Annotated in this window: 44 protein-coding genes and 1 tRNA gene (1 of these 45 running past the window's edge); 27 read left to right on the forward strand and 18 right to left on the reverse strand. The window is 59.3% G+C overall.

Features of this window, described 5'->3' with window-relative positions:
* From QW379_00685 to QW379_00700, 4 genes are all read right to left on the reverse strand, one after another.
* On the reverse strand, positions 1–620 hold a 620-nt coding region (locus tag QW379_00685), incomplete at its 3' end, for a hypothetical protein (protein ID MEM2868926.1).
* A gap of 4 nt (positions 621–624) precedes the next feature.
* Positions 625–5,985, reverse strand: coding sequence for an NHL repeat-containing protein (locus tag QW379_00690; protein ID MEM2868927.1), 5,361 nt, complete (start codon positions 5,983–5,985; stop codon positions 625–627).
* A gap of 95 nt (positions 5,986–6,080) precedes the next feature.
* Positions 6,081–7,064 (reverse strand): cell division protein FtsZ, encoded by a 984-nt coding sequence (locus tag QW379_00695; GenBank protein ID MEM2868928.1) that lies wholly within the window; start codon positions 7,062–7,064, stop codon positions 6,081–6,083.
* A gap of 278 nt (positions 7,065–7,342) precedes the next feature.
* Positions 7,343–7,430: transfer RNA gene (locus QW379_00700), tRNA-Leu, on the reverse strand.
* Positions 7,431–7,576: 146 nt separating this feature from the next.
* Between QW379_00700 and QW379_00705 the strand changes: the two genes are divergently transcribed.
* From QW379_00705 to QW379_00730, 6 genes are all read left to right on the forward strand, one after another.
* Entirely contained in the window at positions 7,577–8,575 is a 999-nt protein-coding gene (locus QW379_00705; GenBank protein ID MEM2868929.1) for a hypothetical protein, read from the forward strand.
* A gap of 290 nt (positions 8,576–8,865) precedes the next feature.
* On the forward strand, positions 8,866–9,477 hold the full coding sequence (locus QW379_00710; protein ID MEM2868930.1) for a hypothetical protein: 612 nt from the start codon (positions 8,866–8,868) through the stop codon (positions 9,475–9,477).
* A gap of 5 nt (positions 9,478–9,482) precedes the next feature.
* Complete coding sequence (locus QW379_00715; GenBank protein ID MEM2868931.1) at positions 9,483–9,938, forward strand: 30S ribosomal protein S15; 456 nt, start codon at positions 9,483–9,485, stop codon at positions 9,936–9,938.
* Positions 9,939–9,956: 18 nt separating this feature from the next.
* Positions 9,957–11,339 carry a DHH family phosphoesterase gene (locus tag QW379_00720; GenBank protein MEM2868932.1) on the forward strand — a complete coding sequence of 461 codons (1,383 nt, stop codon included), beginning with the start codon at positions 9,957–9,959 and terminating at the stop codon, positions 11,337–11,339.
* Positions 11,336–12,454, forward strand: coding sequence for a Vms1/Ankzf1 family peptidyl-tRNA hydrolase (locus QW379_00725; GenBank protein ID MEM2868933.1), 1,119 nt, complete (start codon positions 11,336–11,338; stop codon positions 12,452–12,454). Before QW379_00720 ends, QW379_00725 begins: the two co-directional genes overlap by 4 nt.
* 130 nt (positions 12,455–12,584) lie before the next feature.
* Positions 12,585–17,987, forward strand: a complete 5,403-nt coding sequence (locus QW379_00730; protein MEM2868934.1) for an Ig-like domain-containing protein — start codon at positions 12,585–12,587, stop codon at positions 17,985–17,987.
* Positions 17,988–18,066: 79 nt separating this feature from the next.
* Here the strand turns inward: QW379_00730 and QW379_00735 are convergent, their stop codons facing one another.
* Genes QW379_00735 through ahcY form a run of 3 tightly spaced genes read right to left on the reverse strand, consistent with a single transcriptional unit; the run spans position 18,067 to position 21,606 of the window.
* Positions 18,067–19,506, reverse strand: coding sequence for an MFS transporter (locus QW379_00735; protein MEM2868935.1), 1,440 nt, complete (start codon positions 19,504–19,506; stop codon positions 18,067–18,069).
* A gap of 4 nt (positions 19,507–19,510) precedes the next feature.
* Positions 19,511–20,320, reverse strand: a complete 810-nt coding sequence (locus QW379_00740) for an inositol monophosphatase family protein (protein MEM2868936.1) — start codon at positions 20,318–20,320, stop codon at positions 19,511–19,513.
* Positions 20,321–20,349: 29 nt separating this feature from the next.
* A complete protein-coding gene (gene ahcY, locus QW379_00745; protein MEM2868937.1) occupies positions 20,350–21,606 on the reverse strand; it encodes an adenosylhomocysteinase in 1,257 nt (418 codons plus the stop codon).
* Positions 21,607–21,705: 99 nt separating this feature from the next.
* Between ahcY and QW379_00750 the strand changes: the two genes are divergently transcribed.
* The 3 genes from QW379_00750 to QW379_00760 are packed head-to-tail and all read left to right on the forward strand — an operon-like array spanning position 21,706 to position 26,925.
* Positions 21,706–22,893, forward strand: coding sequence for a tetratricopeptide repeat protein (locus QW379_00750; protein MEM2868938.1), 1,188 nt, complete (start codon positions 21,706–21,708; stop codon positions 22,891–22,893).
* 47 nt (positions 22,894–22,940) lie between these two features.
* Complete coding sequence (locus QW379_00755) at positions 22,941–26,003, forward strand: PKD domain-containing protein (GenBank protein ID MEM2868939.1); 3,063 nt, start codon at positions 22,941–22,943, stop codon at positions 26,001–26,003.
* Between the two features lie 31 nt (positions 26,004–26,034).
* Entirely contained in the window at positions 26,035–26,925 is an 891-nt protein-coding gene (locus QW379_00760) for an MBL fold metallo-hydrolase (protein ID MEM2868940.1), read from the forward strand.
* Between the two features lie 54 nt (positions 26,926–26,979).
* Here the strand turns inward: QW379_00760 and QW379_00765 are convergent, their stop codons facing one another.
* From QW379_00765 to endA, 3 genes are all read right to left on the reverse strand, one after another.
* Positions 26,980–27,327 carry a cupin domain-containing protein gene (locus tag QW379_00765; GenBank protein ID MEM2868941.1) on the reverse strand — a complete coding sequence of 116 codons (348 nt, stop codon included), beginning with the start codon at positions 27,325–27,327 and terminating at the stop codon, positions 26,980–26,982.
* A 258-nt stretch (positions 27,328–27,585) separates the two neighbouring features.
* Entirely contained in the window at positions 27,586–28,638 is a 1,053-nt protein-coding gene (locus tag QW379_00770) for a hypothetical protein (protein MEM2868942.1), read from the reverse strand.
* Between the two features lie 28 nt (positions 28,639–28,666).
* Positions 28,667–29,773, reverse strand: coding sequence for a tRNA-intron lyase (gene endA / locus QW379_00775; protein MEM2868943.1), 1,107 nt, complete (start codon positions 29,771–29,773; stop codon positions 28,667–28,669).
* Positions 29,774–30,472: 699 nt separating this feature from the next.
* Between endA and QW379_00780 the strand changes: the two genes are divergently transcribed.
* The 13 genes from QW379_00780 (at position 30,473) to QW379_00840 (ending at position 44,998) form a co-directional block, all read left to right on the forward strand.
* Entirely contained in the window at positions 30,473–31,465 is a 993-nt protein-coding gene (locus QW379_00780) for a transcriptional regulator (protein MEM2868944.1), read from the forward strand.
* A gap of 16 nt (positions 31,466–31,481) precedes the next feature.
* Positions 31,482–32,129, forward strand: coding sequence for a hypothetical protein (locus QW379_00785; GenBank protein MEM2868945.1), 648 nt, complete (start codon positions 31,482–31,484; stop codon positions 32,127–32,129).
* On the forward strand, positions 32,126–35,389 hold the full coding sequence (locus QW379_00790) for a M14 family zinc carboxypeptidase (protein MEM2868946.1): 3,264 nt from the start codon (positions 32,126–32,128) through the stop codon (positions 35,387–35,389). Before QW379_00785 ends, QW379_00790 begins: the two co-directional genes overlap by 4 nt.
* A gap of 56 nt (positions 35,390–35,445) precedes the next feature.
* Positions 35,446–37,515 (forward strand): M14 family zinc carboxypeptidase, encoded by a 2,070-nt coding sequence (locus QW379_00795; GenBank protein ID MEM2868947.1) that lies wholly within the window; start codon positions 35,446–35,448, stop codon positions 37,513–37,515.
* Positions 37,516–37,590: 75 nt separating this feature from the next.
* Positions 37,591–38,877 carry an Nre family DNA repair protein gene (locus QW379_00800; GenBank protein ID MEM2868948.1) on the forward strand — a complete coding sequence of 429 codons (1,287 nt, stop codon included), beginning with the start codon at positions 37,591–37,593 and terminating at the stop codon, positions 38,875–38,877.
* Positions 38,878–39,068: 191 nt separating this feature from the next.
* Positions 39,069–39,656, forward strand: coding sequence for a uracil-DNA glycosylase (locus QW379_00805; GenBank protein ID MEM2868949.1), 588 nt, complete (start codon positions 39,069–39,071; stop codon positions 39,654–39,656).
* A 136-nt stretch (positions 39,657–39,792) separates the two neighbouring features.
* The gene (locus QW379_00810; protein ID MEM2868950.1) at positions 39,793–40,695 is read left to right on the forward strand and encodes a radical SAM protein; all 903 of its coding nucleotides are present in this window, start codon (positions 39,793–39,795) and stop codon (positions 40,693–40,695) included.
* 88 nt (positions 40,696–40,783) lie between these two features.
* A complete protein-coding gene (locus QW379_00815; GenBank protein ID MEM2868951.1) occupies positions 40,784–41,401 on the forward strand; it encodes a CDP-2,3-bis-(O-geranylgeranyl)-sn-glycerol synthase in 618 nt (205 codons plus the stop codon).
* Positions 41,379–41,624: a hypothetical protein gene (locus QW379_00820; GenBank protein MEM2868952.1), complete on the forward strand. Its 246-nt coding sequence runs from the start codon at positions 41,379–41,381 to the stop codon at positions 41,622–41,624. Before QW379_00815 ends, QW379_00820 begins: the two co-directional genes overlap by 23 nt.
* Before the next feature lie 76 nt (positions 41,625–41,700).
* A complete protein-coding gene (gene pyrE / locus QW379_00825; protein MEM2868953.1) occupies positions 41,701–42,204 on the forward strand; it encodes an orotate phosphoribosyltransferase in 504 nt (167 codons plus the stop codon).
* Between the two features lie 23 nt (positions 42,205–42,227).
* Positions 42,228–43,562, forward strand: a complete 1,335-nt coding sequence (purD, locus tag QW379_00830; protein MEM2868954.1) for a phosphoribosylamine--glycine ligase — start codon at positions 42,228–42,230, stop codon at positions 43,560–43,562.
* A gap of 27 nt (positions 43,563–43,589) precedes the next feature.
* A complete protein-coding gene (locus tag QW379_00835; GenBank protein MEM2868955.1) occupies positions 43,590–44,234 on the forward strand; it encodes an METTL5 family protein in 645 nt (214 codons plus the stop codon).
* A 2-nt stretch (positions 44,235–44,236) separates the two neighbouring features.
* Complete coding sequence (locus QW379_00840; GenBank protein ID MEM2868956.1) at positions 44,237–44,998, forward strand: exosome complex RNA-binding protein Csl4; 762 nt, start codon at positions 44,237–44,239, stop codon at positions 44,996–44,998.
* Here the strand turns inward: QW379_00840 and QW379_00845 are convergent.
* Positions 44,990–45,154 carry a hypothetical protein gene (locus tag QW379_00845; GenBank protein ID MEM2868957.1) on the reverse strand — a complete coding sequence of 55 codons (165 nt, stop codon included), beginning with the start codon at positions 45,152–45,154 and terminating at the stop codon, positions 44,990–44,992. The two genes, QW379_00840 and QW379_00845, sit on opposite strands and share 9 nt — an antisense overlap.
* Positions 45,155–45,205: 51 nt before the next feature.
* Between QW379_00845 and QW379_00850 the strand changes: the two genes are divergently transcribed.
* On the forward strand, positions 45,206–45,409 hold the full coding sequence (locus QW379_00850) for a hypothetical protein (protein MEM2868958.1): 204 nt from the start codon (positions 45,206–45,208) through the stop codon (positions 45,407–45,409).
* 57 nt (positions 45,410–45,466) lie between these two features.
* Positions 45,467–47,188 carry a hypothetical protein gene (locus tag QW379_00855; GenBank protein MEM2868959.1) on the forward strand — a complete coding sequence of 574 codons (1,722 nt, stop codon included), beginning with the start codon at positions 45,467–45,469 and terminating at the stop codon, positions 47,186–47,188.
* A 155-nt stretch (positions 47,189–47,343) separates the two neighbouring features.
* Here the strand turns inward: QW379_00855 and QW379_00860 are convergent, their stop codons facing one another.
* Positions 47,344–47,814 (reverse strand): DUF6015 family protein, encoded by a 471-nt coding sequence (locus QW379_00860; GenBank protein ID MEM2868960.1) that lies wholly within the window; start codon positions 47,812–47,814, stop codon positions 47,344–47,346.
* 134 nt (positions 47,815–47,948) lie between these two features.
* Between QW379_00860 and cutA the strand changes: the two genes are divergently transcribed.
* On the forward strand, positions 47,949–48,293 hold the full coding sequence (gene cutA / locus QW379_00865; protein MEM2868961.1) for a divalent-cation tolerance protein CutA: 345 nt from the start codon (positions 47,949–47,951) through the stop codon (positions 48,291–48,293).
* 133 nt (positions 48,294–48,426) lie between these two features.
* On the forward strand, positions 48,427–51,018 hold the full coding sequence (locus tag QW379_00870) for an FAD-linked oxidase C-terminal domain-containing protein (GenBank protein ID MEM2868962.1): 2,592 nt from the start codon (positions 48,427–48,429) through the stop codon (positions 51,016–51,018).
* Here QW379_00870 and QW379_00875 read toward each other — a convergent pair.
* The 6 genes from QW379_00875 to QW379_00900 all read right to left on the reverse strand — a co-directional run bounded on the left by QW379_00875 (position 51,015) and on the right by QW379_00900 (position 56,861).
* Positions 51,015–51,857: an MBL fold metallo-hydrolase gene (locus QW379_00875; GenBank protein ID MEM2868963.1), complete on the reverse strand. Its 843-nt coding sequence runs from the start codon at positions 51,855–51,857 to the stop codon at positions 51,015–51,017. The two genes, QW379_00870 and QW379_00875, sit on opposite strands and share 4 nt — an antisense overlap.
* Positions 51,858–51,945: 88 nt before the next feature.
* Positions 51,946–52,797, reverse strand: coding sequence for a class II glutamine amidotransferase (locus QW379_00880; GenBank protein MEM2868964.1), 852 nt, complete (start codon positions 52,795–52,797; stop codon positions 51,946–51,948).
* A gap of 17 nt (positions 52,798–52,814) precedes the next feature.
* Positions 52,815–54,380: a long-chain-fatty-acid--CoA ligase gene (locus tag QW379_00885; GenBank protein MEM2868965.1), complete on the reverse strand. Its 1,566-nt coding sequence runs from the start codon at positions 54,378–54,380 to the stop codon at positions 52,815–52,817.
* A 193-nt stretch (positions 54,381–54,573) separates the two neighbouring features.
* On the reverse strand, positions 54,574–55,161 hold the full coding sequence (locus tag QW379_00890; protein MEM2868966.1) for a hypothetical protein: 588 nt from the start codon (positions 55,159–55,161) through the stop codon (positions 54,574–54,576).
* A complete protein-coding gene (locus QW379_00895; GenBank protein MEM2868967.1) occupies positions 55,158–56,120 on the reverse strand; it encodes a hypothetical protein in 963 nt (320 codons plus the stop codon). The genes QW379_00890 and QW379_00895 overlap by 4 nt, the downstream gene beginning before the upstream one ends.
* A 9-nt stretch (positions 56,121–56,129) precedes the next feature.
* On the reverse strand, positions 56,130–56,861 hold the full coding sequence (locus tag QW379_00900) for a zinc ribbon domain-containing protein (GenBank protein MEM2868968.1): 732 nt from the start codon (positions 56,859–56,861) through the stop codon (positions 56,130–56,132).
* A 90-nt stretch (positions 56,862–56,951) separates the two neighbouring features.
* On the opposite strand from QW379_00900, the gene QW379_00905 reads away from it, so the two are divergent.
* Positions 56,952–57,671 carry the 5' portion of a DUF362 domain-containing protein gene (locus QW379_00905; GenBank protein MEM2868969.1) on the forward strand. It continues 384 nt past the right edge of the window, so the window shows 720 of its 1,104 coding nt (coding positions 1–720); the start codon lies at positions 56,952–56,954; the stop codon falls past the right edge of the window.

The raw sequence follows: 57,671 nt of genomic DNA on the forward strand, positions 1-57,671 counted from the left end.
GAGCTCTGCTCCTGGTCCTTGACGACTTTCTTGCCGCCCTGGAGCTGGACGGAGGCGCTGATGCCCTGTGCGTCCTGCGGGATGCCGGAGATGTGGAAGGTTTTCTGCTGCGAGGGGCCGATGTCGAGGTTCTCGGCGGATGTGCTGGCGGGCGTGGGGTCGGTGGGTGCGGCATCGAAGCTCATTGATGCGCCGTTGACGGCCGCGCCCTTGGGGAGCTTGACGGCCTTCGGGCTGGTCGTGCTTGTTGAGACTGTGAAGGAGTGCGAGGTCAATCCGTCGGAGAAGGAGTTCTGGAGGCCGAGGGGGCCGTAGCCGGTTCCGTCGAAGCGCCACTCTGCGGTGCCGTCGTCTCCGACGTCCACGGCGGGGCCGAGGCACTTCGGGCCGGGCATTGTTGAGACGTTCATTGTGGCGCTGAGCGGTGTCGAGGGCTTAGGGACGGAGATGTTGACCGTGGCCTCGAGCTCCGGGGGCTCGAGGGAGACCTCTTTGAAGGGCTCGGGGCCTTCGAAGCCTCGGAGCTCCGTCCCCGTCCCGGTGTTCTGGAGTGAAAGTAGGCACAGGGCAACGAGCATGGCCGAGAGCAATTTTTGCGCGCCGCGGGCACGACAGGGCACTCCATCACCTCTTCATTAGCTTCGCCTTCATCTCCCTGTAGCTCTCCTCCGATATCTCACCGAGCAGGAACCTGTCCTCCAGAAGCTGGAGCTTCTCCTCTCTCGAGAGCGTCTTCTTGGGCGGAGCGGCGGTCTCTTCCCCCGCCGGAGCCTCCTCCTCTTCCTTCGGCTCAGGCTTCATCAGAGCGGCCTCGCCGGCCGGGGCCTTCTGGGCGGCGCCGATTTCCTCGGCTGGCGGCGGAGCCTCCACCTCTCCCTCCCCCTCCGGTGCCGTCTCCCGAGGACGAGATGGAGGCGTGGGGCTTGATGGGCCAGCTCCCTCAGGTCGGGAGGGGGCGGTCGGACCCGGCGCGGCCCTTGCAGCGGGCACTTCTGGAGACTTCCGGTGGGGCTTATGTTCCCTCGGGGCCTCCTCATGCCAGGTCGCGCCGCCCTCGTCCTCCCAGACCTCCTCGCCTGCGAATCTTTCGACCATCCTCTTAACGTCCTTCACCTTCGTGAAGTCGCCGTCCCATATCTTGAAAAGGACCCTGTACTTCTCGTCTATGGCGTTGAGCAGGCGCCTCATCTCCCTCCTCAGCTGTTCGAACTCCCTGAGGGGCGTGACCACGACCATGTACATCATGTTGCCCCTTTCCATGATGATGTTCTTGTTCTCGTACTGCATCGAGTCCAAGCGACCGAGCTGGCCCGAGAATGATGCCTTCACGAATTTTCTTATCATGTCCAGAGTATCGTCCAGCTCCGCGCTGTCAACCCTTGAGAAGTAGGTTATCAGCCTTCCGTCGTGGTAGATGAGAAAAACACTGTCCACAGGTTTCTGGGCCGGGGCGGTGGGGGCTGGGGCTGCTCTGGCCTGAGGGGGTCCGGGCGTCGGGGCCGCCTGAGCCGCCGCGGGCGCGAGGCCGCCGGGGGCGGTCGGCGCCGGCGCGGTAGGTCCTCCGGGTTGCGCGGGTGGGGGGACGGTTCCAGCGAGCCTCCTTCGCCGGGCCGCGAGGTAGGCAGTGGCCATCGCGGCCGCGCTCGCCAGGAGCAGAACCGCGAGCCAGAGTAGCAGACCCTCCGGAAGCGCGGCCGGGAGAGGCGCGACGGCGTTGGCGACCACGAAGCTCAGGCTCGTCTCGGCGAAGTGACCCTCGGTGTCTCGGACTCGGGCGTAGAGCACATGTCTCCCGTCTGCGAGCTTGGTCGTGTTGAGTTCGAAGGACCAGCTGGATCTCCCCTGCGCTGGCTCCCAGCCCCAGCTGTCCACCCTGACCTCCACGAGTTCCACGGCGCCGACCCTCGCCGAAGCGGTGCCGCGGACCAGCACGGAGCCTCTGAGCTTTGCACCGGGTTTCGGCTCTAGAATCACAATCGTCGGTAGTATGGAGGTTATGTTCTCCGCAACGGTTATGTTGAACTCCTGCGTCACGGAGCTCTTCCCGTCTGAGACCCTCACGACGACCTCGTGGACGCCGATGTCTCTCACCCCAGGGACCCACTCGATGACGCCAATCGAGTCAATCGTCATGCCCTCAGGCGATTTCTCTAAAGTAAAGGTCAGGACGTCGCCGTCGTCGTCCGTGGCCCTCAGCCTGTACTCGTACCTCTTGCCCGCTTCGGCGATGGTGACGGGCGTGCTCAGAATTCGGGGGGGCCGGTTGGGGCCGCCCGCGGCCGAGACGTTGATTACGAATGCCTGCTCGTCATACAGCTCCCCATCAGAAACACGGATCACAACCTCGTTCTCTCCTAGCTGCGACGCCGCCGGCGTCCAGTGGACCCAGCCCGTTTGCGGCTCTAGGACCATTCCCGTGGGCTTCGTCACGAGGGAGAGGGTGAGGTCGTCATCGTCGACGTCGCTGGATATAATCAGATAGCTCCACTCCTCTCCGGCGGTTGCGTTTAGGTCGGCGGGAAAGCTTTCAATCACCGGCGCGTCGTTAACAGGCCGCACATTGACTCTGAACGGATTGGAAGCAACGGTGAAGCCCCTAGAGTCGTACGCCTGCGCCTGCAGCTCTATCCAGCCGTACCAGTTGAGAGCGGAGGGGACGGTGCAGTCGACGGAGAGGAGACCGTCGATGGATAGCTCTACGTGCGCAACCGAGGAGTTCGAAGCGCTCATGAGAACGTAGTTGAGGGAGTGGTCAAGGTCGTCGGCAAAATAGTTTGATAGATTGCAGAGGCTCGGGGCGCGGGTGTCCTCGTCCATCATAAGGTCGGGGACCGGCGAGAGTAGGACGGGGGGGAAGTCGCCGGAGATGTTCAGGTCCCAGACCCTCACCCCGCCGGCCGACGCAGCGGAGAAGAGCAGAGGCACCTTCACATTTCCGTTCGCGTCCGCCTCGGTTGCATGTGTGGTGAGGTAATCTCTGAGCGCTTGCGAAAGGTTTGGAGGCTCGACCGAGACGTCGTACTCGATCACCAGCGAGTTCAGGACCACACGGCCGAGTCCGTCGTTGCTCAGATTGAGCTGGACGCGCACCATGCGGTTTCCGTAGGCGTCGGGAGAGCCCGTGAGGCCGGAGAGGGCGGTGGCGAGTGCCTCCGTGAGGTCAACATCGAAGCGCCCGACCGCGGCCCCATGCCGGCTCCAGCACTCGATCCCGCCAAACTCGAGGGAGAGGTTCTCCGGAACAAACAGTGGCTCCTCCACCCCCAGCATGAGCGAGGCCGGAGTGATTCTCAGAACCCTGTTGTTCCCGGTGTCCGCGATCAGAATTTTTCCATCATCGGCAACATGAACACCCGAGGGCGAGTTCAGGTGGAAGGCGTCGGAGAGGTTCACGCCGGTCTCGCCTATCGTGCGTATAAAATCGCCGTTGGCCTTGAAGACCTGAATGCGGTGGTTGCCCTTGTCCGCGACCAGAATATTTCCGTCTAGATCCGAATCAATATCGATCGGTGTGTTGAACTGATTATTGCTGCTGCCCATCGCCCCGGAGGGGTTGATGATGAGGTCCGCCTGATTGTCGCCGTCGTTCTTGAATACAACGACGCGGTGGTTGTCCGTGTCCGCAACGTATACTGCCCCGGAGGGCGAGACGCCGACCCCCATGGGCATGTTCAGGAGGGTTGTGCTACAGCCCGGCGTTCCTGGCACGCCGTAGGTCATGTCAATAACAAAGTCGTTCAGGTCGCTCAGAATCTGGACCCTCTGGCCGTAGCATGTGGCCGGGTAGGAGGTCGTCCAGAACCCCTTGTCCGCAATGGCTGTCCTCCCGCCGGGCCCGATGGAGACGTCGGAGGGCTGGTTCAGGTGGTGCATGTCGTTGCTCCCGACGCCCGTGACGCCGATGGTGGCGTCCGCCGCCCCGTCGCTCAAGTCGTTATATACTTGCACCCTGTGGTTTGAGTGGAACTCGGGAAAAACCCAGACCCCGCAGTCGGCGACGAATACCCTCCCGTCAGGGGCGACGTCCAGCCCCCGCGGGTGGTCGAGGTGGAGGGGGTCGCTGCCTATGACGCCGGTCGTGCCCAGGGTCTGGACCCTCGCGCCTAGAGGCGTGTAGACCTGCACCCTCTGGTTCTTCGTGTCGGAGACGAAGAGCGCCCCCGTGGAGTTCGAGGCTACCCCGCAGGGCTGGTTGAAGGCGTAGTCCGAGTTGCCGGGGGTTACGAGGCCGCTCCAGTGGCGGGCGCCTATGGAGAGGATGTGCCTGAGGCTCGAGTCGTAGACCTGGACCCGGCCCTTTATGAAAGTGCCTCCTGGAGGGTCACAGACGAAAATCTCACCCGTGGGAGACACGGAAACGCTCGAAGGATAGCAAAGGTGCTCATTGTCAAGGCCCGGCTGGCCGGTCACCCCTATCGTAGCTTTGTAGACGGTTCCCGTGAACTTCTGGACCCTCGAATTAAGCGTGTCGGCCACGTAGGTGTTCCCAGATAAGTCCATGCACACGTCTTGGGGGGCGTTGAAGTGTTCGATGTCGCTCCCCGCAACCCCAGTGAACCCGAGGGTGTAGTTGTAGACATAGTTCGCACCGCCAATGTGCTTCAGGGCGAGCACCCTGTGGTTCCCCGTGTCGGCCACAAGAATGTCCTTCCAGGGCGTGACAAAGAGTCCCATGGGTGCGTTGAACTGCATGGTCCCCGTCCCGGGCGTGCCGGGGCTCCCGAGCGTCCTTAGCCACGTGCCGTTCCTGTCGAAGACCTGGACCCTGTGCAGCGCCGCGTCCGAAACATATATGTTGCCGTCTCCGTCGGTCGCCACGCCCGACGGGAAACGGAAGTGCCGGTCGTCGTCCCCCGCCTTGCCCGTTTCCCCGAGGATGAACGCCAGGGTCCTGTCCGGCCTGAAAACGCAGACCCTGAAGTTGCCCCTGTCGGCGACAACGAGGTACCCATCGTTCCGCGCCGCAACGTCCTGACACATTGAGAAGTGGCTGGCGTCGCTCCCGGGTGAGCCGGGGGTCCCGAGCGTTCCAGTGTAGCCGAAGACGGCGGCCTGTATTCTGTCGGCGACCCAGAGGTTCCCCCAGCGGTCGACGGAGCATCCCCAGGGGAGGAATAGGTCCTCCATTATCGAGCGTTCTACGGTCTGGCCGGAGAGCCGGTTTCTGATTAGTCTGCCGTGAAAGTCCGTGTAGAGAGGAGACGGGCCCGTAGCCTCGGAGTTGTTGAAATAGATATAATAAGTCTGGGACGAGCCCGCGCCCAGCCCGGATACGACGAAGAGCAGAGCGGCCTCGAAGCACTTTGACCCGTTGTTTATTTCATCAAGAATCTGGATGGGAACCTCTGTCTCCTTTCCGGACGCCGCCTCAACTCTCGTGACCCTGAGCTCGTTTCTGGCGCTCCTCAGACTCCAGTTGCGGGTGTCGAGCAGGAGCTCTACCACGAAGTCGGTCTGATTTCTCCCCGCGAGTTCGGTGAGCTGAATCGGGACCCGGTTCCTCCAAGAAGTGTTCCACCAAGTGCTTGCGGGCATTGCCTCGAGCGAAAGAGAAGCCCTCCTAACCATGGCTCCCTCGGGCAGCGCCACCACGCACGAGGCCGTTCCCGGGGAGGAGAATTCCCAATCCTTCGAGTCGGCACCGTCGGACAGGAGGCTCTGGCGCCCGAAGGCTCCATATCCCTCGCCCTCGAACCTCCATTCAAAGCCCCCGTCCGCACCGACGTCGAGAGAGGGTTGGAGGGGGAAGGAGTCGTTGAATGCGACAGGTGAAACCCTGAGCGAGCCTCGGGTCAGGTAGGACTGGACCGGCAGGGAAATGTTGGCGAAGACCACCGAGCCGGCCCCCCCAACCAGCGCTAGAGCGCTCCTTTCACCCCCTTCGAACCCGGTCACTGTGCCACCATGGCATACGGGAAAGAGAGCTACAATCTGTGAGGCTGCAATAAACACCAGAATTGCGCGCCTCCATATCCCATCCATCATTCCACATATCCTCCTTTGAAGCCAGCTGGCACCGCTCCCGATGGAATCTCTAATTAGAACGAGTCCCTGACTTAATAAACTTTTTGTGGTATGTATCACGGGTGCGGAATCGGGGGGCCCGGGGCCCTCTCTTTTCCCACCACGGCCACCAGCCTCACCTCTTTCTCCAGCGATGGGTCCACAATCGGCCCCCACATGATTTCCGCGTCCTCGTGAAGGAAGGTATGGAGCTCCTGGACTATTCTGTGAAGCTCGTCGTCCTTCGACCCGGGGGGGCAATGGAGCACCACTACGGCCTTGTTGTGGTTGTGGAGGTCGGTGCCGGGGGCTAGTGGGCCGAGGGCGAACTTGACACCGCTGCTCGGGCCGTGGCCCAAGCTCCCCTCCCCCAAGCAAATGTGAGCGATGTCCCTTACCCTCAGAACCCTGCGAAGATTGGGCAGGTCAGCCCGTGTCAGAACCTGCGTGATGCTCCTGACCGGGTCGAGGAGGAGGTGGTCCGCCATGCAGAGCGCCTCCTTGAACCCGAGCATCGGGTGCTCTGTGACAAGTCTGTCGTTCTCGACAACCAGAACAGCGTCCGCGGTCTCGCGCAGTCTCTCAAGACCGGCGCTGGCTATCCGGCCCCGGAGCGCTCCCTCTGCTTTGAAAGGCATCGTAGCGAGTGCCACCACAAGCGCCCCCATCTTCCCGGCCAGTCGAGCGATGACGGGCGATGCTCCGGTCCCCGTGCCGCCTCCAAGACCACATACGAGGAAAAGCACATCAGTGCCCGCCAGAGCGGACCTGACCGCGTCGATATCGGAGAGCACAGCCTGCTCCCCAATCGCCGGGTCGGAGCTAGCTCCGCGGCCCCGTGTCAGTTCTTTCCCAATTAGTATCTTCCGGCAGCTCAGGCCGTATAGGCTCCGGGCGTCCGTGTTGATGGCGATTCTCTCGGCGTGCCTGAAGTCAATATCAGCGGAGCCGACGATGTTGCACCCTGCTCCCCCGACCCCCACCACCTTGATCACCGGTCTCAGCTCCTGACCGGCTAGCGAAGCGCCGAGGCCGAAGGTCACATAGACTCTCCCGCCCATGTTTTTGCGGACTTGAATGCACTCTCCCACTAATCAATATTCCCCCGTGGGTGAAATCCCTCTCGTTTTATCCGGGCGCTTGGCTCGTTGGTGCATGGGAGCTCTGAAGGCCTACAACATCTCAAGCACATCTCCTAGAGCGAGTTCTCAAAAATGGATTCCCGGGAGGGCGGGCCACCCGGGCTGTAGAGTGTCAGTATGGGCTGGTCTATCCGTCGTCCGCACTTGTTGCAGTAGGACATTCGTCCTTCTTCCCGTTTTGGAACTACTCTACTAATTGGTGCGGGAGATCGGATTTGAACCGATGAACCTCTTCAGGACCGGACCCTGAATCCGGCGCTTTTGACCAGGCTGAGCTACTCCCGCGCGCGATAAGCAAAAGCACTTCTCCTTAATCATATTTTCGAGCCCCGGGAAGGGTCGGGAGGAGGTCTTAACAACGTCTTGTCCGCCTCCGGAACAGTAAATTTGATATTCACAAGCAGTATGGGGAGGGCGCAATCGGGGAGAGAATGAAAGCGCGTGGATGGAGAAAGGGTCGATGTATTGGATTCTCGGCTCTTGGCTGGGGCGCAGTCACGGCTTTCCTTCTTTTCTCGGCGTGCGCTTCAACCAGCAACGCCGAACCGTCAGGCAATGTCGGGGATAGTGCACTCGTGGTGGACGTAGGTATCTATGTTCTGAGCTTCGGCAACCACGATACAAACAAGGGCACATTCACGCTCGATTTCTACCTCTGGTTCATCTACAACGAAAGCGCGGCTGAACCAAATTTTACAGTTGCAGGGTTCGAGTTCATGAACGGACGCGCCGGTTCGAAAGAAAAGATATTTGATTCTATAAATTCCGATACGGGCATGCGTGAGGTCTGGTACCGCATCCAAGCGTCTCTTTATTACAAGCCGACCTTCAGGGACTATCCCTTTGATAGGCAGGAATTCTCCGTGCTGGTTGAAGATACTGCCAGACCGCTTGAAAGGCTGGTATACCGCCCCCTGGCCGATAGAAGTGGCTGGGACCCGGGAGCAGAAATACGCGGATGGCGGGTAGATTCCGTCACCTACACCAGCACCGTCCACTCCTACCCATGGGGTGAGAAATATTCCAGATTTGCTATGTCCGTGGTGATATCGAGAGAGCCACTCTCCACGGGTATCAAATCCATTTTACCGCCAGTAATTTTCTGCATTGTCTCAGGCCTCTCATTTTTCTTCACCCCGGACAAAATCGCCAATCGAATCGGCTTCGGCACGTCAATGCTGATATCGGCGGTTATGTTTCATGTGTCCCAGACCGGCAGCCTCCCGCCACTGGGCTCCCTCATCCTGATCGACAAAATAATGATTGCCGCTTATTCCTTCCTATTTATGTCCCTCTTTGTGACTACATTGATTTATATTAACGACCAGTACTGGAAGAACCGGGATTACACGAAGGAATTCAATCGGTGGGGAGGGGTTGTGTCGGGTGTCCTGCCCTTTATAGTGTATGCTTTGCTCGCGCTCGTATAAATCGATTTTGACCTTGAGATGGGTGGAATAGGGCCGCTCGGCTCGCGGATCGCGGTGCAATGACGATTTTTACCACCAGTCTCCCTACCACGGCGGCGGGACGATTTTTGTGGCCCAGACTATCGAACAGCCAACCGGCCGGGACTGGGATGGGGAATTCAAGCTGGCCCCGTTTTTCTTTAGAAGACCCAGAAAAGGCGTGGAACCGGTCGGATGGTGGGCGGCGAGCGCCGCGGCGAGGACAATATTTAATTATCAAGGACGGAATATACACCCGTTCCGGTGTGTAAATGGCTAAGAAGAGCGAGAGGGGCGCTCCGGCGGCTGAGCCGGAGAGGGGGAGGGGGCTCTGGGTAGTGCCACTGCTGGCGATTCTGAATCTCCTGCTCTACTTTTTTATTTCAATGGGGCTTATAACGGACTTCGGTCTCCCGATTTTTTGGTGGAAGGCTGGCTCAATAGTCTTTCAGTTCGTTTTGTGCATCATTCTGATAAGGGTGCTGATAACATCCTACTCCTCAGACCGCTTGAGCGCATCACAGGAGTTTGAGGAGGATATCTCTGAAACCACACCGAAGCCCGAGCTCAGGGGACGCGCGCGAGAGACCATCCCAGCGAGAGATTCCCAAGCCGCGCCTGTGAGGGCGGCGCCCCGCGGGCCGAAGGTCATAGAATATCCCGAAGAGGTCAGCGGCGGGATATACGCCACGACGCTTGTGCGCGTGGACGATGATAGAGTGCTGAAGCTCAGGACATTACTCGCAAGGGCCTGCCTCCTCTGCGATGAGCAGGGCGACTGCTGGAGCACCCTCTCCGGCACTGGAAAGGCTGATGAACTCAGATTCAATGTGGATTGCAGGGAGGGGCTGCAGAGCATCAGGCTCAAAAAATCAGGGATGTGAGCTGGATGGCAAGAATGCATGCCAGAAGGAGGGGTTCGTCATCATCAACACGCCCCCTGCGTGACCACAACCCAGACTGGGTGCCTCTGGGGCCGGATGAGATCGTCAAAGAGGTTGCGAAGCTCGCTAGGGAGGGCCTGAGCTCGAGCCAGATAGGTCTCCGCCTCAGGGACCAGTACGGCGTCCCCGACGTCAAGCTGGCGACTGGCAAGAGCATCGTTGCGATAATGAAGGAGGCGGGAGTGAAGTTCGATTTCCCGGAGGACGTGAGGAGCCTGATGAAAAAGGCCGTCAGGCTGTCCGCGCACCTAGCTACCACGCCGAAGGATCTGAGCAACCGCCGGAGGCTGCAGCTAGTAGAGGCCAAGATTCGGCGTTTGGTCAAGTACTACCACCGGACGGGCGTCCTTCCGAAGGACTGGAACTACTCTCTAGAGACCGCCAAGCTTCTCGTTGAGTAGGGGCGGCGGGAGGGGAGGATGCCGGCGAGGGAGCTTCCCCGGTCTCTTTCCAGCGCCCTACAGAAGGCGCGGGAGGTCTCGTCTTCCCTCTCATCGGGCGCCGAGGCCGTCCGTATCATCTCTCACTACGACGCGGATGGCCTCTGCGCCGCCGGAATTCTGTGCAGGGCTCTGCTCAAGATGGCCGTTCCCTTCCATTGCACAATCGTCCATAGCCTCGACGCCGCCGCGATTGAAGCTCTCAGGTTGCAGGACTATCCAGTAACGATTTTCTCTGACATCGGGAGCGGCTATCTGGAGCTTTTGGAGGGCCTTAATAAACGCATCATCGTGATCGACCATCATAGCCCCGTCCGTGATTCAAAGACGGTGGCACAGCTGAACTGCCATCTATGGGGAGTTAATGGTGCGTTTGAGGCCTCGGCCTCCTCTCTGGCGCTGCTTTTCGCAGTTTCTTTGAACGAAACGAACTGGGAGCTGGCCGGTCTCGCCCTCGCCGGTAGCATGGGGGACAGGCAGCACATCGGCGGCTGGAGAGGGCTCAACGCCGAGATTCTTGCGGTTGCCGAGAGGCTCGGTTATGCGCGCACGAGAAGGAGTCTGGTGATGGATGGGGAGACCCTAGTCCGCGCGCTGGCCGAGAGCAACGAGCCTTTTATCCGTGGGGTCTCAGGAAACCCCGGCGGGGCCGCGGCGCTGGTCGAGGCCGCGGGCCTCAGCCCGGCCGCCGCGCCCGGCGAAATCGACCTAGCCGGCGCGAGGGCTCTCGCCTCACTCATAGCACTAAGGCTACTCAAACAGGGGACTCCCGATGAGTTCGTAGCGAGCGTGCTTGTGGACCGCCATTATCTCCCCGGCTTCGGGACGGATGCCGCCGAGCTGTCAGCGGTGGTCAATGCCTGCGGGAGGCTTGACCGAGAAGAGCTGGGGCTCTCCGTTTGCATGGGCAGCAGAGAGGCGCTGGCGGAGGCCAGGGAGGTCCGGAGGCAGTACAGATCCCACGTCATGAAACGGATGCTGGAGCTCCAGGAGAGGGGCATTCAGGAGATGAGGCATATCCAGTATTTCTATGCAGAAAGCGCCTCGATGGGCGGCGCCCTCGCGGCACTGGTTATGAACTTTCTCTTCCCGGGGCCGAAGCCCACGGTCTCGCTTTCGAGTAGTGGGGGAAGAGTCAAAATCTCCCTCAGGGGCACCAGAGAAATGACCTCAAGGGGGCTTGATCTCGCGCGCGCGGCGGCCGCGGCGGCCAGAAGGTGTGGAGGGCAGGGCGGAGGGCACAGCATAGCTGCCGGAGCCACGATACCTCTAGGCATGGACATGAATTTCCTGGAGGCCCTCGACACGGAGGTTGGGGCCTGGCTTGGCGGTCGTGCGGGGGGCGGGGGTGAGAGTGGGTGAGCCAACCGGATCTCCGGAGACTCGCCGACATCTGGGACACATGCCCATCCTTCCTGAGCATCTATCTGGATCTCTCGGAGGCTCTTGACATAAATTTCATTCAGAGGAGGCGGAGGGACTGCGAGAGAGCCCTTGCGGGCGACAGGGAGGCTCTCCTTCTTTTCAGGGAAGCAATGGCCACCGCGATGGGCGTGCTTGAGCAGGTTGGAAAAGAGGGGGCGCCCCGGACCCGAGAAGGATTGGCAATCTTCTGCAGTCCAAGGAAGAATTTTCTAGAGGTGTATGATGCCCTCCGGGAGGTCGGAAACCTTCTGGTCTTCGACTCCTCGCCGTACATAAAGCCCCTGGTCATGCTTAGCCACGAATGGGAGGAATGGTGCGTCGTCGCCCTTGACCACACCCATGCCCGGATATTTATGGTCTCACACCACAGAGTCATAGACCGCGATGAGGTTGTGAAGGATATAATCCGAAAGCACAGGAAGGGGGGGATGTCCCAGCTCCGATTCCAGAGACTCCATGATGGATACGAGACGCACTATTTCAAGGAGGTGGCGGAGCATCTAGTTAAGGAGGTGGAGAAGTGGAGGGCTGTGGGGAGATTCAGGGGAATAATCCTCGAGGGACCGAGCGGAGCCCGGCGGGAGCTAGAAAGGCACCTGCCACAGGAGCTGGCCAGACTTGTCCTCGGGAGAACAGAGACGGGTGGGGATGTCCCGGAGGCCGAGGCTTTGAGGGCGGCGGAGGCGGTCGTCAGGAAGCGGGCCCGCCTCCAGGAGGCGGAGCTGATTCAGCACCTCAGGACAGGAATTCTCAAACAAGGGCTCGTCGCCTACGGCTTTGAAGAGGTCGAAGCAGCAACCGCACTCGGCCGTGCCGACACGATAGCGATCCAGCGGAATCTTGCCCTTAGAGGCTGGAGGTGCGAGAGCTGCAGGGCCTTCGGCTCCGGCGACCGGAGTACCTGCCCTTCCTGCGGCAGCCCACCCCTCTCGGTGGATGCTATCGAGGAGCTGGTGGAGCTCGCGATGGACAGAAGGACCCGTGTGGAATTTGTTTCGCCAGAGTCGGGAATTTCGGAATTTGGTGGTGTCGGAGCTCTTTTGAGATATTAGTATTATTGAAATCTAAAAATTGTTAAATATTTTAATATATATCTATAAAGTATTAGCTCGTACAATAAACGAAGAGTAGGCGGAGAGTAGGACGAGAGAGATTTGAAAGGGAAACGGGAAGGGATTAGTGATGAAATGGACGGAGAGCCAATCAAGGCTAATCTGCCTCGTATTGACCGCGCTTTTTTTCGTTTGGACGCTCCTGCCCCTAGCCTCTGACGTGGCGAGCGCCGCCTATCAGGGCTGGCTGACTAGTGACAGCGTGGATATTGAGACGCTCACAAATCTTGACCAAACCGACTGGTGGGACTTCAGCGAGGTCAGCGGAAGATACGTGGCCGTGTTCATGGTGCCCAGCACGGACTACGACTTGAGAATCTACTCGGCAACTGGAGGAGGGGGCGGTGGCGGGGTTGTGATCTCGACCTCCTCCACCGCAGGCACAACTCCCGAGCTCTGCGTTTGCAACTGCAACTCCAACAGCGGCAGAAGCGCCGAGGTTTATAACTCTGGGGGCGGCGGGTGGAACAATGCATTCAGAATCGAGTACCAGGTCTCGTCATCAATCACCGTGAACAGCGTCTACTCCAACGCGATGAGCAACAGCGACATGGTTGAAGTTTATACGGTCAGCGTTCAAGCGGGGGTGCCCTATACATTCAGGTTCACATCCGTCACGAGCGCTACGGCGGATTTCAGGTTCTATGTGTTCAACTTGAACGCGGGCAACTGGGGCACGAGGGCGAGCGCTATTGGGGGTGGGAGCTACACCTCGGGCGTCTCGACCCCTTGGTCAATCACCCCTCCGGCCGCCGCAACCTATGGCATCGTCATCGTCAACTGGAACCTGGCTAGCGCGACCTACAATTTCGTCGCCGGAGCTCCGGACCTTGTCGTCACTTCTATATCAATATCCCCCAGCCCGGTCACATGCTCTAGTATCTCCGTAATTCCGCAGAACAGGCTCTATACCTACACCGTCACCGTCTACAACCAGGGCTACGCGGACGCGGGACCCTTCACTGTCACAATGTACTTTGATTGGGTTGCGGTGGCGAACTGGAACCTCCCGAGCCTTGCTTGGAGGACCTCGATATCGAGCGACAGCTACATCTACAACACCGCCAACCCTGACACCCACGTACTCGCCGTTCAGGCCGATTCGCAGGGCACCATCAGCGAGGACGGCTCCGGCGCCGAGTACAACAACTGGAACAGCAGAACAGACGCGGTGGCGGAGGTGAGGAGTGCATTCACAAATGACGCTGACGACACGCTTCCGAGTACGTTGGGTTATTCCTATTATTTTTATGCGTATTATATGACAAATGAAGAAAGGCAAAAGTTTGCCCTCTGGGGCGCCCCGGTCGGCACGGACTTCGATATGTACCTCTTCAGCCCGACGGGGACCCAATTGGCCTCAGCCCAATCCGCCTCCTATCCCGAGACGCTGACGCACACCGCCACAACGAACGGATACCACTACATCCAGATTGTCCGGGCCAGTGGCGGAGGCAAGAGCTTTACCTTCAGCATTGACGACGCCGCGCCCACGATTCAGGTGGTCCAGCCGGGCGATGGAGCCTATATAAAAGGCAACTATGAACTCCGCTTGAACTGTCAGGACTACGGCAGCGGCATAACCGACACCGCCTCCAACCCCGTGTATCGTGTCGACGGAGGCGCGTGGCAGGACCTCTCCTACACCGCCCAGGTCGGCTACAACTATGTCGCCACCCTCGCCACCTCCGGCCTTCTTGACGGCGGCCACACGATTGAGTACATGCTGTGGGACAACGCCAACAACTACGCCTATGTGAAGCAGAGCCTGACCTCCGACAATACCGCGCCATCTGTGTGCTCCCTCGTCTATCCGACCTCGGGGCAGCACATTGAGGGAACCGTTACCTTCAAGGTCTCCGCCAGCGACCAGATTGGCCTCGGGGGTGTCGACATCTCCTTTGGGGGCAATCTGGCGGGCCTCGGAACCCAGCATGCATCCCTGGGCGGGTCGGGCGTGTACTGGGAGTACCAGCTCGATACAACCTCCTACCCCGACGGTGTCGCCAGCGTCCAGCCTACCGCGAGGGACAAGGCGGGAAACACGCTGAGCCAGTCGGCCACGGCCTTCACGATCGACAACAATCCACCCTCGCTCTCGGTAAGCTCCCCTTCCAATGGTGACTATGTTGCTGGCGCGGCGGTCCCGATAGTCGCCGCAGCCTCCGACGCGGCGGGAACCGTTACTGTCCACTACCGCGTGGACGGTGGCGCCTGGAGGAGCATGAGTCTCGCCGGAGGTTCTTTCATGGCGAGCTGGGACACTACGGGTTTCGAGGACGGGGAGCACACGCTGACCGTCCGGGCCACCGATGGAATCGGTCACACCGTGGAGCAGAAGCTGACGGTTGTGGTGGACAACCACGACCCGACATGCTCTCTCATCTCACCCTCCCCGGGTCAATATATAGAGGGCAGGTTCGATTTCAAGGTCTATGCTAAAGATGCGAACGGTATTTCTAGCGTGAAAATGACGATTGCGGGCGTTGGAACTTACATGATGACTTACAACAGCATTGAGGACATTTACGAGCGGGAGCTCGACACAACCCTCCTATCTGACGCTCTCTACTCCCTCTCGGTTCAGGTGGTGGATAACGCCGCCGCCCGAGGCTTGCGTCCGCCGGTAACTCTCTCGCTACCCAATCCGGGCTTCTATATTGACAACGTGCCCCCGACCCTCTCACTCATTTCGCCGCAGGACCGGGCGCTTATTGAGGGGACGGTGTCTCTGGGCGTGACCTCCTTCGACGCCCCCACGCCCCCTATTGTGGAGTATAGCATCGATGGTATTTCCTGGGTCTCAATGGTTTCGGCTGGGGGGAACTCTTGGACTGCCCACTGGGACAGCACGAGAGTTCTGGACGGAGAGCACAGAATTCTCTTCCGTGCGCGGGGCCAGCTTGGGCACCAGGCCAACCTCAATATCACGGTGGTCGTGGACAACAACAGTCCAGTTTGCGCGGTCAGCGCTCCAATTGAGGGCCAGCACATCGAAGGCTCATATGTCATTAAAGTTTCAGCTTGGGACGCGGTTGGCATCGCGGATATTGCCCTCGCGCTCTCGAACGCCACTACGGGATTCTCACAAAACCTCTCGCCTCAATACAACCCGCTCACCGGCTACTACGAGACTGTGGTTGAGACCCGAACGCTTTGGGATGGTGTGTTCTCCATCAATGCCACCGTGTGGGATTACCACGGACACAGAATGGTCTCGAGTTCTGTTGAGTTCAGCATAGATAACAACGCCCCATGGCTACGAATTCAGGCCCCGGGACCGGAGAGTTTCGTCTCAGGCGAGGTTGAGCTGAGAATTCAGGTCATCGACGCTTTTCTAGCTTTCATGGCATGGTCCGTTGATGAGGGGCCCCCCACGCTCATGCAGACTGTCTCCACCCTCTGGGACACCCGCTCCGTTCTGGACGGAAGGCACACCCTCACTTTTTACGCCGTGGACATGATCGGCCACCTGAGCTCGGCGTCAGTGAGCGTCGTGGTGGACAACCATGGCCCCTCCCTATTCTGGGGTGCGCCTGACGAGCTTGCGTTTATTTCCGGCACATACCTTGTCAAAGTGAAGGCTTTAGACGACGTCGGCATAGCCTCCGTGACCCTCTACGTCGGCGCCGGCGAGTATCCGATGACCTACAACACTGGAAGCGGTTACTACGAGTACCCACTCGAGACCGCCGGTCTGGACGGAACCTGGGACCTGAGGGTGGTGGTCAGGGAACTCTCGGGCCAGAACGCCGACAACGTCTCCATCAGGCGCGTCCACATAGACAACAATCCGCCCATGCTGCACGTGCACAGCCCTTCTCAGGGCTCAGTGGTCAGCGGTCTTGTTGAGCTAAACTATACTGTCCAGGACGTCCATTTGCTTAAGGTGGAGTACAGGCTAGACAACCTCGGCTGGTTTGACGCTACAGACACCTGGAACACCACTCTACATCCGGACGGCATCCACACCCTGGTGTTGAGGGCGAGCGATATGATGGGCCATACCACAGAGGTGTCCTTTGGCGTCACAATAGATAACTCAATGCCCTCTTGCATTTTCATTGCTCCGCCCAACAATACCTTTGTGTCGGGCGTTGTGGTTCTGAAGGTGCACGCACTCGACGAGGCCGGTCTCTCGAGCGTGAGCCTCGGCGGCGTTGGTGCACTGCCCCTGACCCTCAACCCCACCAGCGGACTGTACGAGGCCGTCATCAACACATTGGCACTTGAGGACGGAGAGTGCTATTTCACCGCTTCCGCAGTGGACCTTTCTGGCCGGGAGACAGTAGCGCACCTCAAGCTCAAGGTCGACAACCATCCGCCCTGTCTATCCGTTCTGAGCCCCGAAGAGGGGGCCCATCTGAGCGGAGAGCTCGAGGTCCGGGCGGAGGGCAAAGACGTCTTCGAGGTTTCGTTGGAGTATCAGGTAGATAGCCTCGGCTGGAGGCCGTTGAACAGGACCCTGGACACCGCCGCCCTTTCGGACGGCGCCCATTCCTTGCTGGTCAGGGCCACAGACCTCTCGGGCTGGTCCACGGTCGTCAGCCTGATTCTCCACACCGACAACACCCTTCCCACGGTATCGATTCTCGAGCCCGTCTTCGGTGGCATTGCGGTCTCGGGCGATATGACGCTCCGCGTCGCGGTCGATGAGGATGGAGGGGTTTCGAGGGTCACGTACGCCGTGGACGACTGGCCCCCGATGCCTATGGTGATGAACCGCGCCACCGGTTACTACGAAGTCCCAATTCCGACTAGGGCCCTCCAGGAGAGTGTGGAGCACAAAGTCACAGTAAACGTGACGAGCCGCTCAGGCCTGACGACCAGCCAGGTACGGAGTTTCAAGGTGGACAATTCGCCTCCTGAAGTGGTCGTCCGCTCTCCGGACAGGTCGGACCAGAGGGGAGAGGTCAGGGTGGTTGTGGATGTCAGCGACGCCACGGGCGTCTCCTCAGTCCTGATACGCATTGACGGCGGGCAGTGGAGGGAGATGGTTGTTTCCAGACCGCCGGGGAGGTATATATATAAATATCCGACGACAGTGGCCCAGAACGGCGAGCACACCTTCGAGGTCAGGGTCGAGGACACGCTGGGTAATAGGGGCACGACGGTACATACCTTCAGGGTGAAGAACGAAGACTACAGCGTCGTCATAGCCCTCGCGCTGGTGATTATTCTGATTGTTGGCGCAGCCCTCGTAATCTTCAGGGGAAAGAAAAAGACGCTGGAGGTAGAGCCCCTGCCGGCGGAACCAGAACCAGAAACAGTGGAGAGGTCCTCCGAGGCTTTCCCTGAGATGCCTCAGGTGACACCGCCGGAGCCTCAGGAGAAGCCGTTCGTCCATGTGGTGCTCGGGGACAAGAGGGCCGAGAGCGAGGCCCCCGCTCAAGAGACCGGACCCCGTGAGGAGCTCTATCCCATAGAGGAAATCACCGGAAAGCTGAAAGAGGAGAAAGAAACGAAGTCCTAAGGGATTGGAAGAAGGGCGCTGGCTTTTCCATCCTGTCAAAAGAATCGCTCCCAATACAATCCATGACCTGTCCCTCCAATCACTCCCTCCACTCCCTTCCATCCCTCCGTGCGCCGAGCTGGTCGAGGGCCGGGTTGAGCCTCAGGCCCACGACGCCGCCGATGACCAGTGCTGCGCCGGTGAAGAAGGCCGCGGGGTAGCCCGCTAGCTGGGCAACGCCCCCGCCGGCGAGCGCTCCAACGATACCACCCAATGAAACAATGGCATTGAAAAGGCCGAGGTTCTCGCCTCGGGCCCATCCGGGGGCGCACCTGGAAACGATGGTTGTGGACGAGACGCTGACGAATGCCCAGAAGAATCCCGCGCCGACTTGCATCGAGAGCAGAAGGCCTATCAGGAGGAGGTAGGGGATCTGGGGTCCGGAAGCGATGAGGAGGGCAATAAACCCGAAGCCTGTAAATATCCCCGTCCGGATGATGTTTGCTGCGATCAGAACCCTTCTTTCCCCGAACTCCGGTATGAGCCTTCCGGCCCGGGAGTACATCAGGGTGGCGGTCACTGATGAGAACAAGTAGAAAATGAAAACCACGAGACCTGAAGCAAGAATTCTCTCGCTGAGAAAGACTGGAATCGGTGTGTAGACCGTCTGGAACCCAGAGAAGAGAAATAAGATTGTGACATAATAGAACCTGAGAGCCCGTGGGATGGTCTCCCCCACAGAATGGACCCGGTGCATGGCGTCATGATACTTTCTCCTATACATCCAGAGCGGAAGATATCGAGTCCGCTCGACTATTCGGCCCTGAAATATCACGAGCTTGTCCACTTTCCTCTGAGTGAATGGTCTGATGGGGGGTTCTCGGATGAGGAGCCAGGCAGCTGCGCCAGAGGCAAGTGATAGGCCGCCGAGGATAAGGAAGAGCCATCTCAGGCTCTCACCCGAGGGCATGGACCTGACGCTCAGCTCGAGCCAGAGGCCACCCCCGATAAGCCCTAGAATCCAGCCTATGCCGCCCAGCTTCGTGAAAATCCCTATCTCGCGGGACCAGCGCCGGGCGTCCATGGTCTCAGTGATGAGAAGCGTCGAGACTGGCACGCTGGCGGCGGCGATAAGGCCGAGAAGGATGTTTAGGCCCAGGAATTGCTCTATTGTGTCGCTAACGCCCATAAGGAGAAAAAGGACCCCAGTGCCGATGTATCCGACGAGTATGAAGGGTTTCCTCTTCAGGAGAGCGTCTGAGAGCTCTCCCCACCCGATGGAGGCGGGGACCGAGGCCATGGACGAGGCGGCACTCACGAGCCCGACGTCTGCCACACTCCCGCCAAGGACGCCGGTCACGAAGAGCGGGACGAGTGGGCTCGCACCTCCATCGGCGGCGTAGTGGAGACCGTGGGCGTAGTACCAGCTCTGAATGGGCGTTCCGGAGGAGCGGTCCCGGCCGCTGGCTGGAGAGGAGGCTCCCGGGTGGGTAGGGGGAAAACTCCCTGCCTTCGAGAAGCGCTTTCTCCCGCTGGGCACCCGCTCACCCCCACCTGGCCCTCACTACTCTGTCGAGAACACGCCGGTTCGCCGCGGCGATGATGTCGGTCCTGGTGGTCAGGTCCACGCTAAGGTGGTCAATGGTCCCCCCACTCTCGTCGGTGACGAGGCCCCCCGCCTCCTCGAGAATCAACTTTCCAGCGCACTGGTCAAGCGTTCTGAGGAGGCCCCCCCGGAAGTCCACCAGCGCGCTCGCAACGCCGGAGGCGACCAGGCAGAAGTCCAGCGCGACGGAGCCCAGGCACCTCACGCGCGCGGTCTGCTCGAGGAGCCCGCGCGAGACCCTCAGAGCCTTCCTGTGGCCGGGCGAGAGCTCCATCAGAAGGAGCTCTATGGTAGATTGGTTGGAAGCCCTTATCCTCTTTCCATTTTTAAACGCACCGCCGCCCTTAAAGGCCCAGTACTCGTCGCCGCTGACCAGGTTCCGGACATACCCGACGCGTACGTCAGCCATTCTCGGCTCCAGGGGGGCGAGGGCGTAGGAGACCGAGAAAAAGGGCACGCCGGCTTTTGCATTAACCGAGCCGTCGAGCGGGTCGGCAATGATACAGACCTCCGGCTCTCCGAAGTCCATCACCCCCGCCTCCTCGGAAATGAGGCGGACGTTCCCGGCCCTCCGAACGGTCCCGATGACGAGCTTCTCAAGGGCTCGGTCAAGGAAGACCGTGGTGTCGCCAGCCGCTCCCCTCCCGAGCTCCCTGCGTCCAGTCTTTGTGCCGTAGAGCCGACCCGCCGCTCGGCCCGCTCTCCTACCGAGCGACCTGAAGACACCAAGCCACTCCGCGTCCCTCATCCGGAGGTCCTCCTGCCGGGCTCGACTCCTCAGGTCCCGTCGCTCCAGCTCCGGAGGTAGCGCCGCTGCTCTGAGGTCAGTCTGTCTATTGAGATGCCCATCGCGCGGAGCTTCAGCCTCGCCACCTCTGAGTCTATGCTCCCGGGAACCGGGTAGACACCGATTTTTAGATCCCTTCCCTCGCGAGCGATATATTCAGCACAGAGTGCCTGGTTCGCGAAGCTCATATCCATTACGGCCGCGGGGTGGCCCTCGGCCGCCGCCAGGTTCACAAGTCTGCCCTCGCTCAGTAGGTAAATCCTCTTCCCGCTCTTTAGGCGGTATTCATCGACTTCCTTTCTTATCCGGCGCTTCGAGGCCGAGAGCCTCTCGAGGGCCGGCAGCTCGATCTCGACGTTGAAGTGGCCCGTGTTGCAGAGAATCGCGCCGTCCTTCATCAACCTGATATGCTCCGCCCTTATGACATTCCTGTTCCCTGTGGCGGTAATGAAGATATCACCTTCGCGCGCCGCCCTCCTCATTGGCAGTACTCTAAAGCCGTCCATGACGGCTTCGAGTGCCCTGAGCGGGTCGACCTCAGTGACGATTACATTGGCCCCCGCGCCCCTCGCCCTCATCGCGACGCCGCGCCCGCACCAGCCGTAGCCCGCCACGACGAAGCTCTTGCCCGCGAGAAGGACGTTTGTGGCGCGCAGGATGCCATCTATGCTGCTCTGGCCAGTGCCGTATCTGTTGTCAAAGAGGTGCTTGGTCATAGCGTCGTTTACCGCGATGATTGGGAATTTGAGCACGCCCTCACGCTCCATGCTCCGGAACCGAATCACTCCCGTGGTTGTCTCCTCTGTTCCGGCGATGATGCTATTCATGAGCTCTTTCCTCTCAGAGTGGAGGGTTGAGACGAGGTCGCCCCCGTCGTCCATGGTGATGTTTGGACGGGCATCGAGAACACGGTGGACATGTCTGTAGTAGGTCTCCCTGTCCTCGCCGTGAATTGCGAATACTCGGATGCCGTGGTCGGTGGCCAGCGAGGCGGCAACATCGTCCTGCGTGCTGAGTGGATTGGAGGCGCAGAGCGAGACCTCCGCGCCCCCGGCTCTGAGCGCCAGAACCAGATTTGCGGTCTCCGAGGTTACGTGCAGACAGGCCCCGACTCGGATGCCCTTGAGGGGCTTCTTCTTCGCAAAACGCTCTCGAATCAGTCCGAGGACCGGCATCTGTCTTTCCGCCCACTCAATCCTAAGCCTGCCCTCGGGGGCAAGTCCGGCGTCCCTTATCTCAAAGTCCACATTGCCACCCGGGCATAGAAGGAGCTCGGTGGATATAATGATTTTTTAGTGGGCACCAAACAATAAACCTTATCGCCAGCCTCGCGAATGATAGCTCGAATGGAGGACCCTTCTGAGGAGCACCTCCGGCTGGGGAGGAAGGCCCACGAAGATGGTCGAATCGAGGAGGCGCTGGCCCACTACGACACCGCCCTCGCCCTCGACCCCGCGTTCGTCGAGGCATTCTACAGCAAGGGCCACGCCCTCGGCTACTTGCAGAGGTGGGAAGAGGCACTGGAGTGCTTCGAGAGGGCGCTGGAGCTTGACAGGCTACACGTGGGCGCCTGGTTCTTCAAGGCCATTGTTTTAGAGAAGCTTGGTAGGAAGGACGAGGCGCTCATGGCTTATGAAGAGGCCCTGAGGCTGGAGCCGCGCGCCCCTGAGATATGGTCGGCCAAGGGGGCCCTTTTGGGCGAGATGGGTCGGGACGAGGAGGCCGTCCACTGCTTCGGTGCCGCGATTGATATCAAGCCGACGGACGAGACCACCTGGTATAATAAAGGCGTCTCTTTGAGCAAACTCGGAAGAATCGAGGAGGCGCTGAAGGCTTTCGAGACCGCTCTGGCACTCAAGGAGGACTTCCCGCTGGCCTGGTACAACGCGGGCATCCTGCGCTGGCGGCTCGGAAGGCCCGGGGAGGCGCTCAGGGCCTTCAACGCCGCACTGGGCACCAACCCCCGCTTCGTCCAGGCATTCATTGGCAGGGCCTCCATTCTCGAGGAGCTCGGCAGGGAGGGGGAGGCGCTGGAAAACCTCGAGAGGGCTCTGGAACTCGAGCCCACGAACTCTGAGGCTTGGAATAATAAGGGGGCACTGCTCTGGATGACCGGTAGGCAGGAAGAGGCGATGGAGTGCTTCAACAGGGCGGTCGAACTTGACCCCCGGAACGGCCGCGCGTGGTTCAACCGGGGCAACGCCTTCGGACGTAGGGGAATGCCAGAGAGAGCGGTCGAGTGCTTTGACCGGGCGCTGGAGCTGGAGCCTCGTGACGAGCAGATATGGTTCAGCAAGGGCGTCGCGCTCGACGACATGGACAGACCCCTTGAGGCCCTGAGGTGCTTCGACGAGGCGCTGGCCCTCAACCCGAAATACGCCGATGCATGGCACAATCTTGGCATCGTCATGGCGGAGCTGGGGCGAAACGCGGAGGCTCTGAAGGCCTTTGAGAGGGCCTTGGAACTCAATCCGGGCTACGGACCGGCGCTGGAGGCCCGGAGAATACTGCTCGAAGAGACAGAGAGACGATGACCGGCCGGAGCACCAAAAATTATATTTTAAGGAGGGAAAATGGTCTGATGATGATTGGACCGCGGGCATCCCTTATGGTGGTGGTGCTCCTTGCGCTTCCCATGCTTGTGGGGCTCCCGCCATTCCAGGTTTCCGGGGCCGGGGCGAATCTGACGCCGACCACCTCCACAGAATTCCCCATAGATTCTAAGAAGTCGGGGGAGCCGCGGTTCCCGAGCCCACCCACCGAGGAGCATGTGAGGACCCCAGTCGCTTGTCTCTCCGAGGGGTTCTGGAACAACCTTCCTGGGGTGCTGGATGCTCGAAAGTTTCATCTGTGGGTCTCGGCAACGCCATTGGTGAGAATGGGAATAATTGAGATTGGGGAGGGAGGAGAGGGGGGCGGGAGCGGGAGAGCGATGGAGCTCATGTTCGTCGGTGCTCATTGCAAAATATACGTCGACAGCAGCTGCAGACCCTATCCATCGGAGTCGACGGTGGAGCTCCTGGCCGCGGAGTTCGACGAGAGGATATGGCCCAATGTAACCGAAGTCTTCGGGACGGTGCTGTTCAACTACATCGACATAAATCTCGTCAACATCGATGGACCGTATGGCATCGGCGGCTACTTCACCCCGGTTGACCCGGACGCGGTCTACATAGACTGTGCTGATGTTAATTCCTGGGGTTATCAGATTGCAGCCCACGAGTTCCAGCACCTGATTCACAACCAGAAGGATCCTGACGAGGAGCTTTGGATCAACGAGGGCTGCGCCGACATGGCGATTGCCGTAGTGTACGGTGGGGAGGATGGGACCCTAGTGGGGCACATCGACGCTTTCGAGAACCGGCCGGACAACGACCTAACGGTCTTCAAGAACGAGATGTACGACTACGGCTCAGCCTATGCCTTCGTCCAGTACTTCTGGGACCATTTCGGTGGAAGGGAGGCCGTACGCGCCCTTGTTGCAGAGAGGGACAATGGAATTCTAGGCGTGAACAGTGTTCTGAGCGCTCTGGGCTATTCAAAGCGATTTGACCAAGTCTTCAGGGAGTGGTGTGTAGCCAACCGCGTCAATAACATCTCAATTGCCGATGGACAGTACGGCTACTCCCGGCTGAGCATAAGGGTCAACTTAGCGGGCGACCACTCGAGCCTTCCTATCTGCGCAACCGGCGAGGTTCAACGCTGGGCTTCGGACTGCTACCGCTTCCGGGGGGGCAACGGCCTCGACCTGCTGGTCGAGTTCTACACCATTTCGGGCCAGTACGCGCCCATCCTTTATGGACAGGGCCGGGAGGCCACAGAGCCTGCTGTGATCGACGTCCCGCTGGATTCAAACGGATGCGGCTCTGCCCTTCTGCGAGCGTTCGGCAGGAGTTACTCTGAGGCGCTTCTGTTCACGCCCGCCCAAGCCGGCGGGAGCTATACCTACATGGCCCGGATGGTGGACCTCACCCCGCCCGTGACCGCTTGCTTTGTCCTCCCACCGGAACCCAATGGTCTCGAGGGCTGGTACGTGACCATACCCCGGATAACCTTGAGCAGCAGCGAGGACGGGTCGAGAATCTTCTACAGGTGGGACGGGTCGGATGAGATGGAGTATCACTCCCCAATCGAGGCCCCAGAGGGCAAGCATATTCTGTGGTTCCGCTCGATTGACCCGGCTGGGAACGCTGAGGAATGGAGGAGCTTCGAGTTAAAGGTTGACACGAAACCACCGGAGACGCTCTTTACAATCTACCCTCCCTCCCCTGACGGCGAGAACGGGTGGTATACGACGAGTCCGACAGTGACCCTTTTTTCCGAGGAGAGCGCCTGCGTTCATTACTCGTGGGATGGTGGAGAAACCGAGAACTACACAGGTCCCCTACTAGCGCCCGAGGGCAGGCACCGGCTGGAGTTCTTCGCAATCGACAGGGCGGGCAACGAGGGTCCGTCGAGAACTCTGGAGCTGCAGGTCGACACAATAGCGCCGGCTGCGATGGCGTGTCTGTCTCCCTCCAGCCCCGATGGCGTCGGAGGATGGTATATCACCCAGCCCACGCTCACCCTCCTGTCGGAGGAGGTCGGCGCCCGGCTTTTCTTCGCATTGGACGGAGGCAGGGAATCCCCCTATGTCGCTCCCTTTAAAATACAGGATGGAGTGCATAGGGTGACTTTTAGAGCGAGGGACCAGGCAGGCAATTTGGGTCCCATGCAGGAGTTGGTGGTTCGTGTAGACAGCCAGCCCCCCCAGACCACAATCGTGGTGGAGCCTAGGTTTCCGGACGGGAGAGGGGGGTGGTACAGAACGCGCCCGACCGTAACACTGCTGGTCGAGGACGCCGACCCTGGGGCCGTGATTTATTACTCTTGGGACGGCGGTGAGATGAGACAGTATTACGGACCACTGAAGCCACCTGAAGGCATCCACACTCTCCGGTTCTTCGCTAAGGACACGCGCGGCAACACAGGTCCCGAAGGCACGAAGGTGTTTAGCGTAGACATAAGACCTCCCGTGACCACGCTCAACATTTATCCGCAGGATCTCGGGTTGGAGTGGTATCACGGCGCGCCACAGCTCATATTCAACACTGAAGAGGGGGCCGAGGTGTGGTACTGGTGGGACGGCGGTCTCCCGATGCTCTATACCGGGCCCCTAACACCCCCAGAGGGTGAGCACGTGCTGGGATACATGGCGAGGGACGCGGCAGGGAACGAGGAGAGGTCGAGGAGCAGGGAGTTCAGGGTGGACCTTGGACCGCCCGTGGCCGCGCTCTCACTATCTCCGCGCTCGATGATTTTGGGGGATGTGCTGAGTCTCGACGCCTCCGGCTCATTCGACTCAAACGGTTTAGAAACCTATTTTTTTGACTTCGGGGACGGAACAAGGAAGTCAAGCCAGAGCCCAAGGGTGGAGCACCAGTACGAGGCCCCGGGCAATTTCACCGTCACGCTCAGGGTCAGGGATCTCAGCGGTGTCTGGAGCGAGCCTGTGTTTGTTAACGTAACTGTAGCACTTCCCCCTAGAGCGCCACCCCCGGGAGCTAGTGGAAAGGCCCTCTCGATTCAACCAATGCATCTCCTGGTGCTCGCTCCTCTCGTAATCGCCCCCATCGCCGCCGCGGCCCTCCTGCGGAGGCGCTAGTTTTAAAGCCCGCATCGGCCTTTACAACTCCGTGTCCGGGCAGATATCGAAACTCACCTTTCTCGGGACGGGCGGGGGCAGGTTCGCCTGCATCCTCCAGGCCCGCGCGACGGGCGGGCTCTACCTCCAGCTGGAAAGGCCGGAGCCCGGCGAGAGGGCGAGGTTCCATATAGACCCGGGGCCCGGCGCGCTGGTCCGGATGCTCTCGAAAGGCCTCGACCCCCTGAGAACGGACGCCATTCTCGTCTCCCATTGCCACCCCGACCACTACGCCGACGCCGAGATTCTCATCGAGGGAATGACCCGGGGCGGAAGGGAGAGGGCGGGCGCCTTCTTGGCGAGCCGAAGCGTGATCAACGGGGTAGAGGGATACGGGCCAGCGATATCGAAGTACCACCGCGAGAGGCCGCGAATCGTTAGGGCCCTTTCGGCGGGGGAGAGCGCCACGATAATGGGCATTGAGATCAGGGCCACTCCCTCAGCTCACTCTGACCCGAGCTCTGTCGGCTTCAGGCTCAGCACTCCGCGCGGAGTCCTTGGGTATCTGAGCGACACAGCGCTCTCAGATGAGGTTACGGAGGCGCACAAGGGGAGCCGCGTCCTGATTCTCCCCGTTACCAGCCCTCTCGGGCGAAGAATTCCCCATCATCTGAATGTAGAGGACGCAGCAAGAATATGCGAGGCCGTGAGACCGGAACTCGCCCTCCTCACCCACTTTGGAATGAGGGTGATTTGTGAGGGGCCAGCTCTCGCCGCAGAGGAGGTCCAGAGGAGAAGCGGGGTGGCGGCTTTGGCGGCTGAGGACGGGATGGAGGTGGAAATGGGCGACACAATAAGATTGTTGGAGAATTCCCCTCCCGCCCCTCCCCTGAACTCTGAAGGACTCTCGCGGGCAGACAAATGGTTTGAAGGAGCGGTCTGAAAGCTTTTCCGCGCGCTGAGGGGATGCCATCGGTCGCCGAATATGGTAGTGACATCATCTCTTCTGGAGGGGGATGAGGCAGATGAAGAAAAAGGTCTCCTCTCCATCATTCAGAAACTGGTGTCTCTCGCCGGCCGGGATGAAGAGCACATCACCGGGCTGAAGGGGCAGCGTTTCTTTCCCTGTCACTAAATTCCCCTTTCCTTCCAATATAAAAACCTCGTGCTCGTAGTCATGGGCGTGGAGGGGAGTCCTTCCCCCCCGCGCCAGCTCGAACACGCGCATCGCGAAATTTCGCGCACCCCTCCTCTCATCAATGAGCCACCGAATTCTCACCCCGGTCGCTCCTTCCGTCTCCACGGCCTCCGCCTTCACGTCCCTCCAGCGAAATTTATGAATCATGGTTGGAGGGTATGGTCTCCACCATATAATTACTCTAACGCGGCTCTGAGCAACAAGAACGTGCGGTGGCCTCTGTTTATGGAACAGGATAGGAACGGAGTCAGCTCAAATTGCGGAGGGGCTAGAATAAGTCGTTATGCCACTGGTATTCTTGTGGAGCAGAGAAGCAGCCGGGCGGGGTGTGGTCACTGATATTGGAGGAACTCAGAGGGGGCTATCTCCTGATGGATTTCTCCTGTTCGCGATGGGGGGTAATATTTAGAGCCGGATGGTTCGCCGCTTGGTGAGCGGGTGGGGGCGGACCCGCCTTTGGGGCCTCCTCCGGCGCTCTTCCAAAAATGAGCGAAACCCCTTCCTGTACCTGAGCACCAGCGCTCCAGCAAGCACGAGGGCGAGTGTTATCGCCGAGAGATACGGTATCCAGTCCCTGTAGTTCACCCCGACAGAGACATGTACGACGCGACTGTCCCTGACGATGGCTGTGGAAAGGTTTCCCCATGCTTCCGGTCCCGCGTCCCAAGCCTCGATGACGAAATTGTGTTCGCCGAGGCTCGCCACCCATCTCACGGTGACGAGCAGAAACCTGCCCGCTTCCAACCGCACCGTCGAGTTCTCATCGAGAGACCGCCCCTCTACAATGACCCGGAGCGGGCGCCCGTCGATGCTCGCGCGTGCGCCGAAGAAGCTGCCTCCGTTGCCCGTGTTCCTGACCATTGCTGTGAGCTGGACAACCTCCCTTTCTACAGGTGAGTTGGAGGAGAGGGTCACGTTCTCCAACCTTATTCCATGCCATTGCCTTATCGTGAGCGATATCAGGAGGAAATCCGTGACGGCCGGGTTCTGTTCGCACTGAGCATCTATTCTCAGTGATGCCACAAGCGATGAAGACGTCTCCGGGGGAAGAAAGACCTTGACCGCCACACTCGAGGACTCCTGCGGCAGGAGCAGACCGGTCCTAGTGGGGTTGAGCTCCACGCTTCCGCCGAGGTTTATGGTGGCGGCCAGCCTCACGCTGCCGGGGGAGGTCCCGTTATTTCTCACCGTCACGGTTAGGAAAGCACTGGGCTTGGTCGGGTCCGAGACATTAGCCTCGTAGGTGTTTCTTTCTGAGACAATATCGAAGTCGAGGAGAATTCCCCTCCCGCCAGGGGAGAAAAGGGGGAGCAGTCCGGAGGGTGGGAATCTAGCGTTCCAAAGCCCTAGCATTTCAGGGGAGGCCACGAGGGCTTCCGGGGTTGCCGGTTCGAACCCCATCAGGCCACCCAGTTGCGAAAGAAGGAGTGCGGCAGGGACTAGTGCCTCGAGATTCATAATGATTTCTCCATATCAGATGCAATTCTCAGGGCCTTACCCTTTTGAAGAGGACGTAATCGAGCTCGCTCCCGGAACCAACTCGTGCGAAGAGAATCTCCTTCTTTACCCCGTGGGCGACTCTAACGGCCCGGCTTATTTCGGGCCACGTGCCAACATAGCCTGCGGGGAAACAGTGTATCAGGTAGCGGGCGTGGGTAGCATCCGGGTCTCGTTCGTAGACACGGAAATGGGTTCCGTATTTAAAGCCTGTCCTGGGCAACAGGCCCTGTTTTCTCAGAGTCGTGTAGACCCGGAACCGTAGCTCGAAGTCCTTTTGGCGCCTTCGGGCCATCCTCCGTAGCTCCGCCTTCCCAACCTTTTTACCACCATCGGCTCGGAAGAGCTCGATAAGACCTTTTTCTAGTAGATGGGCGGCTTCGATGAGCGAGAGCTGGTGGGCCCTCCCAGCCGGCCGGCCGAAATGGTTTTCTTTAAGGGCATCAGCGAGTTGCCGGTCGAAGACTAGGACCCTCTCATCAAGCACCAGCGCCTTTCCCCTCTCCGGGCAGGAGCATTCTCCGAGCTCTCCAGAGGGCTGGTGAAGATAGGCCTCGTAGTATGTGACGTCGCCTTCTTCGTCAACAAGTGCCACCAGAAGCCCCCTCCCCACAGAGGAGGCGCGCTGCACTAGTTTGTTTATTGAATCCAACTTGAAAGGGGCCCTTTCTGAAATGGCCAAGACGTGATACCTTGGGTACGAGCGGCTAGGTACTGCCCCCCTCTCATAGCACACGAAATCCGGCGGGGATGGCCGGAATGGCTTGAGGGTCAGACCCCTCCTCCTGAGGTCGGCGTAGACAGGGTAGCGGGTCTCGAAGGCGGGCTCCCTTGACACGGCGTGCCGGAAGAGGAACTCTGGGTCCACCCTTTCTCCGTCCCTGGAGAGCTCCAGACGGCCGGTCTCGAGGAGATACATGGCCTCGACGAGTTCTAACGACAGGCCTCCGCCGGGAAGTGGGGTGCCGAACCATCCCTTGTTATATACCCGGCTGGCAAAAGATGGGTCCTCCACCACCGCGCCCTCCTCACCGAGCTTTCCAACAGGTGTCCCCCCCAGGTTAATCGCCCCTTTTCCCTGATGACCCCTAGCTATCCCGAGAAATAAATCATTACCGGTTGTCGCGAGGCGAGCGAGGAATTAAAGGTAGGATGTTGCTGGCTATATTACCTTCAATGCCAGCATCTTTCCGTAAGAAGAAATGGCCAGCGGATTGTTAACCTATCTAGCCCATCCATTTCCTGGTTACAGGGGAGCGCTGCGACTGCAACTCTCTCCGAATAGACGATTCCTGGAATTTCGAAGGGATGATTGAGAACTACGACCATGGCTGGGAGACGGAAGCGGGAGTCCAGGTGAGTGGCGATTTCTTCCCATCACAAAAACTCGAGGAGAGCCTGTTATGAGGTAATTATTCCTCCCGGCAACTATGCGCTATGACTGGTGGCTGCGTCTCGAGCGCATTATAAGGAGGCCCCAAGTCTTCTTTACTATTACTTTGCTCGTATCCAGATACCACACGTATGGCGGGAGTAATGGTGGATTGAAGACCTTTCAGGTGCCTCGCCACCTGATAGCTCGGTAGCGCCTATTTTCGGTGGGTTAATGGGTCATTTTAATGTAGACTTACCCCCCACGGATTAATTTATCGTGCCCGGATGGAGAATTCCCGTGGGAAACAAAGGTTTATGTGGGATGGATGAGCAATGGAGGTAGATATATATTTTTAAGTTTAAGGGGGGATAGGGCTAACAATCAATTATTAATAGGAGTACATATTTATGAAATATTGCAATGAACCGCATGGAGACCACAGGAACCTCGTCCAGACTCCATGAGCGCAGGGAGGCTGTTTTAAGGTTGAGAAGAATGCTTGCGCGTTGCGGCTTCTTCGTATCCGACGACTATGGTGTGCGCGGCCTGAGCTTCGACATCATCTGCCGTCGGGACAACCTTCTTTTGGTGGTCAAGGTAATGGTCAACATTGACGGCTTCAGCCCGTCCAACGCGGCGGAGCTGAACACGCTCGCCCGGGTTCTGAAAGGGGCGCCAGTTGTCGTTGGGGACAGGTGCGGCTCCGGGCCGCTTTCTGATGGAATTATTTATCTCAGGCATGGAATTCCGATTATGAATTTTGCGACAATCAGGGAATATTTTGAGGAGGGAGTACCACCATTCATATTTGCGGCTCCCGGGGGCCTTTTCGCAAAAATCGACCCTGAGACATTGTCCAAGGTGAGGAGGGAAAGAGGTCTCTCCCTTGGAGCGATGGCAAAGATCGCGGGCGTGTCGAAAAAAGCGATACAGATGTATGAGGCCGGGGCCATAAGTGCCAACCTCCCGGTCGTGGACAGGCTTGAGAAATACCTCGGTGAGCCGATAGCAATGCCCATAAACCCTTTTGGCATGAGCGAGGGGGTCGAGACTGTGCCCACCTCGTGGGAGGATGAGGGCACGCCCTTCAAGCGGAAGGTCTTCAAGAAGTTGGCTGGCCTTGGCTACAAAATAATTCACACCCGAAGGTGCCCCTTTGACGCTATCTCCGAGAGTCAGCTCCGGGCGACCGTGCTCCTCACAGGGGTGGGTCAGGCGGACGGCGAATGCTTGTTCAAGGCGAGAGTTATTGCAAACATCTCCAGGATCACGGAGACGGACGGCGTCCTCTTCCTCGACAGGCGGCTGAGCCGGGAGAACATCAGCGGGACCCCCGTCATCAGCCGGGACGAGCTCCACCGCATCCACGACGAGGATAAGATCGTACGCCTGATTCACGAGAGGAGAAGGTGAACGGGGGGTGCCCGGTATGGCTGGCAACCGCTCCCGCACCATCGCTCTCCGCGTCGGGAGCTCCAGCCTGACCATTTTTCCCACAATCAGGGGTCTGGAAAGCGAGAGGCCCCTTGTGCGAGAGGCTGTGGCGGAGGTCAGCCCCAGGGCCGTCGCTCTGCCCATCTCGATAGAGGGATTGAGGGGTCTGAGGGAGCTTTACAGGGGCAAGGAACCTGAGGTGTTCCTTTCCCATTATGAGGAGATATACGCAAGTCATCTATCAAAATACGGCCGTGTATCGGTACCGCCTCCGAGCTTCAGCGAGGCCTATGCCGCCAGCGTCGAGCGAGGCATACCTGTGAAGGCAATTGACCTGAGCGAGAGGGAATATGCCGACGCATTCTGCGAGAGCGTCTCCACAGCCAGTCTCCTGTTCCACTCCCTGCGCTGGCGTTGGCTTAGGAGGAAAAGATTCAGGGAGGAGACGCCCGAGGATTTCGTCCTTGCGTGGGACAGAGTCATCAATTCCTTGAAGGGGTTTCGAGAACTCGAGACGAAAAGGGAGGAGCACATGGCCGCGCGCCTGCGTCACCTCTCAGGTAAGTATTCGTCAATTCTTGCAATTTTAGAGCTAGAAAGGACTGAGGGTGTGGTGAGAAGACTGAGGGGGGAGGGGAATTGAAAGCGCTTAAGGGCCTGAAACCCCCAATGCAGTCCCGTCTCAGGAGAGCTCTTCTGATAGTCATGGCTGTGCAGTGCCTGATTCTCCCACTCCCCCCCTCCTCTGCAACTGATATCCGTGAATTGGGCTCGTTCAGGGCGGGATACCACACCTATGATTCCATGACGCAGGAGCTGAGGGCGCTCGAGGCCAGCCACCCGGACTTGGTTATGGTGGAGAGCTTGGGCAGGACCTATGAGGACCGGGACATCTGGGCTGTGAAAATCTCGGACGACGTCCGGACCAACGACAGCGCAGAGCCCGACGTCCTCATTATGGGCGGACTCCACGCCCGTGAAATCATGGGTGTGGAGGTCCCTCTCTACCTCATCAACTACCTAATAAAAAATTACGGAACTAATGAGACCTGCACCATGCTCGTGAACACAAGGGAGGTATGGTTCGTTCCCATGGCAAACCCCGACGGCCACGTTTACGTGGAGCGCGGGAACGACTGGCGGAAGAACCGCAGGCCAACAGTCGGGGGAAACATTGGGGTAGACCTCAACAGGAATTGGGGCTACATGTTCGGTGTAGACGCTCAGACCAGCGACGACCCCTCATCTGACGTATACCACGGCCCCTATCCTTTTTCCGAGAACGAGACGAGGGCAATAAGCGAGCTCGCGCTCAGACAGCGCTTCGCCACTTCCCTCTCCTTCCACAGCTACGGGCAGTTGATTCTCTACCCGTGGGGCTTTACCACAGACCCCGCTCCCGACAGCGAGGAGCTCGAAAGGATGGCGCGCGCGATGGCGGCCATAAATGGCTACACGCCCCAGCAGTCCTCGAGGCTCTACCTGACCCACGGCGATTCGGAAGACTGGCTCTACGCCAACACGAGCACGCTGGCCTTTACCTTCGAGCTGGACACCTCTTTCTACCCCCCGGCGAGCCAAATTGAGACGACCTGCAGCCTCAACTGCGAAGCGGTGATTTACCTCATAGCCTATCCTAAAGCGCTCATCGTCGATGCTGGCGTGGTCGCGATATCTTCCCCGACACCGGGTGCCATTGTCGAGCCTGATAGGCCCTTAAACATCACAGCCACGGTGATGAACTTCGGGACAGACGCATCGGAGATTCCGATTGAGATTGAGGTGTCCTCGGCCGATGGCTATCTCCACACAAATTCGACCTCAGTCACACTCAGACCGGGCCAGTTGGGCGAGGCCTTCTTTCAGTGGTTCCCTCCTTTCCCGGGCTCGGAGAATTACACCCTAGCAGTCCGCACCAAACTGGGTGGAGACCATTATAGTTGGAACGATGAGCGCACCACTCAGTTTAAAATAAGAACAAAATACGGCGCCGCGCTATCAGCAGACGAGACATCAAAGGAGTGCTTCCCCGGCCAGAGCGCCATCTATAGGCTCACTGTGATGAGCCTGAGCAACAGGGAGGATTGTATTCTGCTGGAGCTCGAAGGGGCCCGCAGGGATTTGGCTAGCATTGTGGACAGCATCCACCTCCCTCCGGGAGGGGCAGGGGAGGTGAACTTGACTGTGCGAATTCCGAGAGATGCGTCGCCGGGAGAGAGGGTTTACGTAGCGGTCCGCGCCCTATCCTCAACGGGGCAGGGGGCCTCCGGCCTCGTCTCCACCGTCACCACGGTTCTTGACCCCTCCCCCGTCGCGGATGCGGGTCCGGATATTGTGGTCGACGTGATGGAGGAGGTCGAATTCGATGCCACAGCCTCCACGAGTCCGGCGGGCACGATTGTGCGTTACTCCTGGGTATTCGGCGACGGGACCACTGCCGAGGGGCTCCGGGTCCGCCACGCCTATTCCCGGCGCGGCCTCTATACTGTTAATTTGACAGTCGAAAATGAATTCGGCTGGAGCGATACCGACTCCCTTCTGGTCACGGTCATCCAGAATTTCAGCCTCAGGCTTGAAACGCCCGCATTGGAACTCTCTCTCAGGCCGGCAGAAACCAAGACCATCAACCTCACGCTGAGAAACATGGGCAACGGCGCCGATGAAGTGGAAGTCAAGCTGGACGCTCTCAGATGGAGCGCCTCCATCGACAGGTTACGGATTTCTCTTCAGAGCGGGGAGAGCGCCGGAATCACCCTCTGCATTACTGCACCGGAGAGAGCGACTGCGGGCTCGAGCGCCATGTTCAGAGTCACGGCGGCTTCGTTGGAGAGCCCCTACGCCCGTGACGAAGTCATCATCAGAGCGACTGTGGCCGAGGTCAGGGATTTAAACCTGATGGTGGAGGAGAGGGAGGGAGCGGTAGAGGCGGGAGGGTCGGTGCGTTTCATAGCCATCGTCGAGAATAAGGGGAACGTAAACGAAACACTCGTCTTGGTAGCTGCGGAAATTCCGGAGGAGTGGAGGGTAGCCTTCTCCCAGCAGGAGCTCACTATTCCACCATGGAGCAATGCTTCGGTCGAGATTCTGGTGTGCGTGCCCGCACGGGCTCTAGCGGGAGTCTACAGATTGTTCGTCAACGGCCTCGGACTTGAGGTTTCGGTGAGGGCGAGGTACGGCCTCACGGCCTCTGTGGAGCCTCTGAACGCAACCGCGAGACCTGGCGGGCGTGTCGTTTTCACAATCAACTTCACGAACATGGGCAATGCTCCCGACTCATTCACGCTCAATGTCTCAAACCTTCCCATGGGATGGGGCACTGACCCCCTTCTCCCGCCTTCTGAGGTAGCTCCGGGCGCGAATGGGTCCATGCACGTCTCAGTCCAGATTCCTGAAGATGTCCGGTCGGGGGGATACGATATTGTGCTTGAGCTCCGCTCGGACAATTACCCCGGTGCGTCCGTGTCTCTGCCCGTTCGAGTGGTGGTCGAGAGGCAGGAGCCACCACCCACCAATTCCACTGTGCATGCATTTCCATCTATCTTATGGCCTCCACTGGCTCTCGCAGCTGCGGGTGCTGTGCTCGCTATATATCTCAGCAGGCGCAGGAAAAAGTGCCATGGGGGACCGGCCAAGGGTTGGGACGTGGATTCCCGGCCGGGAGCTGGAGAAGGCGCCGAGAACGCCCCGGCGGGGCCCCTGCCGCAGACCGATGGGTGGGATCCCAGCATCCAAGCTACTCGTGCGGTTTCAGGGAGAGAACTGGAGCCCTGGGAGACCTGCCTCTGGTGCTTTGGCCAGCTGGGGCGAGAGCCATCGATTCCCTGCCCGTCTTGCGGTGGAACCTTCCATAGGCGCTGCGCCCAGGAGGCCCGCGGGTGTACTAGATGCGGCGGGCCGCTTTGATTTTTTCTTCACCCTCCGCAAAGTTTTATTATTTAGCGTGCTCGTAGGTGGAGCGAATGCGCAAATTGGTCTCCCTTGGCATTGTCCTCCTCTTCTTGGCCTTGCCGCCCTCGGAGAGCTGTTCAGGGGAAGGAAGGGATGAAGGGCTCGGCCGCTATCATACTTATCAGGAGATGGTGACAGAGCTCCAAGACCTCACCGCCACCCACACAACTATCTCACGTCTCATCACCATTGGGGAGACCTACGAGGGGAGGAGGATCTGGGCAGTGAAGATATCGGACAACGCGAGCGAGGACGAGGCCGAGCCGAACATGACGATTATTGGAGGCATACACGCCCGCGAGTTCATATCGGTGGAGGTGCCGCTCTACATAATTCACAACCTTCTCGGGAATTATACCTCCAACTCCACGATAAAACGCTTTGTTGATAGTACCCAGATATGGGTCGTGCCGATGCTCAACCCCGACGGGCATGTTTATGTAGAGCTGGGCCATGACTGGAGGAAGAACAGGAGACCTGTGGATGGGGGAGTCGGGGTTGACCTGAACCGCAACTTCGGCCATTTATGGGGCCTGGAGGCAAGCCACAATCCCACAGACGAGAATTACTGCGGCCCGGGGCCTTTCTCGGAGAACGAGACCAAAGCTATTGAGGGGCTGGTCACCTCCCACCGCCCGCGTGTGGCGCTGAGCTATCAAAGCTTCGGGGGCTATATCCTTTATCCTTGGGGCAATTCAATCAACACCGAGCCCGTTGACCCCCTTCTCCCCGCTCTTGCACTAAATATGTCCCTTGTGATGCCGGAGGGGAGGAGATACACACCCATGATGGCGCGCGAGATGTACCCAGCGACGGGCGACACGGACGACTATTTCTACGCAAATTTCAGCATCCTTCCGTTCACGGTCGAGCTCTCGAATTCCCATCGTCCACCCGACCAAGAAGTGGACGGAATCTGTCTTGACAATCTTCCCCCTGCCCACCTCCTCATGAATTTCACCGCAGGTCCAGCACCCGAGCCGCCGCTGCATCGGATTTCTCTTGATGGGCCAAACTCGTTCATCAGCGCTCCTGGCAGGTTGGTTAGGATGGAATACCTTCTTGTCAACGAGGGGGAGGCTACTGAGGAGGTGGAGCTCTCGATAGAAACTGAGTTCAATTGGACCGCGGAACTCCTGAACCGCCACGTGAGTCTAGAACCGGGGCAGAGCGCCTTGATTTTCCTAGAAATAATGGTTCCCGCCACAGCCGCCGCATATGAGAGCGCGAGTTTTCTGCTGCGTGCTAAGTCAGCAGGCGGCGTTGTGGCAGAGCTTAGAATTCTGGGCAGAGCGGAGCATCTGCGGGGTCTTCGGGCGTCGCTCAGCGGACAGACAGAGGCCGCTCCGGGAGGTTCGGTGAACATCAGCGCGACCGTCGAGAACCTAGGGAATGGGCCTGAACTACTTGCACTCTCCGCCGGGCTGAGCACGGGCTGGCAGATCTCTCCACTTCCAAATCCACTCAACCTGAGTGCCGGGGAGAGAGCGGTCGTGTTCATCACATTTCTGGTTCCAGCCTCAGCCCGGGCGGATACCCCCGTTGAGTTAATATTCACCGCCAGAGCCGAGGGGGTGGCACCGGCGAGGGCCATCCACACTATTTCCATCCTTCCGGTGAGGAATGTTACAATGGAAATCCTTCCATCCAGCGCCAGATTTCCTGAAGGGGAAACGAGGAATGTTAGTATAAGAATAGCCAACAACGGTAACGTCTGGGAAAACGGGACTCTGGTGCTATCCGGAAGATATGGGGCATCGAGAATCCAAAACGCGAGCGTCAATATTCCTCCATTCTCAACAATCAACGCAACCCTGACCCTCGGCGCCGCCAGAGGCCATTGGTCCCTCACCGTGATGTTCCTGTCGGCCTCAGGGGAGCTCAGGGCGAGCCGAATCGTTAACTTCACCGTTATAGAGAACACGACGGTCGCGGGCGCGGGTCCGCCAGGTGACCCAGTCCTACTCTTTGCAGTCCTTGTGATTGTTTTAGTCTCTGTGATGGGCATAATTTACTGGGACTGGCGGAGGGAGGAGAGGCTGGAGCTGGAGGAAAGGGAGAGGAGGCCAAGGAACCGCTGAGTCGGTGGGAAGGAAAAAGTGTGGAGATTGGAAAGGTGGGACCTAGTATGGGGCCCAGGAGGATGGAGTGGGGCTATGAAGGGGGGAATATTCGATGGGGACAGCGGGAACCTGTGTGTCGCCTGCAAGGGCTCGAAAATGCTCTGCGGCAAGGAACGCTGTCCGATTCTGGTCAAACATTTTGCGCAGCTCAGGGCCCGCGCGCTGATTGACACACTTGAGCTTGAGGGCTCCTCTCCGCCAGGGGTGTTTGTCGGTCAGTGGGGCTACCCTAAGGTCCTCGTCGGCCCACTCATCCCACCCATCTCTGGTGACACGGGCGTCATGGACACCCCGGAGATGTGGCTGGGAAAGAGCATTGACGAAATCGTGGACTTTAGGGTCCGGCTGGTCAGGGGGATGCACCCTGTAAACATTTACGATGTTGAAAGGGGAGGGAGGCTGGTGGACCTGGTGAGGGAGCTTGCCCTCGCCTCCTCCCCAGCGGACTCCTGGGCAGAGTTCCTGAAGAAGCCAGTCGGCAGACTCATTCTCGACGATGAGGTCCAGCCCTTCGGGCCATCCGCACCGCTGAAGAGGCTGGAGGTCGGGAACTTCAGACTGGACCAGAGGTTCGAGAAGCGCTGGAGGGACACTGACCTCACAGCCCGCGAGGCGGTCCTCTCTCTTTACTCGGAGGGTGCTCTGATATCAAGAATTCAGAAGGCCTTCAGCGTGGGCTCCTTCGGCCTGCGCAAGAACCGGAGGTTCGTGCCGACGAGATGGAGCATCACCGCCGTGGACGACACGATAGGGAAGGAGCTCAGGGAGAGGGTGAAGAGGCTCCCTCTCATTAACGACTACAGAATTCATGAATCGTGGACCCTTGATAACCGATTCATCGTCCTCCTGATGCCCACGAGCTGGAGGTACGAGCTCGTCGAGGCCTGGTACCCGAATACGGTCTGGAACCCCCTAGGTAGGGAAATCATGATGATATCGAGCCACGAGGGGTATGAGGGCCGAAAGGACTACGCTGAAATCGGCGGTTGCTACTACGCCGCGCGGCTCGCGACCTGCGAGCACTTGCTCCATCTGGGCCGTCAGGCGGGGTGCGTAATTCTCAGGGAGGCCCACCCCGGCTACATTATGCCCGTGGGCGTTTGGAATGTGAGGGAGAACGTGCGAAACGCGCTAAGGGGCCCATTCGTTTCATTCAGGACTCTGGGAGAGGCCCTGGAGCACATCCAGACCCGTCTCGACATCAGGATGAAGAGGTGGCTACGCGCAAGTCGGATTCTGGCGGACCTAAGGCATCAGAGGCGCATCGACGAGTTCCTGCCCGTCGAGCCCGCGGCGAGGAATCAGGAGGGCGTGGGTTGAGGCGGAGGGAGGGTGTTGACGGGAAGAGAGAGGAAATGGATGAAGAGAATGGGGTAGGTGGAAGGGCGGGGAGCGTGGCCGGGGCGCGGAGGGGGGACCCACGGGGCCTGGGGATGGGGAAGGCTATGAAACGAGGAAGGAGCTGTTGCGTAATTTGGGGTAGCGAATCTGGTCGCGCTCGTCCGGGGGAAATGACGCTCGAGGACGTGGCGGCAGGTGTGAGGAGGTGCAGGGCCTGCGCCCTCCACAGGACAAGGAAGAAGCCGGTTCCCGGCGAGGGCAGTGGGCGGAGCGGTGTGGTTCTGGTCGGCGAGGCGCCCGGCGCGAAGGAGGACGCCCTCGGCCGTCCCTTCGTCGGCTCGGCCGGTAAGCTCCTCGACAGAATGCTCCGCATTGCGGGGCTCGCTAGGAGCGAGGTCTTCATAACCAATGTCGTCAAGTGCAGGCCTCCGGGAAACCGGCCGCCGAAGCCGGCCGAGGTCAGGGCCTGTGCTCGGCATCTCAGGCTCCAGCTGAACATCATCGCGCCGGAGCTGGTCTGCACGATGGGCAACTCGGCCCTTCGAGCGCTCGTGGACCCCAAAGGCAATATCACTCGGTTAAGGGGCAGAATCGTCGAGAAAGACGGAAGGCGCTACCTTCCCCTCTATCACCCCGCCGCGATTCTCTACCGCAGAAAGTTGATAAAAGAGATAGAGGAGGACTTCAGAAGACTGGGGGGAATCGCGAGGAGGGCCGGCCGCGCCGCCCAGACCAGACTGACGACCGAAGAGGAGTGAGGGTGAATGAAGCGAAGGCTTGGGGAAAGTGATGCCGGCGGGATGGATGGGGACACGGCTGGACACTGGACCGGTGCCGGGCCAGCGGCCAAGGGGAAATGGAGGAGGAGGTGCTAGCGCCTGTGGCGGAGGCTGGATGCCCATGGAGGAAGGGCGGATAACGGACCGGGGTGCGGAGGCAGATATAACAAGGGGGAACCCGGAGGTAGCCGAGGGTAGCGGGAGAAGGGCGAGGGTGAGGGAGGTGAGGTGCGTCTCCGCGCTCTCGCGCTCGCGGCTGACGGGGCTGGACTATGCCCTCAACCCCTACAGGGGCTGCGAGCATGGGTGCCTCTACTGCTACTCTCCTGCGGTCATACACTGCGATGAAAGGGAGCCGTGGGGGGAGTGGGTCGAAGCGAGAGTCAACATGCCCGTTCTTCTATCGCGCGAGCTCAGGAGGCTCCCGCGGGGGACGGTGGGGGTGGGAACCGTCACCGACCCCTACCAGCCCGCGGAGCTCAGGTATCGAGTCACCCGGCACTGTCTCGAGCAGCTCCTGCGCCACCAGTGGCCCGTCTGCATTCAGACCAAGTCCAGAAACGTGGTCGAGGACATCGGTCTCCTTTCCCGCTTCAAGAACATCGAGGTTGGATTTACATTAACCACGGCGGACGACGGTCTGCGCGGGGCCTTCGAGCCCCGTGCGTCATCAGTGGGGGAGAGGCTCGGGGCCCTGGCTGCCCTCAGGGACGCGGGCGTACCGACCTTTGTATTCTTCGGGCCCGTCCTGCCCGGCGCCGTGGAAAAGGGGCTGGAGGGGCTCTTCAGATCCCTCGCCGAGCTCTCCATTCGTAGAATTCTCATAGACAGACTCAGGGTCCACCGGGGGGTGTGGGAGAGGCTCAGGCCGTATATCGCAAAAAGCCACCCCGCTCTAGTGGCGGAGTATGAGGCGATTCTGTTCGGCCTCTCTGAGGACTACGAGCGCCTCATCCTCGACATCGTGGAGCTCGCGCGCGCATGCGGCCTGAGCGCTGCGGCGGTTGGGAGGCCGTGAAGGAAAGGCAGTCCCGGGCCCGGACTGTGCGATATTCGGAGGCCCCCCCGGGCCCTATCTTTAAATCCGCCCTCCGCAATTCCGGCCCGTGGACCTGCCTGCGATGGTCGGAGGGGCTCTGCTGCTCATCGGCCAGTCCTTCTGGATAATGTTCCCGGCCTATGTGTCTGGGTCAGCCGCAGTGCTTTTCAAGGGGAAGAGGCCGATGGACTTCGGAGCAAGTTGGAGGGGGAACAGGGTCCTGGGCGACGGAAAGACCTGGGAGGGCTTCATCTTCGGCGGCCTGACGGGGGTATTTGCGGGAACGATGCAACAACTCGTCTCCGCTCTCTCCGGCCAGTCCCACCTCGTCGCCTTCGGCTATGCCTACGCTGGGAGCTTCGACCCAGTCCTGCGGCCCTCGATGAGCCCAGGCTCCCTCGCAATAATCGCCTCCCTGTCCTACGGGGGACTGGTCGGCGACCTCCTGAAGAGCTTCATCAAGCGGAGGATGGGCCTGAAGCGGGGCAGCCCCTCGCCCTTCCTCATGGATCAGCTCGACTTCGTCGCAGGCGCTTGGCTGGTCACCCTCCCGATTTTCTGGAGATGGTTCCTGAGCGTTTTCACGGTCTATAACTTCTTCATCGTCCTCATAATGACACCCCTCCTCCACCGCGGCGTAAATATTATAGGCTACAAACTGGGTGCAAAGAAGGAGCCATGGTAGGGAGGAGCGGGATGAGGCTCGGGATGGGCGGGGACGCGGAGCTGGCGGGATAGAAGGAACGGCGGGCGAGGATACAGTAATTGGAAAGAAGAAGCAGGCGGAAGAAAGGGAGGAGGGGACGATGGGAGAGGGAGAAAAAGGTGGAGGAGTAGAGGGAGGGGAAGAGCAGCGGGCGGGGGGCGAGGAGAGGGTGGACAGGGAGGGACGAGGAGAGAGGAAATGAATCAGCCCCCGGGCTCGTGACGGTCCTAGAAGAGAGGTTGAAACGAGGAGGAATTCCCCTGCCAGAGCTGCTGGAGATGCTCGTCGGATGCGGCGCGGTGAAGTTCGGCAGGTTCAGGCTAACCTCGGGCAGGGAGAGCGACTACTACATCGATATTAAAGCGGCTTCGACAAGGCCTGAAATCCTCCGGCGAATCGCGGAAGAGATGGCAAAGTACGTAAAGGGAACACGGCTGGCTGGAATGGAGCTGGGTGCGGTTCCCATCGTGGCCGCGGTCTCGCTCCAGACGGGGCTTCCCTTCGTCATGCTCCGGAAGCAGCCGAGGGAGCACGGCACTGGCAGCCAGATAGAGGGAGAGCTCAGAGCGGGCGAGATGGTTACGCTGCTCGAGGATGTGGCAACCACCGGCGGCTCAATGCTCCGCTCCGTCGCTCTGCTCAGGGGGGCAGGCGCCGAGGTCCCGAGGGCGGTGGTCGTCGTCGACAGAGAGGAGGGAGCGCGCGAGGCCCTCCAGAGAGAAGGCGTCGAGCTCGTCGCGCTTGTGAAGATTAGTGAGCTCCTGGGCGCGCGCGGGAGATGATGGGAGAGTTTGGAGGTATGTTGATGGGGACGAAGGTGCTATTAATAGGAGGAGGAGCAAGGGAGCACGCCATCGCACGGGCTCTCGTGGAGGGGGGTGCGGAGCTCTACACGGTGATGAAAAACCGCAACCCAGGGATAATGAGGCTCTCAAGAGACGTCCTGCTGGCGGGCGAGACGGATGTGGAGAAAGTCTGCCTCTACGCAACCTCGAGAGGCGTGGAACTCGCCATCGTGGGTCCTGAGGCCCCGCTGGAGGCCGGCATCGTAGACGGGCTGGAGAGAGCGGGGGTGCGTTGTGCCTCCCCTACAAGGGCAGCCGCAAGGATAGAGACATCAAAGGAGTTCATGCGCTCGCTAATGGAGAGGCACCGACTCCCCGGGAGGGTGGAGTATAAGGTCTTCAGCCGGCCCTCTGAAGTCAGGGAGTTCTTGAGGGATTACCCGAAGGGCGTGGCGGTGAAGCCCGTGGGGCTGACAGGAGGGAAGGGAGTGAAGATCACCGGCGACCAACTCCTCACAAGGGAGGACGCAATCGCCTATGCAACCGAGGTCATAGAGAAGAAGGTCGGAGGGGAAGCCAAAGTGGTGATAGAAGAGAAGTTGGAGGGCGAGGAGTTCACGCTACAGGCTTTCTCCGATGGGAAGAGGGTTGTGCCGATGCCCGCCGTCCAGGACCACAAAAGGGCGTACGAGGGTGACGTCGGTCCCAACACGGGCGGCATGGGATCTTACTCACAAGAAGACCATCTCCTGCCCTTCATCACTAAGGAGGAGTTTGACGAGGGTGCGAAAATCGTCCAGAGAGTCGTGGATGCGCTGGCCTCGGAAGGGACACCGTTCAGGGGTCCAATATACGGCCAGTTCATGCTCACCCGCGAGGGGCCAAAGGTGGTGGAGGTCAACGCCAGATTCGGGGACCCAGAGGCGATGAATGTCCTAGCGATAATGAGCTCAAACCTGCTCGAAGCCTGCGAGGCGATGGCCGCCGGTAACCTCAATCCTGCCCGAGTAGCCTTCGAGGCGAAGGCGACGGTGTGCAAATACGTCGTTCCAGTAGGCTATGGCACCGAGCCGAGGGTCGGGGCGGAGATTCTCGTGGACGAAAAGGGAGTGGAGGGCGAGGGGGCGAGGCTCTACTATGCATCTGTGAACGAGCAGGGGCAGGGGAGGGTATTGACGACCTCCTCCCGCTCGCTGGGTGTGGTTGGAATCGGCGGGAGAGTCGAGGAAGCAGAGGTTAGGTGCGAGGCCGCCCTCAGACACATCAAGGGCGAATTCTTTGTCAGGCATGACATCGGGAAACCCGAGGCGCTGAGAAAGAAATTGGAGCACATGAGATTCATCCGGGGGCGCTGAGACCTCGGTTTCGCCGGGGTGGGTGGGGTGAAGAAGAAGGAGCTCGAGAGAATTCTCCAGAGCATACCACCCCATCCGAGGCCATCGGCCGGGCTCGAGCAGTACACCACTCCGGCCGATGTGGCTGCGGACATGCTCTTTCTGGCAGCACAGCTGGGCGACATTGAGGGCAGGATAGTGGGGGACCTCGGGTGCGGGACGGGCGTGCTCGCGATTGGCGCCGGGCTGCTGGGAGCTCGGAGGGTTGTGGGCGTGGACATCGACCCGGAAGCGCTCGACGTGGCCCAGCGGACAGCGCGCGCGATGGGGGTTGAGCTCGAGCTCAGGAAGGGCAGCGTGGAGGATTTTCGGGAGGAGCTGGACACTGTTTTGATGAATCCGCCTTTCGGGGCCCAGAGAAGGCACGCCGACCGCCCCTTTCTCCACAAGGCCTTTGAATGCGCCCCGGTGATCTACTCTTTCCATAATGCGGCCACGGAGGACTTCGTCCGACGTGAGGCCCAGGGAGCCGGGTTTACCGTCACCCATAAGAATAAGTACAGATTCAGCATACCTCACATGTTCAGCTTCCATAAAAAAGAGACCCAGGAGGTCAGGGTCCTGTTGCTCCGGATGGAGTTCGGGGGAGCAGGGTCCCGAATTAGTGGAGTGAGAGGGAGGGACGACAATTGACGGTGAAGCGGATGGTCCTACCGGGTGAGGAGATAGGAACGATGGAGGAGTTCCTGCCCGGGCAGGGTACTTACGAGGAGAACGGCAAAATCTACTCGGCGCTCGCCGGGGTGCTTGAAATCGACCCCCGGGAGATGGTGACTAACATCAGGGCGTTCAATCCGCCCGTGAAGCTCAAAATCGGCGACGCCGTGATTGGCAGGGTGACGGATATCCGCAGCTCGATGGTGGAGGTGGAGCTAATAAAGGTCGCGGGAAAGGACAGGGCGATATCCGACCAGGGCGTGGCCTCGATTCATATAGCGCACATCTCCGAGAACTATGTTCCGGATATAGAGTCGCAGTTCCGCCTTCTGGATTATATAAGGGCCAAGGTCATTCAGGTCACGCCGTCCATACAGCTGAGCACGGTTGGACCAGAGTTCGGTGTTATCAGGGCGCTATGCTCGGTTTGCAGGATACCTATGGTGGTCAAGGGAGAACACCTTTACTGTGAAGCGTGCCACAGGACCGAGAGCCGAAAGCTCGCCCGTAGCTATGGAACCTCGGACTTCTGGACAGCTCCGACCGCCGAGCAGATCGCCCTCGACCAGCAGAGGTACGGTTCTCAGACCCTCAGGAGGGGCGGAAGGGACCGCGGGGAGAGAGCGGGGGGAAGGGGGGGATGGAGGGGCGGGGGCAGAAAGAATCGAGGGAAGGGGGAACTCAGGGGTCGCGGGCCAAGAAGGGAGGACCGCGCTCGCAGCAATGGCCGGTCAGCCTAGTGCAAGAAGACCAGTGGAGTAGCGAGAGAGTGGGGAGAGTACGTAGGGCTCACGAAGGGCCAAAGGAGGCCTCCTGAGGAGTCCCCGGTTGCGCTCACTCTTCACCCGGTCACGTAGGCCGGTGGTTCCGCTGGGGTCCCTCGAGCAACCCAGCAACAATATCAAACCACACCAAAACCAATATTTATTTGGTGATATATGGGCTGTATGAGAAGCATGAAGAGCCCGCAGCCCGCGTCCCAGGAGGAGCTAGCCAAGGAGCTTGTTTTATTGCGGCAGGAGGTTCAGCAGCTTCGGCAAATGGTGAATATGCTACTGGACATGGTTATTGAGCCAGAGGAGGACGAGTGGGACGCCGACCCCTTCAACCGCAAGGGTGATAGAGGCGGGCGGAATATGATGTGTATGTAAAATATGTAAAGGCCCGCCCGAAACTTGTATAACCGGCCAATGGATATCTCACGCGGCATGAGACGGTGGGCCTGGGCCACGTTAGTCGGAATTCTCAGCCTCGCGATGGTGATGAGGCTGGCGCCCTTGCTCCACTACTCTGTCTGGGGTTCCGACACCGGAGAGTATTATGTCCTGACAGAGAAGCTGGTGGAGGGAGGCGCCCTGAGCACGGACTACAATGGCTGGGGCTTCGGTTATCCCTATTTTCCGGGAATGTTTGTTCTGACGGGTGGGGTTGTGGACCTGTGTGGCACGCCCCTCTTCGGCACACTGCTTACGGTGGCTCCTCTGGTTGCGTGCCTCTCGGTACTGGCGCTCTTTATCATCGGCGTCCTCTCATTCGGCGACGGGCGAGCTGGCCTCTTCGCCGCCGCCTATCTCTCCGTCTGCACCCCCCACGTTTTCGCAACCTCTCACCCCATGCCCGGAGCGATCGGGGACTTTCTTGCCCTTCTCTGCATATTGCTTCTGTTGAAGGGCATTGAAAAACCCGCCGTCATGCCGGCGCTTGCGCTCGTCACGCCGGCCCTTGTACTCACCCACCACCTCTCCACCTTCTTCGTCATTGTTCCGGTGCTTATCGCCCTCCTTGGCAGAGAGGTGCTCAGGGTCAAAACGGACACCAGCCGCACAACCATTGAGGCTGGGTACCTGAGCTTCATAATGGGCCTTTCAATTGTATATTGGTTCGGATATGCCGTTCCCTTCAGGGAGAGGGTGATCTCGGAGGCGTTTGGCACCTCCCCCTGGCTGATTCTGGGTCTGGCCCCTCTCCCCATCATCTTTCTCCCCTTGATTGTCGGCCTCAGGCGCAAGCTTTTACCCCATCTACGCTACCGGCCTGCTTTCCCGTCGCTGAAAAGGGTTTCTGCGAACTACGCCCTCTTCGCCGCAGGTGGCACCCTCGTCATGGCCGGGGCAGCCCTCCTGAGCGCGCCCGGCACATCCATAGACGTAAACGAGAATGCCATTGTCTGGTTCCTCCCTCAGGTGCACCTGCTGGGCATCGCCATTGCCGGCGTGGGCTGGGCCGAATACTCCAGAGAAGGGCTCTTCATACTCCTGTGGCTTGGAGCGATCGGGCTTACATTCATCATCGCAACCGCCACTGAAAACCATGTGCTGATGCCCTACCGTCAGACACAATATATGATGGAGCCCCTGGCACTGTTCGCGGGAGCGGGGGCGGTCTTCATCCACGACCATTTAAACCCCGACGGGAGAAGGCACCGGGCCCTCGCGGCCGCAATCGCGCTCACGGCGGGAATTGTACTGGTGGGTGCAACTTCATATCCACCGAGAGAGGTCATGGGGGGATTTGAGGAGGGGACGGTGGAGGAGGAGCTAGCGGCCGCGATATGGCTCAAAGACGGAAAGGGGAGCTGGGACCTTTTAGCAACCGACCACAGAATGAGTTCGATATGCTTCGGCATAGCGGGCATCAACGGCTCATGGGACGATGCCTACATGACCCTCCATGGTAACCTGAGCGAGGCGGCGCAGGAGCTGGAGAGCCTTGAGGTCCCCTCAGGGCGGCGGAGCGTGGACCTGGTCCTCCTCAGCCCGTCCATCATCAGGGGCGCGGCCCTAGTCCAATGGGAAAACGCAGAGCCGATTTCCGGAGATGCCCTTGCCAAGTTTGAAACGCCGGTGTTCGTGAAAATATACGATGCGGCCGGTGTAAAGGTATATTACACGGACTTCTCCGCACTGTCCGCCTTAGAGACCGGAGAATGAGCTAACGAATTTCATTGCGATGAAAGGGGACTTTGACCAACTGGGAATGGCTGGGGGCGGAATTCCTGTCCCAGAGCCTTCAGGCTTCTCCTCCCGATGGCGATTCTAGACCCATAGGGGGATGGGCTACTCGACCCTTCAGGATTGGAGAGAAATCAATGGAGGCCGTTCCTTGCGTCGCTTAGTGAGCTCCTTGAGGCCCAGACTTCGTCATCGACCTGGTCATATATTAGTGCATAGTTGTCCATCTGTGTTTTGCCCCTCTCGACCCTGTCCCGTGCGAGGGCCAGAATCTCTTTTTTCCGGAGAATCCAGTAGTGAATTCTCCACATCTTGCCCTTGAGCAGGTATATCTCCTCCCTTTCTGTCCTCAGGAGCCCCTCCTCCTCCAAAGTATAGAAGACGTCCCTATCTTCGGCTTCTAGCACATTATCTATCATGCAGTCCTCGAAACCGAAGAAATTCATCAGGTAGTCCGCAAGCTTGTCTGTCTCAGGGTCGCTCATCCCCTTGCTTCCGAGCACAGCCCTGAGGGCAAGCCTCATGTCTTGTAAGGTGACGACCTCGTCACAGTCGCGAAGGCTCGGGGCGGAGGTTGTGGTGGGTAAATCCTCATCCTCTTTCAACGCGGGTGCCTCCCTTTCGGGGGTGCCTCGGCGGGCTCGAAACACATGAATTAATTATATTGACGGGATGCTATATTAATAATTTTCGGTCTAAAACGATAAATTTATCTCCATGTTAACGCAACACATGCCCCATGCAGAAGCTCATCCTTATTTATGTAACGGCGCGGGACCGGACTGAAGGCCTCAAAATCGCACGCTGTGTAGTGAGGGAGCGCCTCGCCGCCTGCGCCAACGTTTTCCGAATTCGCTCGGTGTACTGGTGGAAGGGAAGGGTGGAAGAGGGCGGTGAGGTTGCGGTCGTGCTCAAGAGCCGGACTGAGCTTTTGCGCCGGCTGGTGGCCAGAATTAGAGAGCTTCATTCATACGAACTACCCTGTGTCGTTGCGGTCCCGATCATGGGCGGTAACCCGGCCTTTCTGAGGTGGATTAAGGAAGAGACGGGGTCGGCGGCCAAACCTGACCCAGCTGAACGCTAGGCATCATTATAAAAGAGCACAAATCACCGCTTCTCTCTCCTTCGTCTTCCCTTCGACTAGAAATGCGCTAGATATGCGCTGTCTCACAACGGTTATTTATTGTCGGGGCTATGCAGGTCTCCAGGGGACGCGGATGGGTGGGAGCCGTATTGCTCGGTGTCTTGATGAGCTGAAGAGCATTGTCGGCGCTGGGAACGTGAGGACCGACCCTCTGGAGCTTCTTGCATATTCAAGGGACATGTCGGTTCATAAAGGAGTCCCTGAGGTCATAGTTTTTCCCCGGAGCACGGAGGAGGTCTCTAGGGTACTGAGGCTGGCGCACCGGGAGCGCATACCCGTTACCCCGCGAGGCTCGGGAACGAGCGTCACCGGAGGGGTCCTCCCGCTGAAAGGGGGCATTGTTCTGGACATGTGCTTGATGAACCGGATAAAGGAGATAAAGCCGGAGGACAGGCTCGCCGTGGTCGAGCCGGGGGTTATTTGCGCGGATTTGAATGCGGCGCTCGCCCCTAAAAAGATGTTCTTCCCCCCGGACCCCGGGAGCTCTGCGATTGCGACTCTCGGGGGGATGGTTGCGACAAACGCCTCAGGCCTCAGGGCAGTCAAGTACGGCACGATGAAGGACTTCGTCATGGGCCTCGAGGTTGTCCTAGCGGACGGCAGGGTCATCCGCACGGGCACCAGGGCCCCCAAGAGCTCCTCGGGCTACGACCTGACCCGGCTCTTCGTCTGCTCTGAAGGGACCCTTGGAGTCTTCACGGAGATAACACTCAGAATTCTCCCCGCGCCAGAGAGCGTGGTGGCGGTCGTCGCCGCCTTTAAGAGAATCGAGGAGGCGGGTCTGGCGATATCGCGCATTCTGGGCGCCGGCGTCCCGCTCGCATGCGCCGAGGTTATGGACCGAATCTCACTCGCGGTTATCAAGGAGGCAATGGGGCTCTCCATACCCGATTGTGACGGTATGCTCTTGATGGAACTCGACGGTGATAGGGCGGCGGTGGCGGGGCAGCTCGAGAAGGTGCTGGCCATATGCAGGGAAATCGGGACTGTGGAGCTCCGCTCGACCGACGACCCAAAGGAGCGGATGGTGATGTGGACAGGCCGCTCCGGACTTGTGCCGTCCTTCTCACGCTACAAGCCGGGCTCCCGCCTGATTCCGATTGCCGAGGACTTCGGCGTTCCACCTACAAAAATCCCCGACGCAATCAGGGGAATTCAGGAGATCGCGAAAAGGAATGACATCACCATCGCTACATTCGGGCATGTGGGCGACGGGAACCTCCACTCCACATTCATAGCGGACGTCAGGAAGAGGGAGGAGTGGAATAAGATACATAAGGTGGGCGAGGAGCTCATCGAGCTAGCGGTCCGTCTCGGGGGTACAGTCACAGCGGAGCACGGGACTGGCCGCTCCAAGGCCCCGTTCATAAGGAGAGAGCTCGGGGGGGCGGTGGAGGTGATGGCTGCGATAAAAAGGGCCCTAGACCCGGAGAACATCCTCAACCCCGGCAAAATGGGGCTAGAGAATGGGACCGCTGACATCTATGACTTCTTCGCCTACGACCACGTCGTTGAGCGGGAAGAGGGTCTTAGGAGCTTTGGGGGGGATGTGGACAGCGAACTCCTCGCCTGCATCCAGTGCGGCTTCTGCAGGGGCGGTTGCCCTGTCTTCGCCTTAACTAGAATGGAGTCCTACAACGCAAAAGGCTTCGTCACTCTCGCCTTCGGACTCTATGACGGGACCCTGGAGCCATCGAGGGAGCTCGTGGACAAGTTCTTCCACTGCACCACCTGCATGAACTGCAGGGCCAAGTGCCCAGCCGGAATAAGGATACCGGCGCTCGTTCAGGCCGTCAGGGCCCGCCTCGGCGAGAGAGGTCTTACACCGGAGGTTTTCAGGGGAATGATAAAAAATATCATGGAAGTGGGGAACCCTTACGGCGAGGACCCCACTAGAAGGGCCGAGCTGCTCCCCGCCTCTCTGCGCACCCCCGTACCGGGCTCCGAGGCGCTCCTATTCATGGGGTGCCTGCCCACCCTCAAGGACGTCCGCATCCTGCCCGCCACCCTCAGGGTCCTGGAGAGCGCGGGCGTCCGGGTGACGACGATGGGGACCGGGGAGGGTTGCTGTGGCCTCCCAGCCTTTCTAGTGGGAGCGCCCGAGACCTCCTCCATCCTGAAGAAAAATATGGAGAGAATCGAGAGCCTGAGGCCGGGCCTCATCGTCTCCCCGTGTGCGGGCTGCGCCCGCTCTTTCAAGGAGCTTTACCCGAAGCACACGGGCCTTAGGATACCCGCGATGCATCTCGTCGAGTACCTGCACAGACTCATGGAGGAGGGCCGGCTCAGACCCACCGGCGAGTTGAGACGCACTGTGGCCTACCACGACCCCTGCGACCTTGGGAGGCATCTCGGCATCTACGAGCTGCCGCGTGAGATTCTGAAAAAAGTTCCGGGCCTGACGCTCGTTGAGTTTAAAGAGAACAGGGCCTTTGCGAAGTGTTGCGGAGGGGGCGGCGGATTCAAGGCCTACGACACCCAAATGAGCCTGGCGATAGCCGAGAAGAGAGTCCTAGGGGCCGTCGATGTGGAGGCAGACACAATCGTCTCCGCCTGCCCAACCTGCAAGAGCAATCTCTCACAGGCTGCGGCGAAGCTGGCGAAGGAGGGGATTGCGAGGCTTCAGGTAATGGACATCGTCGAGGTTCTGGCGAAGGTGCTCTAGAGGCTGACCAGCTCGCTCCTCCTACCCTCCGTTTTCTCCCTTCTATAGGTTCTGTAGAGCGGCGTCCTCAGCCCGGCGTCCATAATGGCTTCCATCGCAAGAGCCCTGGCGGTCTCGTAGTCGTTGTTGTCGCGCCGTGGGTCGTAGTGGTTCTCGCTGATGTGGGCCAAAAAGACCGCTCTCGTGTCAGCTGTCAGGACGCGCCGGAGAGCATCGGCGCAGGCCTGATTGGAGAGGTGCCCCCTTGGGCTGTCCACCCACCTCAGGTAGGGCCAGAACGCGGAGAAGGAGGGGTCCTGCAGCTTCTGCAGGACGATGGGCCGATGGTAATTGGCCTCGATGACGAGCAGGTCAACGCCCCTGAGAGCGTCAACGACGCGGGAGGTCACCTCGCCACAATCCGTCAGGTAGCCGGCCCTCCTCCCGTCGCTCTCTAGGACGAAGCCTACGGGCTCCCCTGTCTCCCTTCCTCCGTGGGGGACAGTGAATGTCTGAATAACAATGTCCCCGAGCCTCTCCGGGAAGCCCCTGCACTCCCTGACTCTCCAGAAAGAGCCGCAGCTCTTTTTCCTATCTATCGCTCGCAGAGTTGCACGGCTGGTGAATACTGGGACACCATACCTCGCGTGCAGGGTGCCCGCGGATTTGAAGTGGTCGAGGTGGGCGTGGGATATGAGGATGCCCTGAAGCTCGCGCGGGGACACCCCGAGCTCGGCCAAGCGCTGGACAATGACTCTGGCAGGAATGCCGCAGTCGATTAAGAGGCTGGTGGTCCCCGAGGAGACGTAGGTAGCGTTGCCCGAACTTCCGCTCGCAAGAACGCAAACCCGGAGAACCATCCTCATTAACTCTGGATGGGGAATATTTAGCCCTTTCGGGGGGATAGGCGGCTCCGTTCCTGGCCTTCCAGGGAGTGGTGCCCTCATTTTATAAGGAGCACACCTCGACCCTCACCTTTCCGCGATCCAGCTGGGCCTCAAGAAAGGTTCCGTCCCGCAGGGGAACCCACCTCCCCACCGGCTCCGTCCTCTCCGACGCCACGACCAGCCCCCTCCCCCCATCCTCCAGCCTGTAGCACATCTCGAAGAGGGGCCTGGGTGGTTCCGCCCCGCAGAGCCAGTTGTCCTCGCCCTTTGGTCTGTACCCATCATATTTGCATAACGCATAGAGCTTTTTCCCATCGCTCAGGATAAAATTCAGACCGATATAGGGGAGGCGCGCTCTCCTCCTCTCCTCCCTGGAAAGCTCGCTCCAAACTTTTATTATTGCTGACCATGTCTCAAGGAAGGCGCTCCTGACCGAAGCCGTCCGCCGTATGCCGGCCATCATCAGCCAGAAATAGACCTCGCTGTCGTTTGTACCCCTGAGGCGCTCTTTGTATCTCCCTAGCACCTCCGCGACCCTGTCTGGATAGTTAATAGTTCCATTGTGGACAAAGACCCATCTCCCGCTGGAGAAGGGTTGGATGTTCTCGGGACGGCGGAGCATCTCGAGCGGGAGCTTGCATGGGTTGCTCGCCCTCCGGATGTGGGCGAGCACAATCCTCCCACCGACTTTATCTACCGCTTTGAAAAAAGTATCCTTATCCTCAAATATGGGTAAGGTACTCCGAACAATCTTCGCTCTTCCGCTATTCAGGTAGTAGGCGAGCCCCCATCCGTCGGCCTGGAGCCTGTGCGGGCTGGCGTTACTCTGAGAGAGGAGGGAGCATGGAGAGGAGACAAGGTGCCTCCTCAGGCTATCCCGGGAAACATTGAGCGAGCCGAACAGCCTGCACATGTAAATCCTGCCTCGGTCTATTTTTCCATCTTGGCTTGGTACCTCTCCCTCAGAACCCTATGGAGGATTTTGCCGGTTGCGGTTCTCGGCATTTCCTCGGGCTTGATGAAGTCCACGGATTTCGGCTTTTTGAAAGAGGCCAGTCTTTGTCCTGCAAAGTCGATAATCTCCTTCTCTGTCGCGCTCATTCCCTCTTTGAGAATTACTACTGCCTTCACAGCCTCGCCCCATTTCTCGTGGGGAACACCTATAACGGCCACGTCGAAGACCGCCGGGTGCTTCGATATAACCTCCTCGACCTCCGATGGATACACATGCTCCCCCCCGGTGATAATCATGTTGGCCTTCCTGTCCACGAGATAATAGTAGCCGTCCTCGTCCATTCTAGCCATGTCACCGGCAGAGAAGTACTCCCCAACGAAGGAGCTCTTCGTCAGCTCGGGCATCTTGTAGTATTCCTTGAACATCATCGGTCCCCGAGAATACAGCTCCCCCACCTCCCCGGGCTTGACGGGCTGCTTGTTTTCGTCCAGAATCTTGATCAGGTCCGTGCCGGAGCATTCCTTCCCTATCGAGCCGAGCTTCTTCAGCTGGTCCTCCGGCCTGAGCAGAGTAACTAGTCCAGCCTCGGTGGAGCCATAGGCCTCGAAGAGCTTTGCGTTCTTGAAGAACTTCATTATCTCCAGCTTCGTCTGTTGGCGAACCGGGGCCGAGGAGCATAGAATCTGCTTCATCGAGCTACCATCGAACTTTTTGCGCACCTCCTCTGGGGCGTTGAGAATCAGATTGTAGTGGGTGGGAATCAGGGATGTGAATGTGATTTTCTCCCTATCTATTATCTCTAGCAGCTCCGCAGCGTCGAAGTTGTACTCCCTGTGGATGTAAACCGAAGCGCCGATGTAAGTGAAGACGAACGAGTAGAATGTCGAGTTGACGTGGCACAAAGGCATTACTATAAGGCCGTAGTCGTGCTGGGTGAAGCCGTAGTCCACGGCGTTGAGGATGTAGAAGGCGATGTAGGACTCATGGGTCCGGACGACGCCCTTGGGCTTCCCGGTGGTTCCGGAGGTGTAGAGCTGAATCCAGACGTCTTCGGGGGCAACCCGAATGCCCGGTTCTTCCGGAGACGAGGCTGCCAGCAGCTCCTCATAGTTCTTGTATCCTTTGTGGGGCTTATCTGAAATTGCGATAAAGGCCCCGTCGGGAATATCCGTCAATCCCGGTCTTATGTTCTCGACGGTCTCAATGAACCTCTCGCCCACAATAAGCGCTCTTGCATCTGAGTTGTTTACGACGTACTTGATGTCCTCCGGAGAAATTCTCCAGTTGATGGGGACGGCCACGATGCCGGTCTTCGCTGTCGCGGCGTATATCTCCATGAACTCAAGACAGTTGTAGGAGAGAATACCGACTCGGTCGCCCTTCTTTAGGCCAATGCCGAGGAGTGCGTTGGCAAGGCGGCAGGAGCGTTCGTTGTACTCCTTGAAGCTCAATTGGCGCTTCGCGTCCTTAAGGGCCATTTTGTCCCTGAACTTCACAGCGTTGACGCGAAGAATCTCTCCGATGTTCAGCCAGGCGGCCATAGGCTCACCTCCAATCCCTGTTATTGGATAAAGTGTAACTATAAATATAATTTTCATGACAATGGATAGCAGGGAAACCCCCTGGGCGCCGGGAGCCCGGCCTCCCCATCCGCCCGACGGCACTACCCAGACTCCCGATAAACCAACCTCCAGACATATCTGACCGATGGAGGCAGCGTTGCCTCCGCCGGATTTAAAACCCGGGTTGGTACTGGCCTCCCTGCTCGTAGAATGGAAGGTAAATCAGCCGAGAGTGCTGGACTGCGACCTCATACCTAATGTCCTGAAGGACGCCCGGCTTCTCGGCCTCGAAGGACAGAATCAGGAAGTCGGCCAGTTTACGGGCGCTCTCCTCGTCAATCGTGGTCGGGAGCCTCTCCGCAGTGAATCGCTCTACGCTCCTGTACTGGGGGGGATTTGTTGTGAGCGTCTGCGCCCAATATTTATACACGGGCGGTGGGAGGTCTACTGCGGGCACGAAGATGAACAGGTTCCCGCTGCGGCTCCCTCCGCTCGCGGCGCTCATCAGCCTCGCGACCCAGCCGCCGCTGACTGTCTCACTCAGTATGTTCACCGAGGAGAAGAGCCTCCAGAAAGGCATGTGGACCTTCCTCATCGGCAGCTCTCGCGCGAAATCGCCTATCTCGTGCTCGATGACCACCGGCCCGGCGTCGGTAACAGTATGCAGGGTGCGGCAGTCCTCGCAGAAGACCATGCTGTCCCTGAGCTTGGAGAACGACGGCCTACCGCACCTTGGACACCTCACCTGGACGACCCTCATCTCAGGAGCCCCCCTAGGTCTGCATAGGCCTTTGGAATGTCTCCCTCGGTTATCTCACTACCGTGCCTGAAGAATAGGTACGAGGCGCCGAAAAGCGCAAGTCCTATAACCACCAAAACCCCGCCCAGGGTCCCCGAGGCGCTGAGCAAGCTGAGGCCGAGACCGGCGAGGAGGCCACCGATGGCGGAGCCCGCGGTCATCACTAGGCTCTGGTACAGCGGGTCGCCGGGCGCCCTGCCCGAGAGAATGGACCCGGTTACGCCATCCACTGTTGCGAAGTAGGATCTACCGGCGTACTCGTACCGAGCTATCCAGATCGGGTAGAATATCAGAACCAAAACGCGCGGAATCACATGTATCTTCTCAAAAGTGATTCTGGGGACGCCGGCGCTCGCTCGGGCCATCCCTCTTATCGCTTCGGTGCCCTGCTGCATCGCGTCCGTCGAGGAGGTCGTGACCTCGAAGGTGGGTATGGTGCCTTCCTCGTGAAGAACCGCCTCGCCCCTCATGTTTCGGAGGCTCTTTATGCCAAGATCGCCGGCGTCGCAAGCGATTCTGCTCCATTCGAAATCCCTGAAGACCATCCTCTCCATCGGTATTCTCTCGACCGTGACGCGTCCCTTCGAGTCCGTCCGCCTCCTCTCTTCGTAGCCGCAGACCCAGCCTGCGGCGCGTGCAGTTAGCTTCCAGAACGGAAGGTAAATCGGGTAGAGCTCGGTCAAGGTCGCCCTCTGGGGCAGGTCCCGGGACTTCAGCCCGCTGCCAAGCCACTGCCTCACCGCCGCCGCGGCTCTCTCCTCGTTCATATTATTTTTAAAAGTAGTCTTGAACACCCCCCGCTCCCCCTCGACGAAGAGAAGGGCGTCACAGTAGCCGCAGTTCGTGAACCTCAGGCCCTCCTCTATCGTCAGAGCGCCGCCGCACGAGGGACAGGACAGGTTGATCGAGATGTCGCCCATCCTCACACCTCACATATTCTTTGCGACATAGTACCCCGCGAAGAAAACCACAGGAGCGGTCACCGCCGCCGCAATCAGGCCCCACGGGATGAAGAAGCCTTCGATGATGAAAGCCGCCAGTCCCGCTCCGGCGACGAGGATGTATGGTGCGGCCTGTCTGGGGGGATAATCGGTGGCGAATATCTCCCCAGAGGAACCATCGACAACTGCGGAGTACTTACGCCCTTTGTAGTGATACTCAATTGCCCAGATCGGGAAGAAGACCAGGGCCTGTTCAACCGATTTTCCGGGGAGCTGGTCCAGATAGGCAAGCATATCGAGCTCGGGCTGGAGGAGTTCGACGCCCTCCACATTGTACTTCTGGTCGAAGATTTTCAAATCTCCCGGGGGGATTTTGAGGCTGCGGAGACCCGGAAGGGTCGTGGAGCGGGCCGGCCGGACGACAACGCTCTCCTTCCCGCCGAGGTCCCTCTTGAACATATATACAGGAAAATATGACTGCCTAAGGACAGATATCCTCGCCTCGGATTCCAGATCCCGGGCCATGTTCGAGCCAGCGGTCCACCGCCTGAAGACGCCTTGAACCTGCGTGGCGTTTATCATAAACGGAATAATATAGAAGAAACCAGCACCACTTTTATCGATATAAATTTGGGAGTCGCAGTAGCGGCACTTCGAGAACTTAGCTCCGGGGTCGAGCTCCATAGGTGCCCCGCACTTCTTGCAGTTTATTGTCGCCAACCCTCCACCCCGTGAACCGAAACGCTTTCGGAGGAGAAAAAGGCTGCGCCCCCAACTTATTTATTTACGTCTTCGCGCTATCAAGGAACCATGGCATCGAAGGTCTACTTCGCCAGCGTCAGGGCAAGGGGTGAGAGGGAAAGCAAGGTTAACAAAGTGAAGGGGCTCTTCGACGCCGCGGGCTTCGGCAGTCTATTCGGGAAGGGCGAGCTCGTTGCGGTCAAGCTCCACTTTGGCGAGAAGGGTGGGGACGCCTACATCAGGCCGCCGCTGGTGAGGGTCGTGGTGGAGAAGCTGAAGGAGAAGGGGGCGAAGCCCTTCCTGACCGATAGCTCCACCCTTTACTCTGGAAGTAGGTCCAACGCTGTAGACCACATCCTTACAGCCGCGGAGCACGGGTTCGAACTAGCGGTTGTCGGTTGCCCCATTATCATCGCGGATGGACTGCACGGGAATAACGCGGTGTGGGTCCAAATCAATAAAAAGCACTTCAGAAAAGTCTGCATCTCCGGCGATATCGCCGCCGCTGACGGCGTGATGGTGCTCTCGCACTTCAAGGGGCACATGCAGGCTGGGTTCGGCGGAGCGATGAAGAACCTCGCGATGGGCTGCGCGCCCCCTGCAGGGAAGAGGGAGCAGCACGGCGCGAAGGCAATGGTGGGCGACAGGTGCGAGGGCTGCGGCTCTTGCGAGAGGGTCTGTCCCGCCGGCGCGATCAAGGTCGTGGACAGGAGGGCGAGGATGGACAGGAAGAAATGTGTGGGGTGTGGCGAGTGCATGAGCGTCTGCCCGAACGAAAATATCGAGTTC

The organism is Thermoplasmata archaeon, from assembly GCA_038851035.1.
Lineage (GTDB): Archaea > Thermoplasmatota > DTKX01 > VGTL01 > VGTL01 > JAWCLH01.

What these genes read in the sequence shown, in the direction of transcription:
- QW379_00770 (MEM2868942.1), bottom strand. Translation starts at nt 28,638, where the DNA reads ATGAATCTCGAGGCACTAGTCCCTGCCGCACTCCTTCTTTCGCAACTG.
- QW379_00720 (MEM2868932.1), top strand. Translation starts at nt 9,957, where the DNA reads ATGCCGGCGAGGGAGCTTCCCCGGTCTCTTTCCAGCGCCCTACAGAAG.
- QW379_00855 (MEM2868959.1), top strand. Translation starts at nt 45,467, where the DNA reads ATGAGACGGTGGGCCTGGGCCACGTTAGTCGGAATTCTCAGCCTCGCG.
- purD (MEM2868954.1), top strand. Translation starts at nt 42,228, where the DNA reads ATGGGGACGAAGGTGCTATTAATAGGAGGAGGAGCAAGGGAGCACGCC.
- QW379_00715 (MEM2868931.1), top strand. Translation starts at nt 9,483, where the DNA reads ATGGCAAGAATGCATGCCAGAAGGAGGGGTTCGTCATCATCAACACGC.
- QW379_00875 (MEM2868963.1), bottom strand. Translation starts at nt 51,857, where the DNA reads ATGGTTCTCCGGGTTTGCGTTCTTGCGAGCGGAAGTTCGGGCAACGCT.
- QW379_00880 (MEM2868964.1), bottom strand. Translation starts at nt 52,797, where the DNA reads ATGTGCAGGCTGTTCGGCTCGCTCAATGTTTCCCGGGATAGCCTGAGG.
- QW379_00895 (MEM2868967.1), bottom strand. Translation starts at nt 56,120, where the DNA reads ATGGGCGACATCTCGATCAACCTGTCCTGTCCCTCGTGCGGCGGCGCT.
- QW379_00850 (MEM2868958.1), top strand. Translation starts at nt 45,206, where the DNA reads ATGAGAAGCATGAAGAGCCCGCAGCCCGCGTCCCAGGAGGAGCTAGCC.
- QW379_00810 (MEM2868950.1), top strand. Translation starts at nt 39,793, where the DNA reads ATGCCCATGGAGGAAGGGCGGATAACGGACCGGGGTGCGGAGGCAGAT.
- QW379_00740 (MEM2868936.1), bottom strand. Translation starts at nt 20,320, where the DNA reads ATGAGGGACGCGGAGTGGCTTGGTGTCTTCAGGTCGCTCGGTAGGAGA.
- QW379_00795 (MEM2868947.1), top strand. Translation starts at nt 35,446, where the DNA reads ATGCGCAAATTGGTCTCCCTTGGCATTGTCCTCCTCTTCTTGGCCTTG.
- pyrE (MEM2868953.1), top strand. Translation starts at nt 41,701, where the DNA reads ATGCTCGTCGGATGCGGCGCGGTGAAGTTCGGCAGGTTCAGGCTAACC.
- QW379_00705 (MEM2868929.1), top strand. Translation starts at nt 7,577, where the DNA reads ATGAAAGCGCGTGGATGGAGAAAGGGTCGATGTATTGGATTCTCGGCT.
- QW379_00805 (MEM2868949.1), top strand. Translation starts at nt 39,069, where the DNA reads ATGACGCTCGAGGACGTGGCGGCAGGTGTGAGGAGGTGCAGGGCCTGC.
- QW379_00870 (MEM2868962.1), top strand. Translation starts at nt 48,427, where the DNA reads ATGGGTGGGAGCCGTATTGCTCGGTGTCTTGATGAGCTGAAGAGCATT.
- QW379_00800 (MEM2868948.1), top strand. Translation starts at nt 37,591, where the DNA reads ATGAAGGGGGGAATATTCGATGGGGACAGCGGGAACCTGTGTGTCGCC.
- QW379_00750 (MEM2868938.1), top strand. Translation starts at nt 21,706, where the DNA reads ATGGAGGACCCTTCTGAGGAGCACCTCCGGCTGGGGAGGAAGGCCCAC.
- QW379_00780 (MEM2868944.1), top strand. Translation starts at nt 30,473, where the DNA reads ATGAACCGCATGGAGACCACAGGAACCTCGTCCAGACTCCATGAGCGC.
- QW379_00890 (MEM2868966.1), bottom strand. Translation starts at nt 55,161, where the DNA reads ATGAGGGTCGTCCAGGTGAGGTGTCCAAGGTGCGGTAGGCCGTCGTTC.
- QW379_00730 (MEM2868934.1), top strand. Translation starts at nt 12,585, where the DNA reads ATGAAATGGACGGAGAGCCAATCAAGGCTAATCTGCCTCGTATTGACC.
- QW379_00755 (MEM2868939.1), top strand. Translation starts at nt 22,941, where the DNA reads ATGATGATTGGACCGCGGGCATCCCTTATGGTGGTGGTGCTCCTTGCG.
- QW379_00710 (MEM2868930.1), top strand. Translation starts at nt 8,866, where the DNA reads ATGGCTAAGAAGAGCGAGAGGGGCGCTCCGGCGGCTGAGCCGGAGAGG.
- QW379_00695 (MEM2868928.1), bottom strand. Translation starts at nt 7,064, where the DNA reads ATGGGCGGGAGAGTCTATGTGACCTTCGGCCTCGGCGCTTCGCTAGCC.
- QW379_00690 (MEM2868927.1), bottom strand. Translation starts at nt 5,985, where the DNA reads ATGATGGATGGGATATGGAGGCGCGCAATTCTGGTGTTTATTGCAGCC.
- QW379_00765 (MEM2868941.1), bottom strand. Translation starts at nt 27,327, where the DNA reads ATGATTCATAAATTTCGCTGGAGGGACGTGAAGGCGGAGGCCGTGGAG.
- QW379_00885 (MEM2868965.1), bottom strand. Translation starts at nt 54,380, where the DNA reads ATGGCCGCCTGGCTGAACATCGGAGAGATTCTTCGCGTCAACGCTGTG.
- cutA (MEM2868961.1), top strand. Translation starts at nt 47,949, where the DNA reads ATGCAGAAGCTCATCCTTATTTATGTAACGGCGCGGGACCGGACTGAA.
- QW379_00785 (MEM2868945.1), top strand. Translation starts at nt 31,482, where the DNA reads ATGGCTGGCAACCGCTCCCGCACCATCGCTCTCCGCGTCGGGAGCTCC.